At 61.3% G+C, this 57671-nt stretch carries 47 protein-coding genes (1 of these 47 running past the window's edge); 33 read left to right on the top strand and 14 right to left on the bottom strand.

The window, feature by feature from the left end:
* The 3 genes in view from ACTJK7_RS02415 to ACTJK7_RS02405 are tightly spaced (at most 33 nt apart) and all read left to right on the top strand, a layout consistent with a single transcriptional unit that may run on beyond the window.
* Positions 1-347 carry the 3' portion of an STN domain-containing protein gene (locus tag ACTJK7_RS02415; protein WP_440780140.1) on the top strand. It extends 328 nt beyond the left edge of the window, so 347 of the gene's 675 nt are visible here — the last part of the coding sequence; the start codon falls outside the window, past its left edge; the stop codon is at positions 345-347.
* Positions 344-895, top strand: a complete 552-nt coding sequence (locus ACTJK7_RS02410) for an RNA polymerase sigma factor (RefSeq protein ID WP_011334580.1) — start codon at positions 344-346, stop codon at positions 893-895. The genes ACTJK7_RS02415 and ACTJK7_RS02410 overlap by 4 nt, the downstream gene beginning before the upstream one ends.
* Before the next feature lie 33 nt (positions 896-928).
* Positions 929-1867: a FecR family protein gene (locus tag ACTJK7_RS02405; protein ID WP_440780101.1), complete on the top strand. Its 939-nt coding sequence runs from the start codon at positions 929-931 to the stop codon at positions 1865-1867.
* Positions 1868-2021: 154 nt separating this feature from the next.
* Here ACTJK7_RS02405 and ACTJK7_RS02400 read toward each other — a convergent pair whose 3' ends face one another.
* Together ACTJK7_RS02400 and gspH are read right to left on the bottom strand one after the other, a co-directional pair.
* Positions 2022-2630, bottom strand: coding sequence for a prepilin-type N-terminal cleavage/methylation domain-containing protein (locus ACTJK7_RS02400; protein ID WP_440780102.1), 609 nt, complete (start codon positions 2628-2630; stop codon positions 2022-2024).
* A complete protein-coding gene (gene gspH / locus ACTJK7_RS02395) occupies positions 2627-3079 on the bottom strand; it encodes a type II secretion system minor pseudopilin GspH (protein ID WP_108562333.1) in 453 nt (150 codons plus the stop codon). Before gspH ends, ACTJK7_RS02400 begins: the two co-directional genes overlap by 4 nt.
* Positions 3080-3212: 133 nt before the next feature.
* On the opposite strand from gspH, the gene ACTJK7_RS02390 reads away from it, so the two are divergent.
* The 4 genes from ACTJK7_RS02390 to ACTJK7_RS02375 all read left to right on the top strand — a co-directional run bounded on the left by ACTJK7_RS02390 (position 3213) and on the right by ACTJK7_RS02375 (position 7346).
* Positions 3213-3644 carry a type II secretion system protein N gene (locus tag ACTJK7_RS02390; protein WP_440780103.1) on the top strand — a complete coding sequence of 144 codons (432 nt, stop codon included), beginning with the start codon at positions 3213-3215 and terminating at the stop codon, positions 3642-3644.
* A gap of 100 nt (positions 3645-3744) precedes the next feature.
* Complete coding sequence (locus ACTJK7_RS02385) at positions 3745-4710, top strand: hypothetical protein (protein WP_103386693.1); 966 nt, start codon at positions 3745-3747, stop codon at positions 4708-4710.
* A gap of 215 nt (positions 4711-4925) precedes the next feature.
* Positions 4926-6284 (top strand): GrpB family protein, encoded by a 1359-nt coding sequence (locus ACTJK7_RS02380; protein WP_103386692.1) that lies wholly within the window; start codon positions 4926-4928, stop codon positions 6282-6284.
* Between the two features lie 201 nt (positions 6285-6485).
* A complete protein-coding gene (locus ACTJK7_RS02375) occupies positions 6486-7346 on the top strand; it encodes a restriction endonuclease (protein WP_323151901.1) in 861 nt (286 codons plus the stop codon).
* Between the two features lie 184 nt (positions 7347-7530).
* Here ACTJK7_RS02375 and ACTJK7_RS02370 read toward each other — a convergent pair whose 3' ends face one another.
* Together ACTJK7_RS02370 and ACTJK7_RS02365 are read right to left on the bottom strand one after the other, a co-directional pair.
* Positions 7531-8007, bottom strand: coding sequence for a hypothetical protein (locus tag ACTJK7_RS02370; RefSeq protein WP_219736980.1), 477 nt, complete (start codon positions 8005-8007; stop codon positions 7531-7533).
* The gene (locus tag ACTJK7_RS02365) at positions 8004-8276 is read right to left on the bottom strand and encodes an ECs_2282 family putative zinc-binding protein (protein WP_201819244.1); all 273 of its coding nucleotides are present in this window, start codon (positions 8274-8276) and stop codon (positions 8004-8006) included. Before ACTJK7_RS02365 ends, ACTJK7_RS02370 begins: the two co-directional genes overlap by 4 nt.
* 172 nt (positions 8277-8448) lie before the next feature.
* Between ACTJK7_RS02365 and ACTJK7_RS02360 the strand changes: the two genes are divergently transcribed.
* A complete protein-coding gene (locus ACTJK7_RS02360) occupies positions 8449-8736 on the top strand; it encodes a hypothetical protein (RefSeq protein ID WP_103386689.1) in 288 nt (95 codons plus the stop codon).
* Between the two features lie 86 nt (positions 8737-8822).
* On the opposite strand, the gene ACTJK7_RS02355 is transcribed toward ACTJK7_RS02360, so the two are convergent.
* The 4 genes from ACTJK7_RS02355 to gspI all read right to left on the bottom strand — a co-directional run bounded on the left by ACTJK7_RS02355 (position 8823) and on the right by gspI (position 11079).
* Positions 8823-9185, bottom strand: a complete 363-nt coding sequence (locus ACTJK7_RS02355) for a DUF6124 family protein (RefSeq protein ID WP_011333718.1) — start codon at positions 9183-9185, stop codon at positions 8823-8825.
* Between the two features lie 390 nt (positions 9186-9575).
* Positions 9576-9989 carry a hypothetical protein gene (locus ACTJK7_RS02350; RefSeq protein ID WP_201819246.1) on the bottom strand — a complete coding sequence of 138 codons (414 nt, stop codon included), beginning with the start codon at positions 9987-9989 and terminating at the stop codon, positions 9576-9578.
* Positions 9990-10102: 113 nt separating this feature from the next.
* Positions 10103-10396 (bottom strand): hypothetical protein, encoded by a 294-nt coding sequence (locus tag ACTJK7_RS02345; protein WP_103386687.1) that lies wholly within the window; start codon positions 10394-10396, stop codon positions 10103-10105.
* A 302-nt stretch (positions 10397-10698) separates the two neighbouring features.
* Positions 10699-11079, bottom strand: a complete 381-nt coding sequence (gene gspI, locus ACTJK7_RS02340; protein ID WP_201819248.1) for a type II secretion system minor pseudopilin GspI — start codon at positions 11077-11079, stop codon at positions 10699-10701.
* Between the two features lie 146 nt (positions 11080-11225).
* Between gspI and gspG the strand changes: the two genes are divergently transcribed.
* The 9 genes from gspG to ACTJK7_RS02295 all read left to right on the top strand — a co-directional run bounded on the left by gspG (position 11226) and on the right by ACTJK7_RS02295 (position 33606).
* Entirely contained in the window at positions 11226-11684 is a 459-nt protein-coding gene (gene gspG / locus ACTJK7_RS02335; RefSeq protein WP_007959380.1) for a type II secretion system major pseudopilin GspG, read from the top strand.
* Positions 11685-11692: 8 nt separating this feature from the next.
* Positions 11693-12646 (top strand): type II secretion system minor pseudopilin GspK, encoded by a 954-nt coding sequence (gspK, locus tag ACTJK7_RS02330; RefSeq protein ID WP_440780105.1) that lies wholly within the window; start codon positions 11693-11695, stop codon positions 12644-12646.
* Complete coding sequence (gene gspL / locus ACTJK7_RS02325; protein WP_108562316.1) at positions 12643-13788, top strand: type II secretion system protein GspL; 1146 nt, start codon at positions 12643-12645, stop codon at positions 13786-13788. The genes gspK and gspL overlap by 4 nt, the downstream gene beginning before the upstream one ends.
* Positions 13781-14326, top strand: coding sequence for a type II secretion system protein GspM (gspM, locus tag ACTJK7_RS02320; RefSeq protein ID WP_108562314.1), 546 nt, complete (start codon positions 13781-13783; stop codon positions 14324-14326). Before gspL ends, gspM begins: the two co-directional genes overlap by 8 nt.
* Positions 14323-16674, top strand: coding sequence for a type II secretion system secretin GspD (gspD, locus tag ACTJK7_RS02315; protein WP_285354501.1), 2352 nt, complete (start codon positions 14323-14325; stop codon positions 16672-16674). Before gspM ends, gspD begins: the two co-directional genes overlap by 4 nt.
* Positions 16671-18077 (top strand): type II secretion system ATPase GspE, encoded by a 1407-nt coding sequence (gspE, locus tag ACTJK7_RS02310; RefSeq protein WP_440780106.1) that lies wholly within the window; start codon positions 16671-16673, stop codon positions 18075-18077. The genes gspD and gspE overlap by 4 nt, the downstream gene beginning before the upstream one ends.
* Positions 18077-19288: a type II secretion system inner membrane protein GspF gene (gene gspF / locus ACTJK7_RS02305; protein WP_085654186.1), complete on the top strand. Its 1212-nt coding sequence runs from the start codon at positions 18077-18079 to the stop codon at positions 19286-19288. Before gspE ends, gspF begins: the two co-directional genes overlap by 1 nt.
* Before the next feature lie 504 nt (positions 19289-19792).
* The gene (locus ACTJK7_RS02300; protein WP_064381214.1) at positions 19793-20902 is read left to right on the top strand and encodes a substrate-binding domain-containing protein; all 1110 of its coding nucleotides are present in this window, start codon (positions 19793-19795) and stop codon (positions 20900-20902) included.
* Positions 20903-21093: 191 nt separating this feature from the next.
* Positions 21094-33606 (top strand): filamentous haemagglutinin family protein, encoded by a 12513-nt coding sequence (locus ACTJK7_RS02295; protein WP_440780107.1) that lies wholly within the window; start codon positions 21094-21096, stop codon positions 33604-33606.
* A gap of 48 nt (positions 33607-33654) precedes the next feature.
* Here ACTJK7_RS02295 and ACTJK7_RS02290 read toward each other — a convergent pair whose 3' ends face one another.
* From ACTJK7_RS02290 to ACTJK7_RS02280, 3 genes are all read right to left on the bottom strand, one after another.
* A complete protein-coding gene (locus tag ACTJK7_RS02290) occupies positions 33655-33891 on the bottom strand; it encodes a type II toxin-antitoxin system RelE/ParE family toxin (protein WP_234420633.1) in 237 nt (78 codons plus the stop codon).
* A gap of 37 nt (positions 33892-33928) precedes the next feature.
* Positions 33929-34123 (bottom strand): type II toxin-antitoxin system RelB family antitoxin, encoded by a 195-nt coding sequence (gene relB / locus ACTJK7_RS02285; protein ID WP_011334551.1) that lies wholly within the window; start codon positions 34121-34123, stop codon positions 33929-33931.
* 255 nt (positions 34124-34378) lie between these two features.
* On the bottom strand, positions 34379-35326 hold the full coding sequence (locus ACTJK7_RS02280; RefSeq protein WP_108562307.1) for a SphA family protein: 948 nt from the start codon (positions 35324-35326) through the stop codon (positions 34379-34381).
* 212 nt (positions 35327-35538) lie between these two features.
* Here ACTJK7_RS02280 and ACTJK7_RS02275 point away from each other — a divergent pair, with 212 nt between their 5' ends.
* The 11 genes from ACTJK7_RS02275 (at position 35539) to ACTJK7_RS02225 (ending at position 45984) form a co-directional block, all read left to right on the top strand.
* Positions 35539-36573: an AraC family transcriptional regulator gene (locus ACTJK7_RS02275; RefSeq protein WP_108562305.1), complete on the top strand. Its 1035-nt coding sequence runs from the start codon at positions 35539-35541 to the stop codon at positions 36571-36573.
* A 56-nt stretch (positions 36574-36629) separates the two neighbouring features.
* The gene (locus tag ACTJK7_RS02270; protein ID WP_440780108.1) at positions 36630-37517 is read left to right on the top strand and encodes a Dyp-type peroxidase; all 888 of its coding nucleotides are present in this window, start codon (positions 36630-36632) and stop codon (positions 37515-37517) included.
* A 9-nt stretch (positions 37518-37526) separates the two neighbouring features.
* Positions 37527-38495, top strand: a complete 969-nt coding sequence (locus ACTJK7_RS02265) for a Gfo/Idh/MocA family protein (protein ID WP_440780109.1) — start codon at positions 37527-37529, stop codon at positions 38493-38495.
* 95 nt (positions 38496-38590) lie between these two features.
* Positions 38591-39337 carry a GntR family transcriptional regulator gene (locus tag ACTJK7_RS02260; protein ID WP_108562299.1) on the top strand — a complete coding sequence of 249 codons (747 nt, stop codon included), beginning with the start codon at positions 38591-38593 and terminating at the stop codon, positions 39335-39337.
* A gap of 2 nt (positions 39338-39339) precedes the next feature.
* Positions 39340-41070 (top strand): fumarate reductase/succinate dehydrogenase flavoprotein subunit, encoded by a 1731-nt coding sequence (locus ACTJK7_RS02255; protein ID WP_108562297.1) that lies wholly within the window; start codon positions 39340-39342, stop codon positions 41068-41070.
* A gap of 25 nt (positions 41071-41095) precedes the next feature.
* Positions 41096-41341: a 4Fe-4S dicluster domain-containing protein gene (locus ACTJK7_RS02250; protein WP_003225615.1), complete on the top strand. Its 246-nt coding sequence runs from the start codon at positions 41096-41098 to the stop codon at positions 41339-41341.
* A 252-nt stretch (positions 41342-41593) separates the two neighbouring features.
* Complete coding sequence (locus ACTJK7_RS02245; RefSeq protein ID WP_108562295.1) at positions 41594-42997, top strand: ABC transporter substrate-binding protein; 1404 nt, start codon at positions 41594-41596, stop codon at positions 42995-42997.
* A gap of 131 nt (positions 42998-43128) precedes the next feature.
* Positions 43129-43902, top strand: a complete 774-nt coding sequence (locus ACTJK7_RS02240; protein WP_440780112.1) for an ABC transporter permease — start codon at positions 43129-43131, stop codon at positions 43900-43902.
* Positions 43902-44750, top strand: a complete 849-nt coding sequence (locus tag ACTJK7_RS02235) for an ABC transporter ATP-binding protein (protein ID WP_108562289.1) — start codon at positions 43902-43904, stop codon at positions 44748-44750. The genes ACTJK7_RS02240 and ACTJK7_RS02235 overlap by 1 nt, the downstream gene beginning before the upstream one ends.
* On the top strand, positions 44747-45709 hold the full coding sequence (locus tag ACTJK7_RS02230) for a HEAT repeat domain-containing protein (protein WP_108562287.1): 963 nt from the start codon (positions 44747-44749) through the stop codon (positions 45707-45709). Before ACTJK7_RS02235 ends, ACTJK7_RS02230 begins: the two co-directional genes overlap by 4 nt.
* A complete protein-coding gene (locus ACTJK7_RS02225; RefSeq protein ID WP_323151924.1) occupies positions 45706-45984 on the top strand; it encodes a DUF971 domain-containing protein in 279 nt (92 codons plus the stop codon). Before ACTJK7_RS02230 ends, ACTJK7_RS02225 begins: the two co-directional genes overlap by 4 nt.
* A 64-nt stretch (positions 45985-46048) precedes the next feature.
* Here ACTJK7_RS02225 and ACTJK7_RS02220 read toward each other — a convergent pair whose 3' ends face one another.
* From ACTJK7_RS02220 to ACTJK7_RS02210, 3 genes are all read right to left on the bottom strand, one after another.
* Positions 46049-47707: a phosphoethanolamine transferase gene (locus ACTJK7_RS02220; RefSeq protein ID WP_440780113.1), complete on the bottom strand. Its 1659-nt coding sequence runs from the start codon at positions 47705-47707 to the stop codon at positions 46049-46051.
* A 162-nt stretch (positions 47708-47869) separates the two neighbouring features.
* A complete protein-coding gene (locus tag ACTJK7_RS02215; protein ID WP_440780114.1) occupies positions 47870-48607 on the bottom strand; it encodes a TorF family putative porin in 738 nt (245 codons plus the stop codon).
* Between the two features lie 99 nt (positions 48608-48706).
* Positions 48707-50464 (bottom strand): amidohydrolase, encoded by a 1758-nt coding sequence (locus ACTJK7_RS02210; protein WP_108562279.1) that lies wholly within the window; start codon positions 50462-50464, stop codon positions 48707-48709.
* A gap of 103 nt (positions 50465-50567) precedes the next feature.
* Here ACTJK7_RS02210 and ACTJK7_RS02205 point away from each other — a divergent pair, with 103 nt between their 5' ends.
* The 5 genes from ACTJK7_RS02205 to ACTJK7_RS02185 all read left to right on the top strand — a co-directional run bounded on the left by ACTJK7_RS02205 (position 50568) and on the right by ACTJK7_RS02185 (position 57389).
* Complete coding sequence (locus tag ACTJK7_RS02205; RefSeq protein ID WP_064381246.1) at positions 50568-51485, top strand: LysR family transcriptional regulator; 918 nt, start codon at positions 50568-50570, stop codon at positions 51483-51485.
* A 172-nt stretch (positions 51486-51657) separates the two neighbouring features.
* Positions 51658-52275: a transcriptional repressor LexA gene (lexA, locus tag ACTJK7_RS02200; RefSeq protein WP_064381249.1), complete on the top strand. Its 618-nt coding sequence runs from the start codon at positions 51658-51660 to the stop codon at positions 52273-52275.
* Entirely contained in the window at positions 52275-52892 is a 618-nt protein-coding gene (gene imuA, locus ACTJK7_RS02195; protein ID WP_064381251.1) for a translesion DNA synthesis-associated protein ImuA, read from the top strand. The genes lexA and imuA overlap by 1 nt, the downstream gene beginning before the upstream one ends.
* A 7-nt stretch (positions 52893-52899) precedes the next feature.
* On the top strand, positions 52900-54315 hold the full coding sequence (locus ACTJK7_RS02190) for a Y-family DNA polymerase (RefSeq protein ID WP_039768872.1): 1416 nt from the start codon (positions 52900-52902) through the stop codon (positions 54313-54315).
* The gene (locus ACTJK7_RS02185; protein ID WP_440780116.1) at positions 54291-57389 is read left to right on the top strand and encodes an error-prone DNA polymerase; all 3099 of its coding nucleotides are present in this window, start codon (positions 54291-54293) and stop codon (positions 57387-57389) included. The genes ACTJK7_RS02190 and ACTJK7_RS02185 overlap by 25 nt, the downstream gene beginning before the upstream one ends.
* The last annotated feature ends 282 nt before the right edge of the window (positions 57390-57671 follow it).

The raw sequence follows: 57671 nt of genomic DNA, 5'->3' as shown, positions 1-57671 counted from the left end.
CGGAGAAACCGACCCCCGCCAGCGCAGCCGTCAACCGCAGTTACGCCACGGCGGTGCAGGCCGCGATTGAACGCAACCTGTGCCGCTCGCCGCTGACCCGGCCCGGCAGTTTTCGCGCGGTGTTGCAGCTGTGGATCGGCCGCGACGGCGTGGTGCAGCACAACCGGTTGGTCACCTCGACCGGCGATGTTCGGCGCGATGCAGCGCTGGTAGACAGCTTTCACACGCTCAAAATCGACCGGCCGACACCCGGCGCATTGCGCCAGCCAGTCACGTTGCTGTTGTTACCCGAATCGTCAGGAAAGCGCATGGAATGCACACAATGGGAAGGAGTTTCCGGGGGATGAAAGACGCCGGACAAAGTTCGATGGTCCAGCTGTTCCTGACGTCCTACGAGGACTTTCGGGTGCGCCTGCGACGCCGTCTCGGCTCGGAGGACCTGGCCAACGACGTGCTGCACGAAACCTACCTGCGGGTCGACCGCATGGAAGCGCCGCCGAACCTGCTGCGGCCCAACGCCTACCTCTATCGCATGGCCCTGAACATCGCCGCCGACCGCCGCCAGGCCGATGCGCGGCTGCTCACCGGCAGCGAAGTCGAAGAACTGCTGCAAGTCAGCGACGAAGCGCTGGACCCGATGCGCGTCGTGGGCGGCCAGAAGGAAATCCAGTCCCTGCTGAGCGCCCTCTACGAACTGCCGGCCCGGCGCCGCCGGATCTTCATCGCCGCACGCCTGGAAGAAGCGCCGCACCTGGAAATCTCCCAGCGTTTCGGCATCTCCACGCGCATGGTCGAGAAGGAAATCAAGGCTGCCCTCGGACACTGCGCGGCCAAACTGGAAAGAAAAGTGTTTCAGCGGTTCGGTCGCGGGGCCGGAAAACCGTCTAGTGAATGAAGCTCCCGATCAACCCGTCGAGTACCTGCGCGTTTGAACATCTTCCGTCTGACACCTGCCGAGCCCACGCCTGCCGAGCGTCTGCAAAGCGAAGCCCGCGACTGGCTGATCCTGCTGACCTCCGGCCGCGCCACGGTCGCCGACGCCCGAGCGCTGCGCCAGTGGTGCGCGCAAAGCCCCGAACACGCCCGCGCATTCGAAGAGTGCAAGGCCTTGTGGCACCTGCTGCAACCGGCAGCCGAAGCGATGCAGGCTCCACGACGGTTTGGACGACGGGCCTTTCTCGGTGGCGCGATTGCCGCGTCGGCGGCGTTGCTGCTGGTGCGCGGCACGATTCCGGGCGGGTTCTCCGGGCTCGGCGCGGATTACATCACCGAAGTCGGCCAGCAACGCCGGGTCGAACCGGCCGACGGCTTGAGCCTGGAACTGAACACCCAGACCCGCATCAACCAGCGTTCGGTGGATGAGGGCGTGCAGGGCTTTGAACTGGTCAGCGGAGAAGTCGAAGTGCAGACCGCGCGACTGCCGATGGCGATGCAGGCCGGTGGTGGTTGGTTGCGGGCGAGCAGGGCGCGGTTCAACTTGCGCAACCTCGATCAACAGGTGTGCGTGACGTGCCTCGATGGCGCAGTAGACGTGGAAGTCGAAGGCCGCAGCCTGCGCCTGGAACCGGGCCAGCAATTGACCTATGACGCGCAACAGGTCGGCACCGTGCAAAGCGTCGACACGGCAGCGGTAACCAACTGGCGCCAACAAGTCCTGGTGTTCAACGGCACGACCCTCAGCCAGATGATTGACGAGATCAACCGCTACCGCCCAGGCATGTTGCTGCTGCTCAACCGTGAACTCGGCCAGCGCCGCGTACAGGCACGTTTCTCCCTCGACCAACTGGCCGGCGTCGGCGCGCTGATCCGCGATGCCTACGGCGTCAAATGCACCGAACTCCCGGGCGGCGTAGTCGTCCTCAGCTAACTACACAACACCCACAAACACCCTAAAACCCTGTGGGAGCGGGCTTGCTCGCGAAAGCGGTGGATCGGCCAATGAGATGTTGAATGTTCCGCCCCCTTCGCGAGCAAGTCGAATCGTCGCACCGCCGCTCCCACACAAACCTCAGTGATCCAAATTACTGCAACGGCCCCATCACCTGCCGATACTTCTCCACCCCCTGCGCCGTCTCCCGAGTCAACCGCACCTCCAACCCCAACGGATCCTCCCGCCGATTCCCGCTCAACTGCCGCCACCCCTTATCCATCTCCCAAACCCGCACCTGCAAATCACTCACCTCACCCAACACCGCCACCCCAGCCGTAGGTGCCGGCAACGGATACCGACTCCGCGCCGGCGCCACCGCGCGATACAAGGTGTCCCCCTTGAGCCACCAGCGCACCCGCTGCAACGCCCCCGGCTGATCCGCCGCGCTCCGAATGATGTCCAGCCGAAACCCCTTGCTGTCACTGCTGCGCACCGTAACGGCTGGCGGCGCCGTCGCCGGTTCATCCTCGGTGCCGACCTTCTTCGGCTCCGTCAGCTCGACCCCGGCGCGCATCTCCACATCCCGCTGCATCTGATTCAACGCCCGCAACAGGCTGTCTCTCTGCTCGCCACTGGCCTGCAAATGGCTGTCGGCGCGGGTGACACTGTCCAGCCCCTTCCAGGCAATCAGACTGACCACCGCCATCAACAGAATCGCGACCATCACCTCGATCAGCGTAAAACCTTGCTGTCTGTTCATTGCACGCTAATCCGGCCCGAAGCATCGCGCAGCACACTCAACCGATTGAGCCCGTCAGACAGCGTCAACTGCAGCGGCGGATTGATCCACTCCGCGTTCAGCACGACTTTCTGCTTCGGCTCCACCCGCACCGCAAGCTTCGGACTCTGCCAGGGGCGCGGCCGCAACTGCGGGTCCCGATCAAAATGATCAAAACCCTTGCCACTGTCACTGCGCCGACTGAACCGAAACCCCTTGCCATCGCTCAACCACGCAATCGGCCGACCATCCGCACGGGCCTCAGCCTGCGCAATCTGCAGCAACTGCGCCACGCGCTCGGCGTCCTTGCGCAGCAACTGCAACGGATCGGGCTTGATACTCAGACTGATCGCCGCACTGGCGATGCCGATGATCACCAGCACCACCATCAACTCGATCAACGTAAAACCCTGCTGCCTGCACCGGTTCATCGAATGCGCACTCCCTTGCGTCCAGCCCCGTCCCAAAAAACCATCCTGCACGGCCAACATGTAAGGCGTGTGAAATAAAACCGTGAGAATTGCCGCGTAGTCTGGTCACCGGGACTAAAAGGAGATTCAGCCCATGAGATACACCGCACGCTTTTCACCCCCCCAAATCATCCAGGCCGCCGCACTGCTGGCCGCCCTGGTCGGCATCGCCACCTGGTCATCCCTGCTCCTGACCACCGCCGAATCCCACACCCCGGCCGCCACCCCGCAACTGCTCGCTGCGCGTAGCGATAACCCGGCATTGCAGTGGTTTTCCAATCGCACGGCGCCGGTGGAGATCAAGGTCAGTGGGGTGATGGCGGGGAGCCAGGGGGCGGTGGCGATTTTGAGTTTGAACGATGGGCCGCCGAGGAGCTTTTTGCAGGGGGAGCGGGTGAGTCCTGGGGTGAAGTTGGTGGCGGTGGAGGGGGATGGGGTGGTGGTTGAGCAGGGTGGGGAGAGGGTGCGGTTGGAGGTGGAGAGGTTGGGGGAGGGGGTGGATATGCCTAGGTTGGTGAGGCCCTAAATTGCGAGGTTCAAGGCATACCGGACTAAAGGCCAGTTGACATCATTTTTTCTCTTTTGCTATCTAAAGGCTTTAATACCACCAAAAACAAGGATGAGAGATGCGTAAAGCATTAATTTTTGGCAACGGATTGGGGATGGCTCTTTCGCCCAATCATTTCAATTTAGCCCAGGTTATGCACGATGTATGGAACATCGCTCACTTTTTAACGCCAGAAGACAAAAGGCTGATCAGTCTCACCCTCGGGCATGAGAATGCGATACCACAAAATGAAGAACAACTCGACGTATTACATCAAGCTGTCACAGCATGCAAAACGCTAAATAATATACTTTCCCCGAATCTACATTGGCTCACAGCACAAGGACAGCACTTTCCTGTTGCAGTGGCTAAATATATGCATATGGTGGCGAGCAGGCTGCATTTAACCGACGCTGATTTGCCCGCATCTTTCATAACTGCACTGTGTGAATTTATTCAACAGACTAACTCTCATGTTGCTACCTTGAATTACGACAGGTTACTGTATGGGTCGTTTATTGACCGCGGAATCCTCTCCGGCTATGGAGGAAATCTAGTCGACGGGATAACTAATCAAGGATTTGATTCGTCTAATTTGGAACGATTGTGGGGTAGGACCTTCGGTTACTACCTGCACTTGCATGGATCTCCTTTGTTTTACACAGACATTGATGGGCGTATTCGAAAGCTTCAGCGTCATGAGATTAGTACATTTACCGCTAATCCTTCCGAGCACATAGTGTTAACCCATGTTGCGCATAAGCGATCGGTCATAAGCGCTTCGCCTATTCTCACTACCTACTGGCATTATTTGCATCGCGCGCTGCAAGAGGCAACTCAAATTGTTGTGGTTGGTTATTCTGGTTGTGATATACATCTGAACGAGTTGATTGCTATGTATGGAGCGTATAAACCCATTCGAGTGATTGAGTGGGCTGCTGCACATCACTATCAGACCAGGCTGGGTCAATGGCAAATTGTATTTAAATCAACAAATGTCGTTCTGGAGTTGCAGGATAATATATTGAATAATTACGCATGGTAAGAGGCGAAAGGAAACTGATCTGTTTTTGGAAACTAGATTGAAAAAGTGGGGGCTAAAATAAATCCGTCCCGTTTGATGTTCGTTTTATGTTGTAATTCGTAATGATACTTTTTTGTGATTTTTTGGTCTAAAATGAACGGTTCCTTGTGGTGGTGTTTAGTACGGAAGGGCGTGATTGAGTGCCATTGCTTGAGTTATAGGGAGTAGCGGTTAAGGTGAGTACGGTAAATATCTCTGAGTATAGCGATTCTTGGGTTGAGAGTTTTTTAAGGGAGTCGAAATTAATTGGCTCAGTAGTAAGTTGCACGAAAATTTATATTGATCATGTGGGTTCGACATCGGTTAAGGGGTTATCCAGTAAGCCTATAATTGATATGCTGATATCAATCAGTGATTGGTCTCTTGTTGATACCCTTGTGAATGAGTTGAGGGGGATAGGCTATGATTTAAATGAGCAGTGTGATGATGCTCCTAGATTTTACCTTACAAAATATACATCTGATGATTCAGTTTCTTTTCATATCCACGTATGCAAGCCTCATAGTCGTTGGGGGAGGGACATGCTTGTTTTTAAGAATGAGCTTGCTTCCGATGAAACCCTTGCTGATGATTATGTAGAACTGAAAAAGCATCTTGCAGAGATTTATCATGATGATGCTAAAGCTTATGGGCTTGGTAAAAAAGACTTTATTGAAGGTAGGTTGCGAGAGGTGTATAGCGAATTTAGCATAAATCGGTTGCTCAGCCATCAGCGAGCTGAATCTAATAGGGCTGAAAAATTACAAATGTTAATGATGTTTACCCAGCTTTTGGTTGCAGTGATTGCCGCGATTTCTGTTTTTTCGAACGATAATAAGTATCTATTTGTATACGCAGTCCTTGGCTTTGTTCTAATGCTTTTGTGGTTCTACTTAAGCCAAGGACAGTTGTTGCATCGATCAGCTGGAGATCAGGCGCGCCGAGCAGTTTTACTTATGAGCGGCCTTGAGATGGAGCCATCGGCTGGTCAACAGCTTAGAATCAGCGACGGATTTAGAGTGGCAATTTCTCCCAATATGATTCGGCGCGAAGAAGATCATTTTGCGACTCGAGAAACTCCTGGTAACAAGCGATTGGCGGAGATGATTGAAGAGTCATCGTACTGGACTCGGGATCTTCAAAATACAAGTTCTCAGGCTATGGCTGGGTTGCTTTTCTTGCTTGTAGCAACTGTGTTTGTAGTGAGCGGTGCTGCTGTGGCGTCACTCAAGTCAGATGGCTTGATAACTATGTCTCGTGTGATGATAGCAATTATGGTGTTTGTTATTTCGTCCGACGCTCTAGGCTTGCTACTTTCTTACAGAAACTCTGCTTCTACGATTGACGAGATATTCAAACGGGTTGAGGTGGCAGCTGCAAGAGGTTATCGAGAGTCTGATGTCTTGCTGCTGATGTCAGATTACAATGCGGCTATTGAAAGGGCACCTACCACACTGCCTTGGGTTTATAAGTTAAGTCATGCTGGACTGAATAAGCGGTGGCAGGCTTACATTGAGGCGAAGCTGCTTGGCGATTTCAGCGAAAAATCAACCTGACTCTTTATGCATGGTGTTGAAGTAACCAGTTTTCATGAAAAAATGGGGCTGATTGATTATTCAGTAAATAGATCAGTCCCCTTTGTATTTTTTCTCAACAGTTTGATCAGGAAGGCGTCTTTTTTGAAGCAAAATGGGGCTGATTTGTTCAGTGTATGGATCAGTCCCCTTTGTTTATAGTTTAAGTGTGCGGGGTTGAAAGTGAAAAAAACAAAACAATGGTATGAATTTCAGGAGTTAATTGCCGAGCACTTTCGTAGCTTGGGTGCAATGGCTAAGACAAATGTGTCACTTGACGGCATCAGAACTCAGCATGATATAGATGTTTTAGTAGTTACGAAGTTTTTAGGTGCTGATATTAAGTGGGTTGTAGAAGCTAAATATTGGAAAAGCAATGTTCCGAAAGAGAAAGTGCTAGCATTACGCACGGTAGTCGATGAAGTTGGCGCTGATAAAGGGTTTTTAATTTCTGCTAAAGGCTTTCAGAGTGGTGCGATGGAGGCTGCGCTGAAAACTAATATTCAGCTTGTTACTTTTGAGGAGTTGAAAGAGCGTACTAAGAATATAATTCAGAGTGAAATGCTTCAGGCGTATCAGGCGCGCGCGGACTTACTTATGAAGCGCTATTTTTCGCACTCTAAAACCGTACGCATAAAATATGGTCTGAGGGATGACGTTTTTGATTATTCGCTCCGATTTAGTGGTCAGCTATTCATTGGGATGATTTTTGCTGCTATTGAGAGAGCTAAAGAGAATAAATACCCGATGTGCGTGAGGTCTTTGTTTAAAGTTCGGGTTGGTGAAGAGATTGTTGAGAGTTACCCGGAGTTTAGTAATTGGCTCAATTTGAACCTGAATATGTTTGACGAAATGCTGCTTAAAGCTGAACATGCCATGATAATAGGTGGGGATTTTGACCCAAATGTAGAAGATGAAAACGATTTGGAGGCGGTGGAAAATAATCGAGCTCATCAGGAACGAATGAGGGAGCTCTACATCTTGATGGGTAAATCAATATTGGTTGGTGGTGATGAAGAGGGCATTACGGATGCAGATAGCTGATTAAGTAATTGTCTTGTGAGTGGTGGGGTGGAAATTTGGTTGGAATTGAACGTGTTAATGGTTGCACCCACGCAGTATGGCGCCCTAAGGTTAAAATTGGAGTGTCAGTGCGACGTATAAAGGACTAGAAAAGGAAAAAGTGTGGTGTTCCAGGCAATAGATCGCTCCCCTTTGAATGAGTTTGTTAGATTGTAACCCATATAAGTTTTTCAACTCTCTCGGGTCTTCCGTCCGACCACATAAGTTTCACAAGATGCTTTGATTTGGTACTGAGGCCTACGGAAGCAATCAGTTCAACAGTTTGATGGACATCAAGCTGTTGCAATGGGAATTTTTCATCGATTTCGCGTGTTGAAATAACGTCATTCCCTTCGGGAAAGTCTATTGAGACATTCTGTGCAGGGACCTTGCCTTTATTCCAGACTTTTAAGCGATAATGATTGTTCCCGAGTTTTAGGAAGGAGGCGCCGAGCTCAGCTTGCTTCTCGATCTCAATAACTGCGCTTTCCTTCTCAAGCAATAGCTGATTAAGTTTCTCCTGGGTTGAGATTAATTTTTGCTGACGATTGTTAAACTGAATGGTTTTGATTGTTGCGTAAATTGAGAAAATTAGCGCAAGCCCTGCGATCACGTCTCCGGAGTCGATTACGAAATTGATCATTTTGTTTTTATATTCTTGTTGCCTTTGAATGCGGCGGTTAAAGATTTTTTCATTTGGTTAGCAATGTCTTTTACAATGTTTGCTTTGATTTCCTCCAGGTTTTCTTGGATGTTTTCACTGTTTTCGCGCAGTAGCTCATCGCGCTGAATTACTCTCTCGCATTGGATGCATTTGACCTCAGGGCTATCGCTTGACTCATATTCGAAAGATGTTCCTCCACAAGTCGGACACTGCATTGCAATGGTGCGAGAGTGTTTGCCGATTTTCATAGTCGTCTAAACCTCTTGATGTGAGGAGTGAATGAGTCACCAATGCCCGGAGATAGAGATTAGTACAAGCTTAATAAAAAGAGCAAAAAATGCGGGCTGATTTACTTTCTGGCATTCAATCAGTCTCCTTTCATGCTAGAACCCTTCAGCCTCTACCACCGGCACCAACGGAATGAAAAAGCTTTTAATCGCAGCGATCCTCGTCGTAACGACGGTGTTTTACGTCGGCTACTACGAAGCCCTTGAGGACGGAGACATCGAGACCATTGTCTTCATCAAGAAGCACCCGACGTTTCAGATGAAGTTCTACAACATCCACGCGAACGATGGAGAAATCCGGAAGGTAGAGCGCCTGACAGCAGAGGAGCGGGGGTGGATTATTGATTACTGCAGGTATCGGTTGGGAATCGACACAGACCTGAAGACTCAGGACGACGTCGAGATGTGCCGCAAAAAATAGAAATGCTCATTTGGCCGAGGTCGTCAGTCGCACCTGACAACCTCGGCCATTTTCTTTTCGTCTATTGAGCTACAGCACTCAGACGCTTACGTCTTCACCTCAACATGATCCAACGCCTGATTCACCGCCAGCTCGCTCAACATCACCAACTGCGCAATCCCTATCGCAGTCTTGCGATGTGCAGGCTCAAGCGTGGCGGCGAAGTTATTGAGCATTTCGCTCGCCGATCCCAATGATTCGCTGGCGTTGGCCAGCAGGGATTCAGTGTTGTAGGCCGGGTTGGCCAGGTACATGGGGTCGTGTTTGTGGTGGCTGCCCATGATGCGTTGTTGTGGGGTGAGGTAGTGGTCGAGGGCGCGTTCGGCGGCTTCGTTCAGGGTTCGGGAGTCGGGGAATTTGTAGGGGGAGACCGGGTCGGTTTCTGGTGGGTTTGGTGTTGGTTTGAACATAAATGTAGCTCCATATGGGACTTAAGGAGCCATCACTCTCGCTACCAAACGAGTGGTGGTGGCCATACGAAGGTTGGTAGACCGGCCCATATGGAAAATCCGGCGCGCCCGAGGGCGCCCTGCGCATGGCCACCATAAGACAAATGCCGAAAGGGCGTCTGCGCTAGGTGACGTTATGCGTCATATGGGAGGTCGGGCTACCAAACCCGATCACTGTTTTTCAGTGACCCGGAAACGATAAGACCCTCACCCTAGACGCACAAGCCGGCGGATTCTGGCGTAGTCGTAGGCAATGACGCAAGGCGTTGTAGCCTTGAGGAAGTAACGGTGGGTGTCGTTAAACAGTATTCAGAAAGTCGGTTAAACAGACGGATTTTCACAAACCAGTAACTAACCCGCGTCGTCTTTACTGGGCTCCTTTGACGCGTCAGGACATTCATTGGCCCATCGCGTAACCGTCATTTCTTTGAGTTGCTCTCCCATGGTGTCGACTCGCAAGCAGGCGCCTTTCTTTGAATAGAAAAGGATGCAGCGCGAGCTGTCAAAAGAGCAGGTATCGAGCTCCAGGAAATCGCGTGCGGCCAGCTCCCGCTCGACGCCACTGTATTCATAACCATCGCTGGTGTGCATCCGGGTTGGCTTCCATCCCTGTCTGATCAACTTGGATCTGGCCGACACCAAGGGCTCATCGACGGCGATGCCTGCTGGCCCGTGCTTGTCGTTTGTCGCTTGCGAGCCGCCGGCAAACGCAAAGCTTGTACCCGTGCAATAAATTGCGAGGAGCAGGAGGATCGGGGTTTTCATTTAGCAGTTCCTCCAGCAGATTTGTAGCTAACTAAAAACTTTGGATAGCCGGCGTACGGTTGGGGTGGAGAGTGGTGCTTCTGCCTGGACCTTCCGAACAATAAAGGGGCGGATTATTTCAGTTCGTGAGCGGCTGCTCTCGGCTCGATTTCAAATCTGCTTAACAGCGCGGCACCATCCGTAACACCAAGAATTTGATCGATAGCGGCGATTTTTCGGGTTGCTTGGTCGAGCTGAAAGTCGGCGTTGCTGTATGTAGCCTCCGCTTCATTGTGGAGTGCGTAGGCCAAATGCGCCGCGACACGGACGCTCATTGGGGTATCGGCATCGCTGCCCAGATAATCAGCAAGCAATGCCCTGATCTCAAGGAGTGCGAGGGCTAGTAGCCTGGCCTGGTCAGTATGCATAAACGAATCCTGGATATTGCAATGAGTGTGCGAAACGAACCTCGCGAGGTTATATAAATTCATAGACAGGCAAAAGCGAAAGGCCGCTTCGAGTCGAAAGCGGCCCTCACCCCAGCCCTCTCCCGGAGGGAGAGGGGGCCGACCGAGGTGTCTTGCGCTTTACATCGACCTGAGAGACCGAGTTGATTATGGATTCAACGCGGTATGTGCAGGTTGATTTAGATCTTTAGGTGTGTGTCGGAAATGTCCCGCGACTTATTCATATACCTCCTAGCCGAGCGACGTTTCGGGATGGTTTAGGGCTAGGGATTTTCAGGACGGCTAAGCAACGTCTCCAGCCTCGCCAGCGGCGGCGCATCCTGGTTGCGATCAAATACCTGAATGCCAATTTTGAGCAACCGCCCATTCTCCGCCGCACCAATCACCTGTTCACACCGCAATAACAACCGCCCCTGATCACACTCCATCGCCTTAACCCCCATCGGCAACCGTCCCTCCAACCGCAATTCCGCCATCCGACTCTGCGCCGCAATCATCGCAATCGAGCGATCCCGCAAAACCCCGCTGCTCTGGGTCATCAACCCCGCCACCCGCACGGCGGCGGACATGGCGACGGCGATGATCGCCAGCGCGACGAGCACTTCAATCAGGGTGAATCCGGCTTGCGGGGAGGGGGTGCGCATCGGGGTCTCGGGCAGTCGGGCAGCCCTTGACGCTAACGCCCGTGCTTGACGGCTTGACGACGAAAACACCCGAGGATTTTCAACATCCCTGACATATCTTCTTGCAACACTGCGCGTCGAATCGAATCAAGCCAGGGAATGACGAGATGGATATCGCGCAATTCAAACAGCCCAATCGACCGAGCCGGATGCCCCGTGGGCAGCAGGGTTTCACGCTGATCGAGATCATGGTGGTGGTGGTGATTCTCGGGATTCTGGCGGCGATGGTGGTGCCCAAGGTGCTCGACCGGCCGGATCAGGCGCGGGCCACGGCGGCGAAGCAGGACATTGGCGGGTTGATGCAGGCGCTGAAGCTGTATCGCCTCGATCACGGCACTTACCCGAGCCAGAGCCAGGGCCTGAAGGTGCTGGTGGAGCGGCCGGCCGATGCGAAGAACACCAACTGGCGTTCGTACCTGGAGCGTCTGCCGAATGACCCGTGGGGTCGTCCTTATCAGTACCTCAATCCCGGTGCCAACGGCGAGATCGACATCTTTTCCCTCGGCGCCGACGGCCAGCCTGACGGCGATGGCGTGAATGCCGACATCGGTTCCTGGCAGTTGTAAGGCCGCTCATGAACAGCCAATCGAACCAGCAGGGGATGGCGATCATCAGTGCGCTGCTGATTGCGGCGGTGGTCGCGGTGATCGCTGCCGGCATGCTGACCCGCCAGAGTGTTTCGACCCGGGCGCTGGAAGCCGAACAATTGCGCGTGCAGGGCCGTTGGCTGTTGCACGGCGGGTTGGAGATCAGCCGGCAATTGTTGTGGGATGCGCGGCAGCGCGATCCGCTGACCCGACTCGATCAGCCTTGGGCGCAGGTGTTGAACACCCAGGGTTTCGAGGGGCGGCTGGAGGACGAACAGGGCAAGTTCAACCTGCGCAATCTGGTGGCCAACGAGCGGATCGATGATGCGCAGGTGCAGGCGTTCGAGCGTTTGTGCGAGTTGATCGGTGTCAGCAACGGCTTGAGCCGGCGCATCAGTCAGCGGGTGATCGGCTCTTATCCGCACCTGTTGAATGCTCAAGTGGTGGACAAGCCTGTGGCGAAAAATACGTTCGACAGCGGGCGCGCCACATCGCCGTCCGCTTCGCGCAAACCGCAATCGCCGACCTTGCCGATGCTGCGCACGCTTGAAGACTTGCGCAGTGTCGACGGGGTCAACGATGCGCTGTTGGCGAAACTCGCGCCGTACCTGACGGTGATTCCGGCGACCACCTGGCTGAATGGCAACACGGCAACGGCGCCGGTGCTGGCGGCGTATGTGCCGGGGCTGTCGCTGGAGCGGGCGCAGGCGTTGATCAATGAGCGTGACGCCGGGCGCTGGTTTATCAATCGCGGGGACTTCGTCAATCGCTTGCGACTGCCGCATCTGGAGATCACCAGCGTCAAGGTCGGCATCACCAGCGACTGGTTCCGGCTGCGCGGGCAGGCGCGGCGCGATCAGCGACGAGTGAGCCTCGATGCGTTGTTGCATCGCAGTGAGGATCGTTTGCCGCAAGTGATCTGGTCGCGGGTGGGCGTATGAGCCAGTTGCGCGTGAGTCTGCCGCCGCTGGCGGAGCTGAGTCTCGACAGTGAAGTGGATTGCGCGTGGCTGGATCGTCAGGGGCAGGTTACACGCCAGGAGCGCGTGCGACTTGGTGCGCTGCCGAAGCAACCGCTGGTGTGTTTTCTGCACCCGTCGGACAGCCTGTTGGCGAGCATCGATCTGCCGCCGCTGCCAGCGAATAAAACCGCTGCGGCGGTGCAATGTGCGGCGCAGGCCTTGATGCTCGGCGACAGCGCCGACATGCACATCGCCCACAGCGCCCGCAATGAAAGTGGCCAGGTGCAGATTGCCTGGGTAGCACGCAAGGATTTGCAGCACCTCGGGCAGTTCGGCCTGAACCTCAAAGGCCTGTACCCGGCGGCCTACAGTTTGCCGGTGATGGCGGGCGGCGTCGGTTGCTTGCACGACGATCATCTGTTGCTGCGCCACGGCCCGAATGCGGCGCAGGTGCAGCCGATGATTGATGAAGCCTGGCTGCTGGAAACCGGTCTGCCGGCGCACTGGATCGGTGACGGCGCGCCTGAGGCGGTGCAATCGACATTGGCCGACACGCAACGCTGCTCCGGCCCGTTGCCGAACTGGGGCCTGCACGGCGGCCTCCAGCAACCGGGCACCGAACATCGCGGCTGGGGCAGGGCGCTCGGCTGCTGTGCGCTGGCGTTGGCGGTGTGGGTGATCGGTTTGAACCTGTACGCCGCCCGCGAGGCCGGGCAGGGCCAGCAGCTCAAGGCGCAGATGGCGCAGCGGGTGAAGCAGGCGTTTCCCGAGTTGCCGGTGATCCTCAATCCGCTGCAACAGGCCCGTCAGCAAATCGCGGCGCGCCAGCAAGGCGCGGTGGATGCGCCGGGGCAGGATTTCACGCGGCTGGTGTTGCAGGCCGGCAGCGGCATGCCGTCCATGGCGGGCACGGTGCAACGTCTGGAGTTTGTCGACGGCGCGTTGCAGTTGAGTCTGCTGCCCGAAGCCCGGCGTTCGGGCAACGACAAGGATTGGCAAGGCACGCTGGCCCAGGTCGGCATCAGCATCAGCCCGAATGACGACGGCTGGGTCCTGCGCCCGGCCGGCGAGGCGACCGCCGCCACCGACAACGACGACAGCAGCGGAGCCGAAGATGAATAGCCCATCGCTTGCGAAATACCGCGCCGGTTGGCAGCGCTTCAATACCCAGTTGCAGGCCCGTTGGCAGCCGTTGGCGCTGCGGGAAAAACGCATGGTGGGCGGCATGGCGGCGTTGTTGCTGGGGCTGTTTGTGTGGGTGGCGTTGATTCAGCCGCCGCTGAAAAAGATCGCCGCCTCGCAAGTCGAAACCCCGAAACTGCGCGCCCAGGCCGAAGCGCTGGAAGTGCTGTTGCGCGACGTCAGCGTGCGCCCCGACGGGCAAAACCTGGAACAGACGCTGCAGCAAACGTTGCAGGCCAGCGGACTGGGCGGCCATTACCAATTGGCGGCCGCGTCCGCCGGCTGGCAGTTGACCTTCGACGCGGCACCGGCCGACGCCGTGCTCGACTGGCTGCTGAGCCAACCGCGGAATTTTTCACTGCAAGTGGTCGAGGCCCGTCTGCAACGCGCAGACGACGCCGCGACCGATGACACCGCCGGCACTCTGTCGGGCACCGTACGCATGGATCAGGCGCTGGGCGCTAAGGAAGCTTCATGAAGGGGTCAGGGTCCAAACGCATGGCGTTGCCGATGCTGTTGATGGCATTGAGCGCGTGCAGCAACACCACGCCACCGAATCAACCGCCGCTGCTGGTGGACAGCGAACTCGGCCGGCCGCTGGCCAACACCCAGCGCAGTGGCGACGCGGTGCTCGACCGCGAGCGTGCGCAGGCTCAGGCAAGACCTGCGCCGAAGCAATTGCACAACATCACCGAACGCGCCCGCAGCGGCGGTTCGGCGCGCGGCACGACGTTGCCGGCCAATCCGTTGGGCGATCAACCGGTGACGCTGAATTTTGTCGACGCGGATATTCAAGCGGTGGTGCGGGCGTTGTCACGTTCGACCGGCCAACAGTTTCTGGTCGATCCTCGGGTCAAGGGCAACCTGACGCTGGTCTCCGAAGGGCAGGTGCCGGCGCATCAGGCCTACGACATGCTGCTGGCAGCTCTGCGCATGCAGGGCTTCAGCGTGGTCGATGTCGGCGGTGTGGCGCAGGTGGTGCCGGAGGCCGATGCCAAGTTGCTCGGCGGGCCGATCTACAGCGCCGACAAACCGGCCGGCAACGGCATGCTCACCCGCACGTTCCGCCTGCAATACGAGAACGCGGTGAACCTGATCCCGGTGCTGCGCCCGATCGTTTCGCCGAACAACCCGATCAACGCTTATCCGGGCAACAACACCATTGTCGTCACCGACTACGCCGAGAACCTGACGCGGGTCGCGCAACTGATTCAGGGCATCGACACCCCGAGCGCCATCGACACCGACGTGGTGCAGATTCAGAACGGTATCGCCGCCGACATCGCGCCCATGGTCGCTGACCTACTCGACGCGCCGGGCAACGACCCGACGCAGAAAATCGCAGTGATCGGCGACCCGCGCTCCAACACCATCATCATCCGCGCCGGCAGCCCCGAGCGTACGGAGCTGGCGCGCAACCTGATCTACAAACTCGACAACGCCCAGAGCAACCCGAGCAATCTGCACGTGGTGTATCTGCGCAACGCCCAGGCCGGCAAACTGGCCCAGGCACTGCGCGGATTGCTCACTGGCGAGAGCGACAGCGGCACCAGCGACAATGCACGTTCAGTGCTCAGCAACATGGGCAGCTCCACCAACTCGGGCGGTGGGCAAAACGGCCAGAGCGGTACGCAAACCAACGGCAGCACGTCGACCACCAACAGCGGCAGCACCGGCGGCAGTTACGCTCAGGGCAGCAGCACCACCAGCGGCAGCAGCAATGCGCAAAGCAGCGACCAGAACGTGGCCTTCAGTGCCGGTGGCGTGACCATTCAGGCGGACGCGACCACCAACACCTTGCTGATTTCCGCGCCGGAACCGCTGTATCGCAACCTGCGCGAAGTCATCGACCTGCTCGACCAGCGCCGCGCCCAGGTGGTGATCGAAAGCCTGATCGTCGAAGTCGGCGAGGACGACGCCAGCGAATTCGGCGTGCAATGGCAGACCGGCAACCTCGGCGGCAAAGGCGTGATCGGCGGCGCCAACCTCGGTGGTTCGGGGATCAACCTCAACGGCAAGACCAGCCTCGATGTGCTGCCGCAAGGTCTGAACCTCGGCTACGTCAACGGCACCGTCGACATCCCCGGCATCGGCAAGATTCTCGACCTGAAAGTGCTGGCCCGGGCGCTGAAGAGCAAGGGCGGCACCAATGTGCTGTCGACGCCGAACCTGCTGACTCTGGACAACGAAGCAGCGAGCATTTTTGTCGGCCAGACCATCCCGTTTGTCAGCGGCAGCTACGTCACCGGCGGCGGGGGCACCAGCAACAACCCGTTCCAGACCGTGACCCGTGAAGAGGTCGGTTTGAAGCTCAACGTGCGGCCGCAGATTTCCGAGGGCGGCACGGTCAAGCTCGACATCTATCAGGAAGTCAGCAGCATCGACGAACGCGCCTCGGCGGCGGCCAATTCGGCGGGGATCGTCACCAGCAAACGCGCGCTCGACACCAGCATCCTGCTCGATGACGGGCAGATCATGGTGCTCGGCGGTTTGCTGCAGGACGGCTACAGCCAGAGCAACGACGCGGTGCCGTGGCTGTCGAGCATTCCGGGGATCGGCGCGCTGTTTCGCAACGAGCGCCGCTCGATCACCAAGACCAACCTGATGGTGTTTCTGCGCCCGTACATCATCCGCGACAGCGCGGCGGGCCGGAGCATCACGCTGAACCGCTACGATTTCATGCGCCGCGCTCAGGGCGGTCTGCAACCGGAGCGCAGTTGGGCGATGCCGGACATGCAGGCGCCGCAATTGCCGGCCACCGCCCAAGGCGTTCCGGCACCGGTGTCCGGCCCGCGTGCGACCATCAAAGCGGTGCCGCTGCAATGAGCGCATTGCCTTACGCCTGGGCCAAGGCGCAGCGGATTCTGCTGCGCGACGGCGTGCTGACGGTGTGCCCGTCAACGCCGGGCTGGTCGATCAGCGAGGTGCGCCGGCAGTTCGGCGCGGCAAAGCTTGAGCGGGTGCGCGATGACGAACTCGACGGCTTGCTCGCCACGGCCTACGCCGACACTGGCAGCGCGGCGGCGGTGGTCGGTGCGGCGGAAAACGAAGTCGACCTCGATCGCCTGATGCAGGACATGCCGGAAATCACCGACCTGCTCGACACCCAGGACGGCGCGCCGGTGATCCGCATGATCAACGCCTTGCTCACCCAGGCGGCGCGGGACGAGGCCAGCGACATTCACATCGAACCGTTCGAAACCCATTCGGTGGTGCGCTACCGGGTCGACGGCACCCTGCGCGACGTGGTTTCGCCGCGCAAGGCATTGCACGGTGCGCTGGTGTCGCGGATCAAAATCATGGCCCAGCTCGACATCGCCGAAAAACGTCTGCCGCAGGACGGGCGCATTGCGTTGCGCGTAGCAGGGCGGCCGATCGACATTCGTGTTTCCACCGTGCCCACCGGCCATGGCGAGCGGGTGGTGATGCGTCTGCTGGACAAGCAGGCCGGGCGCCTGCAACTGGAAACCCTGGGCATGGACGCGCAGGTGCTGGCCAAACTCGATCACCTGATCCGCCAGCCCCACGGCATCGTGCTGGTCACCGGCCCGACCGGTAGCGGCAAGACCACCAGTCTGTATGCGGCACTGGCGCGGCTGGATGCGAGCACCAGCAACATCCTCACCGTGGAAGACCCGGTGGAATACGACTTGCCGGGCATCAGCCAGATTCAGGTCAACGCCAAGATCGACATGACCTTCGCCCTCGCGTTGCGCGCCATTCTGCGTCAGGACCCGGACATCATCATGATCGGCGAGATCCGCGACCTCGAGACCGCGCAGATCGCGGTGCAGGCTTCGCTGACCGGTCACTTGGTGCTCGCGACTCTGCACACCAACGACGCGGTGTCGGCGGTCAACCGCTTGGTCGACATGGGCGTCGAGCCGTTTCTGCTGGCCTCGTCGATGCTCGGCGTTCTGGCCCAGCGCTTGGTGCGGCGGCTGTGCAATCAGTGCAAACAGGAAGACCCGGCGACGCCCGGCACCTGGCGCCCGGTCGGTTGTGTGGCGTGCAATCACACCGGTTACAGCGGCCGCACCGGCATTCATGAATTGTTCTGCATCGATGACGACATCCGCACCCTGATTCACCAAGGGGCAGGGGAGCAGGCGTTGCGTGCGGCGGCGAGCAAGGCCGGGATGTTCAGCCTGCGCGAGGACGGCGAGCGCTGGATTCGCAGCGGTGCCACGGCGCCGGAAGAAATCCTTCGTGTGACACGGGACGCCTGATGAATCGCTATCGTTTTGAGGCCGCCGATGCCAGCGGCAAGATCGAGTCCGGGCATCTGGAGGCGGAGAGTCAGGGCGCGGCGTTTGGCGTGTTGCGCGGTCGGGGTTTGACGGCGTTGTCGGTGGAGAAGGAAAGCAATGTCTCCCAGCATGGCGGCGGTGGATTGTTCAGCGCCAGGCTCTCGGATAACGATCTGGCGTGGGCCACCCGGCAACTGTCGAGTCTGCTCGGCGCCAGCCTGCCGCTGGAAGCTGCGTTGAGCGCCACGGTCGAGCAGGCCGAGAAAAAGCACATCGCCCACACCCTCAGCGCCGTTCGCGCAGACGTACGCAGCGGCATGCGCCTGGCCGAAGCGCTGGCGGCGCGGCCACGGGATTTTCCGGAGATTTACCGGGCGCTGATCGCGGCGGGCGAGGAGTCCGGCGATCTGGCGCAGGTGATGGAGCGGCTGGCGGATTACATCGAAGAGCGCAACAACCTGCGCGGCAAGATTCTTACCGCGTTCATCTATCCGGGTGTGGTCGGGCTGGTGTCGATCGGCATTGTGATTTTCCTGCTGAGTTATGTGGTGCCGCAGGTGGTCAGCGCGTTTTCCCAGGCGCGGCAGGATCTGCCGGGGCTGACGCTGGCGATGCTCAATGCCAGTGATTTCATCCGCGCTTGGGGCTGGTTGTGCGCGGGCGTCATGGCCGGTGCGTTCTGGAGCTGGCGCCTGTATTTGCGCAATCCGGCGGCGCGTTTGAGTTGGCATCATCGGGTGTTGAAGCTGCCGCTGATCGGGCGCTTTGTGTTGGGGCTGAACACTGCACGGTTCGCCTCGACGCTGGCGATTCTCGGCGGCGCCGGGGTGCCTTTGTTGCGCGCGTTGGAGGCGGCACGGCAGACCTTGTCGAATGATCGTCTGAGCCTGAGCGTCAATGAGGCCACCGCCAAGGTGCGAGAGGGTGTCAACCTGGCGGCCGCGCTGAAAGTGGAGAACGTGTTCCCGCCGGTGCTGATTCACCTGATCGCCAGCGGCGAAAAAACCGGTGCGCTGCCGCCGATGCTGGAACGTGCGGCGCAAACCCTGTCCCGCGATATCGAGCGCCGGGCGATGGGTATGACGGCACTGCTTGAGCCGCTGATGATTGTGGTGATGGGCGGGGTGGTGCTGGTGATTGTGATGGCGGTGCTGTTGCCGATCATTGAGATCAACCAGTTGGTGCAGTAGTAGTGTGTCTGTTGGTGTGATGTTGTCTGTGCGGGCCCTATCGCTGGCAAGCCAGCTCCCACAGATTTTTGTGTTGGGAAGAAAATTGCANGCATTAACAACACCGACCACTGTGGGAGCTGGCTTGCCAGCGATAGGGCCAGCCAGAGCAATAAATAATTCAGCATTTTTGCAAAGGATTCTCCATCACCCGAGCCTCGATCCAGCCATCCTCGGGTTCTCCTTTCTGTCATCTGCAACGGCCCTTCAAGGGCTGTGGCCGATTCCCCCGAAAAGCTTGCCGTAGACACTCCGCATAACCCTGAAAACACCCGAGAAAATCCCTCGAAAATCACCTCGCACCTCCCGAGGTTTTTTCCTTTATCTGTCACCGGAAACTGCGAATTTCTCAGTGCGACTTAACCACGGACCCCGCAATGCGAAGGTTGGCGGTGAGTCTTCCCAGTGTCATGCAAGACCCCTGAAAACCTGTGTTCACACCCAACGTTGAAAAGGAGATTCTTCATGTTCAAGCGCACTCTGATCGCAGCTTCCCTGACCGTCGCTGCCCTGGCTTCCGCCCAGGCCATGGCCGCCAACGTAACCGGTGGTGGCGCGACTCTGCCTGCCGCTCTGTACAAAGGCTCTAGCAACAGCATCCTGCCAGCCAACTTCAGCTACCTGGGTACCGGTAGCGGCACCGGCAAGACCGCTTTCCTGACCAACAACTCGGCACTGTTCAGCACCACCGGTTCGGTTCACTTCGCCGGTAGCGACTCGATCCTCAGCGCTTCGGAAATCAGCACCTACAACACCAACTTCGGCGCTTCGTACGGCCCGCTGATCCAGCTGCCTTCGGTGGCCACTTCGGTTGCCATTCCGTACAAGAAATCCGGCCAGACCGCTCTGAACCTGACCAGCGCTCAGTTGTGCGATGCCTTCTCCGGCGCCAAAACCACTTGGGGCGATCTGCTGGGCACTTCCGACACCACGCCGATCCGCGTTGTTTATCGCAACGTTTCCAGCGGTACTTCGGAAATCCTGACCCGTCACCTGAACGCGATCTGCCCGACCAAATTCGCCACCAACTCCACCTTCACCAATGCGCGTCTGCCAGCCGGTTCGACCCTGCCTTCGAACTGGGTAGGCGTGGCCGGTACTGCTGACGTGGCCACTCAGGTCAACGCCGTTGACGGCTCCATCGGTTACGTCGGTCCGGACGGTGTGAACGCCGCCAGCAACGCAGTGGTTGCTCGCGTCAACGGCGTACAGCCAACCACCGCCAACGTTTCGCTGGCACTGGGTTCGGCGGCTCTGCCAACCACCCCTTCGAACCCTTCGCAGTGGGTTCCGGTTGTTCCTAACCCAGCCAGCGGTTACCCGATCGTGGCTTACACCAACTTCATCTTCGGCCAGTGCTACAAGGACGCCACCGTGGCCGCTGATGTCAAAGCCTTCCTGACCACCCACTACAGCAACCCGGGCAACAACGCTGCCACCATCGCTCACAGCTTCACTCCGGTTCCAACCAACTGGAAAGCGGCTGTGACTGCCAACTTCGTCACCAACACCTCGGGCAACAACCTGGACATCAACAACGCCAGCGTCTGCAACGCTATCGGCCGTCCTTTGTAAGCCTCGCTTCACGGCAATGAAATGGCAGCAGCCTTCGGGCTGCTGCCATTTTTTTTTGGCCGATCTACACCTCGTTCATGAAGTTTGTGTGACATCCGTTCGGTCGCGGCCCCCGCCAACCGCCTATGTCGTAACAGCAGGGGCAAGCTGACCTGCGGCCTCATGTGGCAAACAAAAAGGATCTCGTAGTGATGCTCGCTCGCCCATCCCGTCGCAGTACCCGTGTTCAGCCTCAGCAGCGCATGGCCGCCGATCCGGCGCTGTGGTTGCTCAAGCCCCTGGCGCAGGCGATTGCCTTGTGCCTGGTGGCGGGCAGTGCCGAGGCGGCGACCACTTTCAGTTCGGGATGGTTCGCCGCCAAGGGCGCGGCGCAACAGGCCGCCGCAGCACGCCCGAGCGTGGGCGGATTGCCGGGGATGACGCCACCGCTGGCGCAGCAGCAAAAGGCCAATCAGCAGCTGCAACGCTCGATTCAGACCCTGAACAACACCGTGGCTGCGATTGCGGCGCAACAGGCGGCGCAGGCGGCCGGTCGTGCGGCGGCGCTGGGCACGGTGCAGTTTGTGCCTGATGGTCTGGGCGAGGGCGGTCTGAAGGTCGATAACAGCCTCACGCAAGGTTGGCAGAACGCCAAGGGCCCGCAGCAGACTCAGGTTGATGGCAAGACCACGGTGAAGATCGAGCAGACCGCCGACAAGGCGATCCTCAATTGGGAGACCTTCAACGTCGGGCGCAACACCACTGTCGAGTTCGCCCAACAGTCGAACTGGGCGGTGCTCAACCGGGTCAACGATCCGAATGCGCGGGCCAGCCAGATTCAGGGCCAGATCAAGGGTGACGGCACGGTGATGCTGATCAACCGCAACGGCATCGTGTTCAGCGGCACCAGTCAGGTCAACGTGCGCAACCTGGTGGCGGCGGCGGCCAACATCACTGACATTCAGTTCCGCGACCGCGGCCTGTATTTCGACAGCACCGGCAGCCAACCGACGTTCACCGAGGCGGCCGGCAAAGTGCTGGTGGAGCGCGGCGCGTCCATCGAGACCGCGCGGCCGGCCAAATCGACCGATGCCGGCGGCTATGCCTTGCTGCTCGGCGGCGAAGTGCAGAACGACGGCAGCATCAACACCGCCAAGGGCCAGACCGTGCTCGGCGCAGGGGATCGCTTTTACATCCGCAAAGGCTCGGGCACTGAGGGCAATGGCTTCTCGACGACGTTCGGCAACGAAGTCACGCCGGGCTTCAAGACCGGCAGCGCTGCCGGCAAGGTCAGCAACAACGGCCTGATTCAGGCCGCGACCGGCGACATCACCCTGACCGGCCATGAGGTCGTGCAAAACGGCGTGTTGCTGGCCAGCACCTCGGTCGCCACTCGCGGCACGATTCATTTGCTCAATCCGGCCACCGACACCCAAGGCAGCGTGACGCTGGGGCAGGGCAGCGCGACGGCGATCCTGCTCGACAGCAGCGATCTGACCGCCCTCGACAGTCAGCATCAGGCGGCGCTGACGGGCGTTACACCGAACAACCGGATTCGCAGCGATCAGTCGCGCATCGACATCCAGAGCGGCGGCAGCGTCGAGTTCCAGAACGGTTCGATCACCCTGGCCACGGGCGGCCAGGTTGCAGTGGCGGCGCAGCGTCGCAGTCTGGTGCGTGACGGCGCATTGATCGATGTCTCCGGTGCCATCGGCGTGAAAGTCGCGATGGAATCCAACAGCATCAAGATCAACGTTCAGGGCAACGAGCAGCGCGATGCTTCGGTCAATCGCGATAAAGGTGCGCTCAACAGCAATGACATCTGGGTCGATGTGCGCGAACTGGTCTATGTCCCGGCCGGCACCAACGGCTACGCCACGGATCGCTGGTACACCGCTGGTGGTCTGCTGGAGGTCGGCGGCTATCTCGGCACCCAGGGCCACAGCATCGGCGAGTGGATGGCTCAGGGCGGCATGGTCAGTTTTGCCGGCAATGACGTGGTGACCGAGAAGGGCTCGCTGATCAACCTGTCCGGCGGCACGCTGGATGTACAAAGCGGCGAGATTCGCCAGAGCTGGCTGCGCGGGGCCGACGGGCGACTGTATGAAGTCTCAAAGGCGCCGGGGGATCTGCTCTACACCGGGCTGTACAAGGGCTATGAAGACAGCAGTGAGCGCTGGGGCCAGACGAGTTATTACTACAACCCGTTGATTGCACCGTCCAGGCGTCAGGAGTCGGGTTACACCGTGGGTCGTGATGCCGGGCAACTGGTGATCGGTACCCGCAACGCCGTGCTTGAAGGTCAGATGCTCGGCGAGGTTTATCAAGGCGAGCGCCAGACTCAGGCCCCGCGTGCGGTGCTCGATGGCTATGCGCAGAGTCAGACGGCGCTGGCGCGGCGCGGGCAGTTGATTGTCGGCAGTTATGACCCGGCGTACGTGGCGGCTTCCGGTGGTTTGCTCTACGGCCTCAACCCATTGTTCGATCAGGTGCAGGTCGGCGGCGAACGTCCGCTGGCCGGCGATGACCGGGAGCTGACCGGCGCCGTATCCGATGCGCGCAACGGCAAGCTGTTTCTTGATGCCGGGCAACTCAGCGACTGGCAATTGGGCGCACTGAAAGTGGCGGCCAAAGAACGGATCGACGTGCAAGGTGCCGTCACCGTCGACCATGGTGGCGACATCACCCTTTACGGGCCGCAGGTGCAGGTCAACGCGAACCTGACCGCGCGCGGCGGCAGCCTGCACCTGGGCAACGTGCTCAATCAGCTCAACACCGATCGCCTGACCGACACCCGACTCGTCGCACCGACCGGCAAGGCCACCCGCGTGAGTGTGGCCGAAGGGACACAGCTGGATACGCGCGGTCTGTGGAGCAACCTGCGCACCAACCCGGATGATGCCGCGAGCCTGGCGTATCTGGATGGTGGCGTGGTGTCGATCCGCAGCAGCGGCGATATCGAAATCGGTGCCGGCAGTCTGCTGGACGTGTCTTCCGGCGGCGCGATTCTGGCCAACGGCAAGACCCGCGGTGGCAAGGGCGGTGATGTGACGCTGGAGTCCAGCGCCTTGTCTGCGCCGGGTGGCAGCTACCTGACCCTGGACGGTCAACTGCGGGGCTACGGTGTGTCGGGTGGTGGCCGTTTGCTGATTCAGGCGGGCGACATCCTCATCGGCCAGTCCGGTAAACCCCTCGCCGACAACACATTGCAAGTGCAACCGGAGCTGTTCGACAAAGGCTTCTCTGCCTACAGCCTTATCGGCCTCAATCGCCTCGACGTGGCGGACAACACCCGCGTTGACGTGTTGATGCCGGTCTACCGTTTTGGTGACGCAGCTGCGAATCAGGTCAGTGGCACCGCGCCGGGGCAGGCGCTGGAATTGTGGACGCCGACGCTTTATCAGGAAAATCCGCTCAAGGCGCAACTGACCCAGCGTGCCGGCGCCAGTCTGGCTTTGCAGGCCGGTTCCAGTGAGGTCGCGCTGGTCGATCCGACTCGTAACACCCTGACCCTTGGGCAGGGCTCGCGCATCAGTGTCGATCCGGGGCAACGCATCAATCTGCGCAGCGCCGGTCAGCTCACGGTCGATGGCCAGTTGAATGCGTGGGGCGGCACGATCGATATCCGTCAGCAGCAATTCGGCTCGCTCGATGTCGCTGATTCCTCGCAAACGGCAGACAGGCAAACCCACAACCGCTCGATCTGGATCGGCGAGCACGCGGTGCTGGACGTGGCTGGTCGCGTGGCCACCGGCATCGATGCGCTGGGAAGGGTGTATGGCCAAGTCGGCAAGGGCGGCTCGATCATCATTGGCGGCGAAACCGATGCGAAGAAGGCCACGGCCACGTCGGCCGCCGCCTATGTGATCGTGCGAAACGGTGCGCGACTGGAGGCCTCCGGCGCACAAGCGATGCTGGATATCGCCGGACAGGGACCGACGCTGGTTGCCACGGATGGCGGGCGAATTTCGCTGAGTTCCTACAACGGCCTGTTCATCGACGGCGACCTGCATGCGGCGGCCGGTGGTGCCGGGGCGGCGGGTGGGCGATTGGACATTGCCCTGGAGACGCCGAGTTATCTGCGCAGCGATGCGAGCAACGCTGTTCGCGTGCCGCGCGAAATCGTCATCGGCCAGCACGCCGGCCCGTCGCTGTTGCCGACGGGTCTGCAAGCGGGCGAAGCTGCGCCTGCGTTGCAATACGGGCGTGCCCGGCTGGGCGCCGATCAGTTGATGTCCGGCGGGTTCGATAACCTGAGTGTGCTGAGCAACGGTCTGCTGTCGTTCGACGGCAACGTCGATCTGCACATGAATCAAAGCCTGAGCCTGTATGCCGGGGCCTTGTCGCTGGCCGACGGCGCGCCAGACAACGTACGGATCAACCTGTCTGCGCCTTACGTGCGTCTGTCGGGTACGGGCAAATATTTCGAGGCTCCCGGCAACATCCGGCCACGGGTGATGAACAATCCGACCACCGAAGTGGCGCCGGCACACTTCACCGCCACGGCAGACCTGCTAGATCTGGGCAACAGTCTGTCGTTCGGCACGGCCGGGTCAATCGTGCAACTGAGCGGCCCGGCACTGGAGGTCGGGCGGCGAGGTTTTGAACAGGTCACGCTCGACAGTCGGGGCGATCTGCGCTTTCTGGCGCCCACCGGCAACGTCGAGAAAACCGAACTCTGGACGCCGGGCGACCTGAACCTGCGTGCCGCGCAGATCTACCCCGCCAGTGATGTCACCGCCGAGGTGCGCGTGGGTTATCAGAGTGTCCAGCGTGACGCCAATCCTGAGCGGACCCTGCGAATCAGCAGTTCCGGGGCGGCGCCGGCCGTGTTGCCTTACTCGGTCTTCGGCAACCTGACGCTGGCCGCCGGCCATATCGAGCAGGGCGGGGTGATCCGTGCGCCGCTGGGCATGATCAATCTGGGGGACAGCCTGGTTCTCAATACCCAGGCATTGCATCTGTTGCCAGGCAGTATCACCTCGGCCAGCGCCGCCGGACTGGTCATGCCTTACGGCGGCACCACCGACGGCATCGACTATCGCTACAACGGCAAGTCCGTGCTGCTTCGAGGGATCACCGCCGAAACCGCTGGCGTGACGCTCACCTCGAAGTACGTCGATGTGCAAGGCGGTGCGTTGATCGACCTGTCGGGTGGCGGTGATTTGCGCGGTGCCGGTTTCGTATCCGGGCGCGGCGGTTCCACCGATGCCCGCTACAACCCGCTGGTGCGCAATGCCAGTGACGGCACCTTCAGCCTGCCGGGCCTGGCCAGCAACCCGGTGTACGCCATCGTGCCGGGGAATCAGAGTGCTTATGCGCCGATGCTTGCCGAGGCGGGGGCGGTCGATCCGCGCATCGGCCAGCAGATCACCATCGGGGCCGGCGTGCCGGGGCTGGCGGCGGGCACCTATACGCTGCTGCCCTCGACCTTTGCGCTGTTGCCGGGGGCCTTCCGGGTCGAGGTCAATGGCCAGGCGGCAGCGGGTGCAACCAACGCTGCGTTGCCACTGCGCAATGGTTCGTGGACGAGTTCGGGGCGGATGTCGATTGCCAATACCGGCCTGCATGACAGCCTGGCGAGTCAGGTCATCCTGACATCCGCCGACGTGCTGCGCCGTTACTCGCAGTACAACGAGACCTCTTTCAGTCAGTTCATCCAGAGCGATGCGACGCGCCGGGGCGTGCCTCGGGCATTGGCGCCCATGGACGGCAAATCCCTGAGACTGAATCTGACCCAGGCCGCCGCACCGGGTAACGCGCTGGATTTCAACGGTCAGGCGCTGTTCCAGCCCGCCACGGGAGGCGTCGTCGGGACGGCGGTGGTGCACGGCGCGGCGAACTTCGAAATTCTCGGTGCGGGACATTCGAGCACTGCAGGTTTTGCAGGTGTGTCGCTGTATGCCGACAGCCTCAATTCGCTCGGCGCCGGCCGCTTGACCCTCGGCGCGCAACCGACGATCGATTACAACACGTCGGGCAACATCATCGCGTTCAGCGGCGATACTTCAACGATTACCCTGCGTGAAGGTGCCGTGTTGTCGGCACCCGAAGTGCTGCTGCGCACCACCCGCACCGATGGCGGTATCACCCTCGAAGCCGGCTCGGGTATCAACACTTTGGGGCGTGGCAATGCACCTTATGATTCCAGCACCGGCTTCATCTACAAACCGGGTGCGGCGGGGTTGCTGGTGGTGTCGAACGGCTGGACCAATGTGCTGGCGCCAGAGGTGTCGGTCAGGACATCCGGCGCGGGTGACATTCTCATTGGCAGTTGCCCGACGACAACGTGCAACAACCCGACGCTGCTCTATTCCAGCGGCAGCATTACCGCCGCCACTGACAAGCAATTCGAACTCGACGAAGCGGTACGCTTCGGCACCCGTCATCTGACGCTCGCCGTGGGCTCGGTCAATGCCGGCAGTGCCGAGGCCTTGAGCGCCGCCGGCAACCGGGTGCCGACCGGTCTGACCCTGAACCAGAATGTCTTGAATCGCCTGTTGCGGGGCGATACACAGTTCGGCGCGCCGGCGCTGGAAACCCTGAGCCTGACCAGTCGCGATGTATTCAATTTCTACGGCAGTGTCAGCCTCGATACCCTGGATCCGCAGACTGGCGTCAGCAAACTGCAAAACCTGATCCTCAGCACCCCGGCCATTTACGGCCTGGGTGAAAGCGGCGACGTGGCATCCATTCGCACCGCCAATCTGATCTGGAACGGTGCGCCTCAGGATCCAGGCGCGGTGATCACGGGCGGCGCGGGCACCGGTCGCGGCGCGCTTGATATTCAGGCGCAACGGATCGAGTTCGGCTACGGCCCCGATCCGCAGGCCAATGGCCTGGATGTGAACAAGCGGTTGGTGCTGGGTTTTGCCGACGTCAATCTCACCGCCAGCGATCGCATCACCGCCAACCACAAGGGCAGTCTTGAGGTGTATCAGGCGCAGGGCGCTTTCGATCCGGTCACCGGTTATGCCCACAGCGGCGGCAATCTCACATTGCGTACGCCGTTGCTGACGGGAGAGGCGGGCTCGGTCAACCTGCTCAAGGCCGGTAATAACCTGACCCTGACGGGGGCCGGCACAGCGACTGCCGCCAATGCACTGGGGGCGCAATTGACCCTTGATGCGCGCAATGTCTTGCTGGACAGCCGCATCGCCCTGGCCAGCGGCAAACTGGTGGTCAAGTCCGAGGACGATCTGACCCTCGCCAGTGGCGCGAATCTGGACATGGCCGGTCGCACGTTGCCGTTCAACGATGTGAACAAGTACAGCTGGGGCGGTGATGTGGCGCTGTACAGCCGCGACGGCAATATCCGCCAGGTGGCGGGCTCGCGAATCGATCTGTCGGCGCAGAACCATCAGGCCGGTAACCTGAGTGCCGTGGCCCTGGCCGCCGATGCGGGCATGGTCGATCTGCAAGGCGATATCCTCGGTGCCAGCAGCGGCTATTACGATGCCGGCGGCACACTGGTGCCGTACAGGGCCGGTGGCGTGGATGTCCGCGCGCAGCACCTCAATGGCGATCCGAGCCAGCAATTCGCGGCCCTCAATCAGCGTTTGAATGCGGGGCAAGTCTTTGGCAGCCGCAGCTTGCAGCTCAAGCAGGGCGATCTGTTGATCGGCGACGGGCTCAAGGCTGGCGAGGTCAATGTGTCGGTGGACAACGGTCGGCTGACGGTGGCTGGCCTGATCGATGCCAGTGGCGAGCGGGTCGGCAGTATCCGCCTGTCGGCGCAAAACGGCCTGACCCTGGCGGGCAATGCGGTGCTTGACGCCCATGGCCGTGTGTTGCGGGTCGACAGCTACGGCAAGATTATCGACGCCCCGAACCGGGCGATGGTCGAACTCAACGCCGGGCAAGGCGTGCTGACCCTCGGCAGCGGTGCGCGCATCGATTTGCGCCATGGCACCGAAGCCGTTCTTGGCACTCTGCCGGGGCAGTCCGACGGGTTGCTGCGCGGCACGCTGGAACTGAACGCGCCACGCCTGGGGGCGGATGACATTGCGATCGAAGCCGGCGGCGCACTGAGTATTCAGGGAGCCCGCTCGATTGGCCTCAACGCCACGCGCCGCTATACCGATGCCAGCGACGGCACGGACCCGTCGGCCAGTGGACGGCCGTATCAGGTGATCGATCAGGCGTACCTCGATCGCATTCACGGCGACAGCACGGCGTTCATCAATGCGGCGCTGGCCAACGGCAACTTGCTGAACAACAAACTCGCCGGCCTGAACAACGCCACTTATGCCGATGCCTTCCATCTGCGGCCCGGGGTCGAGATTGCCAGCAAAACCGCCGACGGTGATCTGGTGGTGCAGGGTGATGTGGACCTGTCCGGTTACCGTTACGCCAGCCTGAATCCGCACACGCAGAAGACTTCGGTCTACGGCTCGGGCGAGGCGGGTAACCTGGTGATTCGCGCGGGCGGCAACCTCGATATCCACGGCAGCCTCAACGACGGTTTCGCGCCGCCACCGGAGACTGTGGACGATGCGGGCTGGAAATTACTGTCGGGGATTCAGCCGTTCGGCGGCGATCTGATCGTACCGGGAGCGGGCGTTACGCTCGCGGACGGTACGGTGTTCCCGATCGGCGCCACGTTGAACTACGACCTCCCGTTGCAAGCGATGACGCTGGCCAGCGGCACGCTGCTGCCGACCGAGGCGACGCTGGCGGCGCCTTACACCTTCGGCGCCGGCACGGTGCTCGCCGGCTCGGTTCGCGATGCTTCGGGCAACATGCTGTATGCCGCCGGTACGCTGCTCGCCGACAGCGTGACTTTGCCCGCGGGCAGCCGGCTGGGAGCGGGTATCCGCTTGAATGACGCAACGGCGCTGCAAGCCTTGCGCTGGCCGAAGGGCGTGCCGCTGCCGGGCAGCGTCGAGGCCGGCGACAACGGGGTCAAGGGCGTGCGCCTGAGCGGTTCGCTGGCTCTGTTGCGCGGGTCGCTTATTCCGTCGATGACCCATGTCGTACTGGCGGACGGTACGGCGTTCATCGAGTTGCGGCCATTGACCGGCACGACCCAGGGGCGCAATTGGGCGGTCGCCAGCCTGTTGCCGGCCGGCAGTGCGTCATGGTCGATGCGCGTGGTGGCGGGAGCCGATCTGGGCGCCGCAGACAGCCGGGCAATCAAACCGGTGTCCAGCGATGGCAATCTGCGCCTGGCCGACACTCACTACGGCCTGACCGTGACAGAAAAACCACCGACCCTGGTCTGGGGCGAGGGCAACCTGGGCGGCTTCACGCCGGGCGACCCCGTCCCCGAGGATCAAATGATGTGGTGCGACTGGGCGCCGAACTCCTGTGTGCCGGCACCGCGTTGGGTCTGGGCACCGGACAACTGGATGGGCATGCCGCCTGGCTCGCCGATGACCGACGATGAAGTGCTGTCCTGGTGTGGCGCATTCCCGGAACTGTGCGTGGAAAACAAACCGGGTACCACCGTAAAGACCCACACCCAGATGTTCAGCGTGCTGCGGACCGGGACTGGTGATCTGGACGTGCTCGCCGCCGGCGATCTGAGCATGGATTCGCCGTATGGCGTGTATACCGCCGGCACTCAGTCCCAAGACATCGATCCGCGCTTCAACCAGCCTCGCGGACGGCTGTCAGACAACGGCTCGGTATTGGGCAGTGCGGGCGGCGCTTACGAAAAATGGGTCAGTGGCAGCGACAGCCTGTATCAGGCCTGGTACCCGCAGATGGGCGGCAACCTGACCATCAATGCCGGTGGCTCGATTGCGGGCGATGTACTGGGGCGTCGTGGTTTGTCGCAAACCATGGACACCCGTGAGCAGGTGCCGAGTGTGGCCGTGGGCAACTGGCTCTGGCGTCAGGGCACCGGCAACAGTGAGGTGCCGACCGCGTGGTGGATCAACTTCGGCAGCTATGCGACGCAACCGTTGCCGGATCAAAGTGTTGATACCGGCCCGTACCTGGTCGGTTTCACCGGTTTCGGCACCTTGGGCGGCGGCAATATCAGCCTGCGTGCCGGGGGCGATGCCGGCATGCTCAAGGCGATGGGCGACGGTAACAAGACCAACCTTTATCCGCGCGGGCAGGGGCTGGTCGTGGCGGTCGGCAGCACCGGGCGCGTGGGCAGCGATGGCAGCCTGCAATTGACCGGTGGCGGCGACATGGACATCCGCATTGGCGGGGTGGTCAATCCTTCATTGCAGGCCCGGGCCGGAGAGAACGGCATCGGTGTCGCACAACACGATCTGCAAGGCGCGTTGATCAACCTGCGCGGTGCTGCGCGACTGGCCAGCGGCGCGCTCGGCGGGATCAATCTGCAATATGGCGCCGAAGCCTCGACCCAGGATCCTCGCGAAGTTCGCCCGTTCGACCCGTTCACGTCCACGATGGGCAGCGCCTCCGGTGGGCTGGTGCTGATTCCGGGGGATTCTGGGATGAGTCTCAGCACGCGCGGCGATCTGGTGTTGGGCGGCGCGGCGGACCCGGGTCGGGTGCGCCTGCAGAACTCCACCCCGTTCACTACGCAAGACGGTGTCGTCCATGAGGGCGGCGGCTTGACGGGCTTCTCGTTGTGGACCGATCACACCGCCATTGACCTGTTTTCGGCAGGGGGCAATCTCACACCGAGCACTCAACTGGGCGAAGTCACAGGTCAGGGTCCTGTCACAGGGCGCAATACGTCGCCGACCGATGGACGCTTCGTGTACCCGTCGATTCTGCGGGCGGTGGCGGCGCAAGGTTCGATTTATGCCGGACCTTCTGCGGTCTACAGCCAGGGCAGTGGTACGGTGCCGGCAACCGGGTATTCGCTGTTGCTGGCACCCTCCAGCACCGGGCAACTGGAGTTGCTGGCGCAGGACTCGATCTACGCCGGCGGCTATGCGATCAATCAGTCGGGCGCCAGTCCGCTGTCCATCGCTACGCCGTTCGCGCCGGCCTTCAACGGTTACGGCAACCACACGTCGGCCACGCCGATCATGAGCAATCGCAACAGCGACGGGGTGTCGCCGGACAAGAATCTGCGCTATCCGTTATTCGCTTTCGGCGCCAACAGCTACTCGGGCTTGGGCGACGTCCACGCACCGGCGCGGATCTATGCCTTGAACGGTGATCTGGTGGGTGTTCGCAGCGGTGAAACGCTGACGTTCAGCTTGTCGAAACGTACCTGGTACGAAGCAGCAGGCCCGGTCTGGATGCTGGCCGGGCGCGATGTCGTGGCGTCCGGCACTTTCCTGGGCAACCCCACGACCGTCTCTTCTGCCGAGATGGGCGTACCGCCGTCCGAAACCATCACCTCGACCGGCAACCTGTTCGTGCATGACGACCCTCGGGACGTTTCGCGGGTATCGGCAGGGCGCGACATCCTCTACAGCAGCTTCGACATCGCGGGCCCCGGCGTCCTGGACCTCAATGCCGGGCGCAATATCCTGATGGAAAACCGCGCCAGCATCACCAGCCTCGGCTCGTTGGTCGCCGGTGATCAGCGACCGGGCGCCAGTGTGGTGTTGCAGGCCGGTGTGGGCGCGCAAGGGCCGGATTATTCGCGGTTCATCGCCCGTTACCTGAACCCGCAGAACCTTGCCGACCCGAACGCATCGCTCAACGGTCAACCGGGCAAAGTGGTCAAGACCTACCTCGACGAGTTGCAGAGCTGGTTGACCCTCGGTTACGGCTTCAGCGGCAACGCCGAACAGATGCAAGCGTTCTTCGCCGCGCTGCCGAGCGCCGAACAAGCGATCTTCGCCCGTCAGGTGTACTTCGCCGAACTGCGTGCCGGCGGTCTTGAGTACAACGATGTCGACGGCCCGCGCAAAGGCAGTTACCTGCGCGGTCGCAACGCCATTGCTTCGCTGTTTCCGACTACCGATGTGGCCGGCAATCCGATCCGCTACGACGGCGACATCACGCTCTACGGTGGTGCCGGGGTGAAAACCCTGTTCGGTGGCGATATCCAGATGCTCACACCGGGCGGCGGCCAGGTGTTCGGCATCGAAGGCGCCGCGCCGCCATCGACGGCGGGGATCATCACCCAGGGTTCGGGCAACATTCAGCTCTACTCCCAGGGCAGCATTCTGCTGGGGCAGAGCCGGATCATGACCACGTTTGGCGGCTCGATCCTGGGCTGGTCTGCCGAGGGCGACATCAACGCCGGTCGCGGCTCGAAAACCACCGTGGTCTACACCCCGCCGAAACGCGTGTACGACACCTGGGGCAACGTGACCCTGTCGCCATCGGTGCCGAGCACCGGTGCCGGTATCGCCACGCTCAACCCGATTGCAGAAGTGGCGCCGGGGGACATCGACCTGATCGCGCCGCTGGGCACCATCGATGCGGGCGAGGCGGGGATTCGCGTCTCGGGCAATGTCAACATTGCCGCGCTGACGGTGGTCAACGCCGCCAACATCTCGGTGCAGGGCAAGGCGACCGGCGTGCCGGTGGTCTCGGCGGTCAACACCGGCGCGATCACTTCGGCCAGTTCCGCTGCCTCGTCGGCCACCCAGGCGGCGGAAGACGTCGCCCGACAACAACAAGCCGCCTCGCGCCAGAACCAGGCCTCGGTGTTCACCGTGCAGGTGCTCAGCTTCGGCAACGAACAACTGGCCCCGACTCGCGACGGCGCCAGCCGCGCACCGACACCGGGCTACAACCCGAACAGCCCGGTGCAGGTGCTGGGCGCCGGGGCGCTGGATGAACAGGCGAAGCAGCAGCTGACCGAAGAGGAGCGGGGACAGCTGACGTTGTAAAGGACTCTCGTGTAGTACGCTTCGGGCGGCCGTTTGGCCGCCCTTTTTTTATGTAGATGAGGTTCGTGGGTATTGTCGTCGGGTGTGGACTAACGTCAGTATTTTGATGCGCCCGTTCACTCGATAGACCAGCAGATAGTTCGGATTGACCACCATTTCCCGAGTGCCTGGCGCTCGACCGGATCGGTAACCATAAGGGATTGATGAAAGCCTTTGCGTTGCTGCACCAACCTTGTGCTGCAGAGCCGCTGAAGCGTTGGAGTTGTATTGTTCAACGTAATCGATAATGTCAGCCAGATCGTCCAGAGCTTGATCGCTCCATTCAAGCGGCAGCGCGTCGATTCTTGCGTCTCTCTTCTAATAGTTGGTCGAGCCGCACCATGGCTTCCTCATGGGGAATGCCCGGGCGAGGATCATCCAGTACAGCCTGCACCTTGGCACGAAACCAGCGATCGTAGCTCTCTGCCTCTTCTTCGGATTCGAAGTCAGAGTAAAACGGGGAATGCAATATGCTCATAGTGATCTCCGTGATCAATTTCAGCAGTCTAAGGGGGAAAGGGCCCATTGTCGTCACTGGCAGACGATGCACCCCATGAGCCCTGTAGGAACCATGGGGTAGCGGCGCCCAGTATCTGCAAGTCCCCCCTTTGAAATCTGCCGGACGTTTCCCACCGTTGTCCGGCAATCTCGACCGCCGCTGTAGGCCTATTCCCACCCTCTGTTTTTCAGGTTTCCAGCCTACAAATCCGCGCGCGCCTTCCTACAAATGCACTCAGAACGCATACGGAATACTCACCTTCGCCCACAACATTTCGCCCTCTGGCCGGTTCTCCACGTCGAATTCCTTGGCCCAGCGGATCTCGGCGCTGGCGTACTTGAGGAAGGTGAAGTGCAGCGCCGGGCCGATGGCGAAGACTTTGCCGCGCACGCCGTCGTTCACGTCTTCGCCGGCGAATTGCACGGTGTGGCCGAACTGTTTGTCGTCGGTGGTCTGCTTGAGGTAGTAACCGTTGATGCCGAGCATCAGGTCGTCGGTGATCTTGTAGCTGGCCGAGTAATCGAAGTGGAAGATCTGCCCGGACTTGTAGTCGGTGTCCTTGTTCTTCTCGTTGAAGCTGTAGGTGGTTTTCATCGACACCTCGGTGCGCTCGGTCGGCAGCCAGGTGAAGGAGAACAGCGGTTTGTAGGTGTAGAAGTTGTTACTGGTGTTGGCCAGCCGATCGACGCTGTATTCGCCGGTGGGCACGGTGATTTCCACGGCGGCGCCGAGGGTCAGATCCTTGCCCATGTCCCACAGGATGATCGGCGCGATGGTGGTATCACCCATGCCTTCACGGGTGTCGCTCAGGCCGAACGCCGAGACTTCCTGCTTGAGCCACGGCTGGGCGATGTAACCGGCCAGACGTCCGCCGAAAATCCGCACCGGGCTCAGGTAGTCGAGGCGCGGGATGACGGCAGTGGATTCGATCTCGACATTCGGCACCTTGCCGCCGAGCGAACTGATGTTGAGCTTTCGTGACTTGTAATGGTTGTAATAGAGGTTGAAGGCGACCATGTTCTCCGGAAGGCTGTCGACCTCCAGCGGCAGCATGAAAAAGCCGTCGGTGCCGGGGCCGATGTTGTCGACGCCGGCTTCGGTGGCCAGCACCGGCAGGGTCGCGGCGCAGCCGAGCAGGCTCAGAGCCAGTCGCACAGGGAATGTCGCGCGATTCGGGGTCATGTCCGTCCTCATTATTATTGTGTTTTGGGCGCAACGCCGGCACGCAGGGTGCCCGGCCACGATAGAAATAAGCCCTTGGCGCACAACAGGGCAGGGTATTGGCGGACACGGAAGGGGGCTTCTGCGGACAGTCCTTCAACCCTGTGCTAACTTCCTTCGACATAACCGGTTACAAAAATAACAATTCAGCGTGATCCGGGATGTCAGCCTCCATGAACGTAAAAGTCCAAGACCCCACCTTCGAACTGGCGCTGGTGTCGCCATTTCTCCTGCAAACCCTGGCCGAAGTCGCCGCCAACAAGGGCATCGAGCCGCAGAGTCTGTGCCGTGGCCTGGGTTTTGATTTCGACGACCTGCAGGATCCGGCGCAGCGGATTTCCTATCGCCAGGCCGTGGCGATGATCCAGCGTGCGCTCAAGGCTTTGCCCAATCAGGGGCTGGGGCTGTGGGTCGGCGCGCAGAACGTGCTCGGTACGCTGGGTCTGCTCGGGCATGTGCTGTCGCTGTGCAAGACCTTGCGCGACGCGTTCGAGATCGGGGTTCGGCATCAGCACACTTCCGGCGGGATCGTGGTTTCCAGCGTCGATGTGGTGGGCGATCAGGTCTATGTCGATGTTGAGTGCCGGCTGCCGTTTGCCGAGGTGCAGGTGTTTGCGGTTGAAGAGTTTTTCGCCAGCCTGCTGGTCTATGGCCGGGCGCTGGTGGGCGAGACGTTCAAGCCGATTGCCGTGGAGTTCATGCACGCCGCGCCGGATTACCTGGATGAGTACCGGCGGTTGCTGGGGCCGGAGGTGCGCTTCGGGTGCCTGCACAACCGCATGTTGATCGACGTGCAATGGCTGGATGTGAACCTGCCCAACCATCATTCGCTGGCGCTGCGTCAGGCGGTCAAGTTGCTGGAGCTGGAAGCGGCGCAGGTTCACCAGAAACTCGATCTGATCCAGGCGGTGGAGCGGGCGATTGCCCGTGACTTGAGCCGGGGCAGCCATATTGAAAAGATTGCCGGCGACTTGAACATGAGCAGCCGCACCTTGCGCCGGCGGCTGACTGAACACTCACTGACGTTTGAAGCATTGCTGGAGCAAGTGCGTCAGGCGCGCACCATGAGTTTGCTGGCCAATCCTGAGATGCCGATCGAGCGGATTACCGAGGAAGTCGGCTATAGCGATGTGCGCAGTTTTCGCCGGGCGTTCAAGCGCTGGACGGGGAAAAGCCCGAGTGCGTGGCGCAGCGAGTGCGTCATCTGATCCCACACAAACCCTCCGCCTACAGTTAAACTCCGCGCTCTTTCCAAGGAGTCGACATGAGTTACTACCAGCCGGGCATTCTCGCCACCCCCGTTCCGCCACAAGCACGTCACCTGTTTTTCGCCCTCGAGTCGGTTGAAGCGCTGCCGCAGGCGATCGACAACCTGCTGAACCTGGTGGATGGCAAGTCGGCGGTGGTCGGTTTCGGTGAGTCCCTGGCCAAGGCCCTGAAGGTGAGCATCGACGGCCTGCGCAGTTTCCCGGCGCTGACCGGTGTCGGCGTGGAAAACCCGTCGACCCAGCACGCGCTGTGGGTCTGGCTGCACGGCGTCGACCGTGGCGATCTGCTCAACCGCAGCACCGCGCTTGAGGCCGCGCTGGCCCCGGCGCTGCGTCTGGTGCAGATGCAGGAAGCCTTTCGCCACAAGGACGGCCATGACCTCACCGGTTATGAAGACGGCACCGAAAACCCGCATGACGAAGCCGCCATCGCCGCCGCACTGCAAAGTGACGGCGCGGACGGTCTGGTCGGTGGCAGCTTCGCCGCGATCCAGCAATGGCAGCACGACCTCAAGGGTTTCCATGCGTTGTCCGCCGAGGACAAGGACAACATCATGGGCCGTCGCCTGAGCGACAACGAAGAGATCGACGACGCTCCGGTGTCCGCCCACGTCAAACGTACCGCTCAGGAAAGCTTCGCCCCGGAAGCCTTCGTCGTGCGCCGTTCGATGCCGTGGATCGAAGGCGACCGCGCCGGCCTGATGTTCCTGGCGTTCGGTTTCTCCCTCGACGCCTTCGAAGCGCAACTGCGCCGCATGAGCGGTCTGGAAGACGGCATCACCGACGGTCTGTACCGCATCAGCCGGCCGATCACCGGCGGCTACTACTGGTGTCCGCCGCTGCAAAACGGCCACCTCGACCTGCGCGCACTGCGCATCGGCTGAGGCACAAGTATGAACGTGGTGCGTTGGGGCATGATCGGTTGCGGCAGCGTCGCTGAACGCAAGAGTGGGCCGGCCTTCTACAAGGCGCCCGGCTCGGCGTTGGTGGCGGTGATGGGGCGACGTCTCGAAGCGGTGACCGATTACGCCGCGCGCCACGGCATCGCTCGGACGTACACCGACGTCGATGCCTTGATCAACGACCCCGAGGTGGACGCGGTTTACATCGCCACACCACCCGACAGTCACCACGCCTACAGCCTGAAGGTCGCCGCCGCCGGCAAGCATTGCTGCGTGGAAAAACCCATGGCGCTCAATGCCGGGCAAAGTCGCGAAATGCAGCAGGCGTTCGCCGATGCCGGTTTGCACCTGTTCGTCTCCTATTACCGCCGTTCGTTGCCGCGTTTCCAGCAGGTTCGGCAATGGCTGGAGCAGGGCCGCATCGGTCAGGTGCGGCACCTGAGCTGGACGCTGACCAAGGCACCATCGCCCAAGGATCTGGACGGCAGTGCAAACTGGCGCACCGATCCGGCGGTCGCCGGGGGCGGGTATTTTGCGGATCTGGCCAGCCATGGTTTTGACCTGTTCCAGTACCTGCTCGGCGACATCGTCGAAGTCGCCGGTTTCACCGCGCGTCAGGCCGGGTTGTACGCGGCGGAGGATGCGGTCAGCGCCAGTTGGCGATTCGCCTCGGGCGCGCTGGGCATGGGTTGCTGGAGCTTTGTCGCGGACCGGCGCGAGGATCGGGTCGAGATCATCGGCAGCCAAGGGCGAATCGGCTTTTCGGTGTTCGACGAGCATCCGGTCGAGCTGCATGCCGACGAGGACATCAGCCTGGAAATCCTCCATCACGAACACATCCAGTGGCATCACGTACTCGGTATGAACGCGCAGATTCGCGGTGAGTCCCGGCACCCGGCAATCGCCGCCGAAGCCCTGAAGACCGATTGGGTCATGGATCAGATCCTCAAGCGCCACTGAAGGCGCATCTAAGGTTATGCCCAAACAATATTTCTCAAGCTTGTCATAACGTCTCTAAGATCACGTCATAACTCGTTATAACAAGTGATCCCGTGATGACCGATAACGTTCTCTCCCTTGGCAGTGTTCCTCTGCACACCCAACTGCGCGACGTGCTGCGCGCCCGAATTCTCGACGGCGAATACCCGCAAGACAGCCAGATGCCGTCCGAAAGCGAGCTTGGCACGCTGTTCAAGGTCAGCCGCATCACCGTGCGCCAGGCCCTGGGCGATCTGCAGAAAGAAGGGCTGATCTTCAAGATCCACGGCAAAGGCACCTTCGTCGCCAAACCCAAGACCTTCCAGAACGTCAGCACCCTGCAAGGCCTCGCCGAGTCCATGACCGGCCGTGGCTACGAGGTGATCAACCGCCTGCGCAGCTTCAAATTCATTGCCGCCGACAAACTGGTCGCCGAGCGTTTGCAGATTACCGAAGGCGAAATCGTCGCGCAGATCAAACGCGTACGGCTGATCAACCGCGAGCCGATTTCGCTGGAAATCACCTACCTGCCCAAAGCCGTCGGCGAACGGCTGGAGAAGGCCGATCTGGTCACCCGCGACATCTTCCTGATCCTCGAGAACGACTGCGGCATCGCCCTCGGCCATGCCGATCTGGCCATCGACGCGGTGCTGGCCGACAGCGACCTGACTCAGGCGCTGAACGTCGAGGCTGGCTCGCCGATCATGCGCATCGAGCGTCTGACCCACGACGCCAACGGTCAGCCGCTGGACTTCGAACACCTTTACTACCGTGGCGATGCGTTCCAGTACCGCCTGCGGATCGACCGGCAAAAAGGGGCCTGAACATGACCCGCAATACTCTCGAACAGGAATACGACATCGTCGTGATCGGCGGCGGCACTGCCGGCCCGATGGCCGCGATCAAGGCCAAGGAAAAGAACAAGGAACTGCGCGTGCTGTTGGTCGACAAGGCCAACGTCAAGCGCAGCGGCGCGATCAGTATGGGCATGGACGGCCTGAACAACGCGATCATCCCCGGCCACTCGACGCCCGAGCAGTACACCAAGGAGATCACCATCGCCAACGATGGCATCGTCAATCAGGCGGCGGTCTATGCCTACGCCACCCACAGCTTTGAAACCATCGAGCAGCTCGACCGCTGGGGCGTGAAGTTCGAGAAGGACGAAACCGGCGATTACGCGGTGAAGAAAGTCCACCACATGGGCGCCTACGTGCTGCCGATGCCGGAAGGGCACGACATCAAGAAAGTCCTGTATCGCCAGTTGAAGCGGGCGCGAGTGAGCATCACCAACCGCCTGGTCTGCACCCGTTTGCTGACTGACGAGGAGGGCGCCGTCAACGGTGTGATGGGGTTCGACTGCCGCACCGCCGACTTCCATGTGATCAAGGCCAAGGCAGTGATTCTTGCCTGCGGCGCTGCCGGGCGACTCGGTCTGCCGTCATCGGGTTACCTGATGGGCACTTACGAAAACCCGACCAACGCCGGCGACGGTTACGCGATGGCGTATCACGCCGGGGCCGAACTGGCGAACCTCGAGTGCTTCCAGATCAACCCGCTGATCAAGGACTACAACGGCCCAGCCTGCGCCTACGTCACCGGCCCGCTGGGTGGCTACACCGCCAACAACAAGGGCGAACGCTTCATCGAGTGCGACTACTGGAGCGGGCAGATGATGTGGGAGTTCCACCAGGAACTGGAGAGCGGCAACGGTCCGGTGTTCCTCAAGCTCGATCACCTGGCCGAGGAAACCATCCAGAACATCGAGGAAATCCTGCACAGCAACGAGCGCCCGAGTCGTGGCCAGTTCCACGCCAATCGCGGCACGGATTACCGCACGCAGATGGTCGAGATGCACATCTCGGAAATCGGTTTTTGCAGCGGCCACTCGGCGTCCGGCGTGTGGGTCAATGAGCGCGCCGAAACCTCGGTGAAAGGTTTGTACTCGGCCGGTGACATGGCCGCTGTGCCGCACAACTACATGCTTGGCGCGTTCACCTACGGCTGGTTCGCGGGTCACAACGCGGCAGAGTTTGTTGCCGGGCGCGAGTTCTCTGCGCTGGACGCCGAGCAGATCGCGAAGGAAAAGGCTCGGGTCTACGCACCGCTGGATCGCGAACACGGTCTGCCGCCGGCCCAGGTGGAGTACAAGCTGCGGCGCTTCGTTAACGACTACCTGCAACCGCCGAAAGTGACCAAGAAGATGGAAATCGGCCTGCAACGCTTCAGCGACATCGAGCGCGATCTCAACGAGATGAAGGCCAACAACGCCCACGAACTGATGCGCGCCATGGAAACCAGCGTGATCCGCGACTGCGCCGAGATGGCCGCCCGCGCTTCGCTGTTCCGTGCCGAAAGTCGCTGGGGCCTGTACCACTACCGCGTCGATCACCCGCAACGGGACGACCGTGAATGGTTCTGCCACTGCCATCTGAAGAAGGGCGAAGACGGGCGAATGACCAGTTTCAAGAAAGCCGTCGAGCCTTACATCATCCCGCTCGATGCCGAGGAAATGCAGGCCTACGACCGCCTTCGGGTCGGTGCTTTCGCCGCTTGAGGCATCACTAGAGAGAGTCCGAACCATGGCCTACCAAGCCCAGGAAATTTTCTTCCGCTCCAATGCTCCCGTCACCGTGGACGAGGACAAATGCATCGCCGAAAAGGGCTGCACCGTGTGCGTCGACGTCTGCCCGATGGACCTGCTGGCGATCAATCCGGCCACGCAAAAGGCCTACATGGCCTTCGATGAATGCTGGTACTGCATGCCGTGCGAAAAGGACTGCCCGACCGGCGCCGTCAAAGTGGACATCCCTTACTTACTGCGTTGACTGAATGGACGCCATCGCTGGCAAGTCGAATCGTCGCACCGCAGCTCCCACAGGGATCTGCAGTGGGGCACAAATATTGTAGACACCGAAGAAACTGTGGGAGCTGGCTTGCCAGCGATGAGGCCACCCCAGACAGCACAAAAGCCATCCGTAAACCCCGGACGCTGGATTCACCCAACACCCCTCGTTTCCCACCGCGCCCTGATCGCGGCGGAGACGAACATCCTGTAAATGATTCGAGGGGATTCAACCATGTTGCGTGCAGCAATCGCCGGTCTGGTACTGGCTTCGTTCACCCTGTCGGCCTCGGCCGAAACCATCCGGATTGCCATCGGCACCCAGGACACCACCATCAACTGCGCCGCCGGCGGCCTGTTGATCCGCGAGCTGGGCCTGCTCGACAAATACCTGCCTCACGACGGCGCCTACAAAGACGCCAAATATGACGTGCAGTGGAAGAACTTCACCAGCGGCGCACCGCTGACCAACGAGATGGTCGCCGGCAAACTCGACTTCGGCGCCATGGCCGATTTCCCCGGTGCGTTCAACGGTGTGGCGTTTGAAGCCGCGGGTAAACACAGCCTGTTCATCAGCGTGCTGTCGGGCAGCATCAAGGGCAGCGGCAACGGCATCGTGGTGCCGAGCGCGTCCGGCGTGCAGTCGCTGAGCGAGCTCAAGGGCAAGACCATTTCCGTGCCGTTCGCGTCCACCGCCCACGGCATGTTGCTGCGCGCGGTGGCGGAGCAGGGCTGGGATCCGCTCAAGGACGTGAACATCATCGCCCAGCCGCCGGAGGTTGCAGGTTCCGCGCTGCAGGCCGGCAAGATCGACGCCCACGCCGACTTCGTGCCGTTCGCCGAACTGTTCCCGAGCCGTGGCTTCGCCCGCAAGATCTACGACGGCGCCCAGGCCAATGCGCCGACCTTCCACGGGGCGCTGGTGGATCAGGCCTACGCCAAGAAGTACCCGGAAATCGTCGTCGCTTACCTGCGCGCCAGCATCGAGGCCAATCAACTGCTGGCCGCCGAACCTGAGAAATACAGCGAACTGATCGCCAAGGTCACTGGCGTCGATGCTGAGGTCAACTACCTGTTCCACGGCCCGCTCGGCGTGCAAACCCGCGACCTGAGCTGGAAACCGGAATATCGCCAGGCCGTGGGCACGGCCATCGATACGCTGAAGTTGCTGAAAAAGGCCGATCGCGGGCTCGACCTGAATACCTTTATCGACGATCAGTACATCCGTGCGGCGTTCAAGGCTTCGAATCTGGATTACACGGCGCAACTGGCCAACTACGCGCAGACGCCGTTGAAGTCGGTCGATGCGGCGACCGGGAAAGCAATTTCGGATTTCAGTCATGTTGCGGAGATCTGGGTGCGGGGGGAGGACAAGGTCCGGCGGTATGCCTCGGCTGAAGAGGCGTTTACCGCACTGGCCGGCCTGAAGTCGGAAGGCAAGAACATCCGGGCGGTGTATGCGCAGGCGAGTGACAGCGGGATCAAGTTGCTGGCGGAGCAGGCGTGGTTTGCCAGTGATGCGAAGGGGCGGCTCAGCGCGTTTTTGCTCAAGGGGCAGGCGCAGCAATTTGCCTCGGCGCAGGGCGGGAAAGTCCTCGACTTCACGGATGCCACCACCCAAGCCGTGGCCACCCGTTAACTCAAACGTAGATCGTTCCCACGCTCCGCGTGGGAATGCCGCCATGGACGCTCTGCGTCCGCTTTGGATGTGACGCGGAGCGTCACGGGATGCATTCCCACGCGGAGCGTGGGAACGATCAGAGGTGATATATGTTTTCACGCTGGATCCCCCGAGCCGCCTCATTGCTGCTCTGCCTGCTCTTCTGGCAACTCGCCGCCAGCCACCACTGGAACCTCGGCCTCGTCACCTTCGCCAACGTCCCGACCCCGCTGACCGTGATCGAAGCCGCGCTCGGCCTCGGCGACTCCGGCAAGCTCATCCAGCACCTGAGCGCCAGCCTCGGCCGGGTCTTTGCCGGTTACCTCGCCGCACTGGTAATCGGCATCGCCCTGGGCCTGGCCATCGGCCGTTCGAAATGGGCCGAAGACCTGCTGCTGCCACCGCTGGAAGTACTGCGCCCAATCCCCGCCGTGGCATGGATTCCACTGGCCATCCTGATGTTCCCATCCTCCGAACTGTCGATGGTCTTCATCACCTTCACCGGCGCGCTGTTCCCGATTCTGCTCAACACCGTGCACGGCGTCGAGGGCGTCGACCCGCGCCTGATCGCCTCGGCCAAAAGCCTCGGGGCCGGGCGTCGGGCGATCCTGCTGGAAGTGATCCTGCCGGGTGCCGCACCGAGCATCATCACCGGGCTCGCGATCGGCATGGGCACCTCGTGGTTCTGTCTGGTGACCGCCGAAATGATCTCCGGTCAGTTCGGCATCGGTTACTACACCTGGGAGTCCTACACCATCCAGAACTACGCCGACATCGTGGTCGGCATGTTGCTGATCGGCGTGTTGGGCATGGGCAGCAGCCTGCTGATCAAACGCCTGGGCGGGCTGTTCACGCCCTGGCATCGACCACGAGGAAAACCCTGATGAGCGTGATGCAAACCCCGGAAGGGCGGATCGATATCCGCCAGTTGTCCATCGTCCTCGGCGAAGGCCGGCAAGCGTTCGAAGCGGTGCAGGGCCTGGATTGCCAGATTGAGCCGGGCCAGTTCGTGTGCATTCTCGGCCCCTCCGGTTGCGGCAAGTCGACCTTGCTCGGTGCGCTGGCCGGGCATCTGCAACCCCATGGCGGGCAGTTGAAAGTCGATGGCGCCGAAGTGTCCGGCCCGTCGCCACAACGCGGCATGGTGTTCCAGCATCACACGTTGTTTCCGTGGCGCACGGTGCGCGACAACGTTGCCTTCGGCCTGAAGATGCGTGGCATCGGCAAGGCCGAGCGCCATCGCGCCGCCGATGAAATCCTCAAACTGGTCGGCCTCGAAGGTTTTGCCGACCGCTGGCCGGATCAGCTTTCCGGCGGCATGCAGCAACGGGTGGAAATCGCCCGAGTGCTGGTCAATCGCCCCCGGCTGTTGCTGATGGACGAGCCCTTCGGCGCACTGGACGCATTGACCCGGCTGAACATGCAGGAACTGCTGCTGGACATCTGGACGCGGATTCGCACCACCGTGGTGTTCGTCACCCATGATATCGACGAAGCGCTGTTCCTCGCCGATCGCTTGCTGGTGATGAGCGCACGGCCGGGGCGAATCATCGAAGACCTGCGCCTGGATTTCCCACGCCCACGCACCACCGAACTGGTGACCAGCCACGAATTCTCGCGCCTCAAACGCCACTGCCTCGACCTGCTGCGCCACGACAACGACCGACCGCTGCCGCGCCTCAACCCGCTCGGCCTGCCTCCCGAAAACTCTTTGCCGAGATTTGCCCTGTGACCTCATTTTTTGCTGTGACCGATAACGACGACATTCTTGCCCTGCAACCACGCCTGACCGCCGATGACGCCGGTGTACGGCGGATTGCCCTGATCGATCTGGCTGACCTCGAAGAACCGGACGGTCTGCTCTGGCTGGTCGAACGTCTGGCCGAAGACCCCGCCGAAGAAGTGCGTGCCGAAGCGGCGCGTCTGTTGGAGGCCTGGGAAGACGAGCCGGTGGTTGAAGCGTTGTGCCAGGCACTGACGGATCCGTCGCCGGCGGTGCAGGCCGCTGCGGCGCAGAGCCTGAGCCTGCTCAAGACCGAAGCGGCGGGCAGGGTGATTCTGCCGTGGACCGCCCATGCCGAAACCGGCGTGCGGATTGCCGCGTTCCGGGCCTTGCGCGAGTTGCGTTTCCCCGGCGCTGCGCCGGCGGCGATTCAGGCGCTGAACGATGCTGACGCCAGTGTCCGCCGCGAAGCCGTCGGCGTACTTGGCTGGCTCAAGCAACTCGACGCATTGCCGGCACTGGCCCGCCTGGCGAGTGATGACCCGGACACCGAAGTACGTCGCGCCGCTACCGGCGCCCTGGGTCTGGCGAGTGACGCCGAAGTGCTGCCCGCGTTGCGTCAAGCCTTGCAGGATCAGGCCTGGCAAGTGCGCGAAGAAGCCGCGACCACCCTTGGCAAGGTAGGCCATACCGACGCGGGCCCGGCGCTGATCGAAGCCTTGGCCGACGACTACTGGCAAGTACGCCTGCGCGCCACCCGCAGCCTCGGCCGTTTGCGTTACGTGCCGGCCCTCGACGCCCTTATCGACACCCTTGGCCATCGCATCAGCAACCTGCGCAAGGAAGCCGCGCTGGCCCTCGGCGAACTGAATGATCGCGGGGCCGTGGCCGCGTTGCAGGCCGCGCAGGAAGACGGCGACTCGGAAGTGCGCAAAGCCGTGCGGATTGCCTTGAGTCAGCTGCAATGAATCCGCTGTCGGTCGGTAATTCCCAAAGCGAACACCGGTTACGGCTGAACTGGCCGGATGGCCGCGAGCAGCTTCTCGACCATGCCGAACTGCGCCGCCAATGCCCGTGCTCGCAATGCCGGGCGTTTCGTCTGCGGGGCTCGCCACCGTTGGTTGACCCGCGTGTGCGGGTTATCGAATTGAACGCTCAGGGCTACGGCCTGCAACTGGTGTTCAGCGACGGCCATCAGCGCGGGATCTATCCGTGGCAATACCTGGAGCAGCTCAGTTCTTGAGAATATCGCTTCCCCTGTGGGAGCCGTCGCACCGCAGCTCCCACAGAAATCTTCGATGTCTGAATTATTGCGCGGCAGTCATCGCCGGCCGACAGCCATGGAAAATATCCAGCCCCGGCTGATACAGCGACGTCCTGACTTCGAACAACCCGAGCACCGAATGGAACAGGTTGTCATGGCTCAGATCCGGCTGGCTGCTTTTGCCTTGCAGGCAGCCACGGTCGATGCCCAGTTGCGCCAGGGTGTTGTTGCCGAACCACATCACCATCGGCACATGGGTCTGCGCTTCCGGCGCCAGCGCATAGGGCGCGGCGTGCAGGTACAGGCCGTTCTCGCCAAGCGATTCGCCATGGTCGGACACGTACAGCATCGACGTATCGAGATGGTCCTGATTGCGCTTGAGCAGCTCGATCACCTTGGCCAGGAAATGGTCGGTGTAGAGAATCGTGTTGTCGTAGACGTTGACCAGTTCGTCATGGCTGCAACTGCCCAGCTGATTGGTGTGGCAGATCGGTTTGAAGCGCTCCATGTCCTTGGGGTAACGCTCGTAGTATTCCGGGCCGTGGCTGCCGTCGGCGTGCAGGACGATGATCGCGTTGCCCTTGAGGCTGTCGATGTAGCCTTGCAGGTCGGCCAGCAGCGCTTCGTCGAGGCAGTTGTTGCCGTCGCAGAACGGCCCCGGCTGGTTCTTCGCGATGTCGCGGTTCGGCACCCGCAGGCAAGTGCCCTTGCAGTCGCTGTTGTTGTCCAGCCACAACACCTGCACGCCGGCCCGTTGCAGGATGTCCAGCAGGCCTTCGTAGGTTTTGCCTTTCTTGTCGCTGTAGTCCTCGCGGGGGAACATCGAGAACATGCACGGCACCGACACCGCCGTCGAAGTGCCGCAGGAATGCACCTGGGTGAAATTGAGGATGTCGAGTTTGCTCAGCTCGGGGTTGGTCTCACGCTCATAGCCGTTGAGCGAGAAATGGTCGGCCCGTGCGGTTTCGCCGACCACGAACACCATCAGCGATTTCTTCTCGCGGGAGGCCGCCTTGGCGCTCATCACCGCGTCTTCGCCGATGGCCTGCACCACAAAATGCTTTTTGATCCCCAGCCGCTGCTTGGTGTATTTGCTGATCGCGTAGATGTAGTTGGTCGGGTTGATGAAGTGGGTGAGCTTGTCTTCCTCGCGAAAGATCGGCGCGTAGGTCGAATAGAACGCGCCCACCGATGCGCCGATCACCAGCACGCAGGCCACAATCACCAGCACCTTGTTCAGCAAGCCCCGAAAGAACGGCCGATAAACCACCGGCCAGCGCCAGATCAGCACGGCCGGCAACACACCGAGCAACAGCACGTAAGCCAGCAGTTTGCCGCTGAACAGCGCGGTCGCTTCCCCGGGATTGGTTTCGAACACGTTCTGGATCATCACCGTGTCGATGGTGATGCCGTACTCGTTCATGAAATACGCCGCGCAGGCCGAGAGCAGGGCCACCAGGGTCAACGCCGGTTTCAGCGTCCAGCGAAACGACACCAGGGTCAGCAGCAGGGTGATCGCTGCCCAGAGAAACAGCCCGAAAGACGCGAAAAACGCAAGTTTGTGCGCACCTTGCAAGGTGATCAGCGTTCCCAGTGCTTTCCAGGTCGCCAGGTTGTACAGCGCCACCAGTGCCAGGGAAAACAGCAGCACCAGGCGGGTCGGAGTGATGGACGGTAAACGCAGTCCTTTGCCCAAAGCCATTTCGATACTTTCCTCTACGTCAGTCGAAAACCCATACGGTTACGCGCGTAACTGTAGAAGAGCATTGGTAAAAATTCCGTAAACATCCGGTAACAAAATCACGGTAAGTGCAAAAAAAACGTGGGCGCCAGCAGGCCGGCTCCCACGGACAACTGCAGCGGTTCAGAAGGATTTGCTGACGCTGGCGACGACCGTCGCCGTGCACACGTCCTTGAAGCCCCAACTGCTCAGACACTGGCTCTGCGAGAGGTCGGTGTCGGTGTAGCTCAGGCCCAGTACCACGCCGGCCAGGTTGTGGGTCAGTTTGACTTCCCACTCCCGGTAGGACTCTTCGCTATGACCGGACGCCGAATACATATGCGGGTCCTTGAAGTCCATGTTGCCGTAGCGCAGCTTCAGCCCGGAATCGAACGGCAATTCGGTTTCATAGCCAATGTAGCTGTAGAGCGAACTCTGTTTGCTGTCGATGCCCGGCGCGTCACTGGAGTAATAGGCCGCCAGTTTCACGCCGTAAGCGCTGAGAATCGAGTACACCTCGCTTTGGTTGAACTGGCTCTCTTTGGGATACGCGTATTTGATGTAGCCCAGATCCAGGCTCACAGCTTCGGTGGCCTGCCACAGCCAGCCGGCGTAGTAATCGACCTCCTGACGGGTTTTCAGGCCGCCACCGAAATCGACGTTCGAACTCCATGCGCCGAGGTACAGGCCGCTGCTGTGGGCCAGGGTCAGACCGGCCTGAAGGGCTGGGTCGTTCTGGGTCTGGGAGATGCCGCGGGTGCGGTAATCGCTGGCCAGGGTCAGATCGACCAGCACCGCGAAATCATCGTTCAGGGCAATTGCGTGGCTGCTCAAAGGCAGCAGGCTCAAGGAAGTGAGGGCGAGCAGGGGCAAGGCTTTCATGTGAAGTCCCGTTGTTGTGGTTGTTATGGGCAGGAAGCGGGCAAGGCTGCGCCGGACCCCGGCGACGGGCGCGGGGTCGGGCAGCGGATACGGCGATTGTTATTGGAGGGTAGGGGCGTAGACCTGACGGCCGGCGAACCAGGTTTGCAGCACCTGGGTGTCATGCAGGGCCTTGTCGTCGACGCTGAACACGTCGCGATCGAGCACGATGAAATCGGCCTGTTTGCCGGGGCTCAGCGAGCCGATCTGTTGTTCCAGGCCGATGGTCCGCGCGGCGTTGGCGGTGTAGGCGTAGAACATCGTTTCGCGGTCCAGGCGTTCGTCGGCGTTGAGCACGCCCAGCGGCCCGGTGCGGGTGATGGCCTGGGCCATGGCGTTCCACGGGTTCGGCGAGGACACCGGCCAGTCACTGGCGCCGGCAATCGTCGCGCCTTGCTTGAGCAGCGAATGCGCCGGGTATTGATAGCGAAAGGCGAGGGCGCTGACGTAAGGCTTGATCATGTCGGTGGTGTAGTCGTCGGCGCTGGCCCACAGCAGTTGCATCGAGGCAATCACGTTCAGCGGCTTGAAGCGGGCGAACTCCTTCGGGTTGACCATTTGCAGGTGGGTGATCGAGTGCGTTACGCCGCTCTGCCGGTCCTTGCGCGCCTGGGCGATGCCGTTCAGTGATTCGCGCACCGCGCGGTCGCCGATGGCGTGGATGTGCACCAGCCAGCCGCGCTGGTCGATGGCGCTGACCAGTTCGCCGAAGTGCTGTGGATCGATCAGCAACTCGCCCTGTTTGTGCGAGTTGCTGTAGGGATCGATCATCGCCGCGCTCTGGGCCGGGTATTCGATCACGCCGTCGGCAAAGATCTTGATCCCCGGCAGCGTCAGGTTGGGAATGCCCTGAAACTGCCGGCGAACCTTGTCGAGGGTGTCGAGATCGGCCGGGACGCTTTTCGGATTGGCCACCAGCAGCGCGGCGACGTGGGCAGTCATGCCGCCGCTTTCCGACAGGGCCTTGTAGGCCGGCAGCACGCCGACGGTTTTCTCGGTGGGCTTGAGGGCGAACACCGGCTCGCCCGGCGCGGCGTTGGCGGCGGGGTCCATCCACGCGGTGATGCCGAGGCTGTTGTTGAAACGCACCGCCGATTGCGCTGCCTTGAGCATGTCGGCCGGGCTCGGCACTGGCATTTTCGAGGCCACCCGATCCCAACCGGCGTCGACCACAAAGCCGTCCGGTTCACCGTTGGCCAGTTTGCCGATGGTGTCTTTTTCTGCGTCCGGCAGAGTTTTCAGCAGCGCGGCGTCGATACCCGCACGTTTGAGCATCACATTGTTGGCCCATGCGGTGTGGTGATCGCTGCCGGTGAACACCACCGGCACGTCGGTCCATTCGCCGTGGTTGAAGATTTTGCCCAGCGCTTCAGCCTTGGCCCAATACGCCGAACTCATGCCGGCCACGCTCAACACATCGCCATGCCGGGCCTTGCCGTCGTCACGCCAGCCGCGCAGGCGTTTTTCCAGTTCATCCAGACTGACTACGTCGTCTTCCATATTGGCCGAGACCATTTCCAGTCCGCCGAAAATCGCGTGGGAATGGCTGTCGATCAGGCCGGGCATCAACGCCTGACCTTTCAGGTCGATGACCTGGGTGCCGGGTTCGATCAAGGCCTTGATCTGCGCATCGCTGCCGACTTTCAGCACCTTGCCGCTCTCCACGGCCAGCGCCTGAACCTTCGGTTGAGCGCGGTCGGCGGTGAAAATCTTGCCATTGAGCAGCACCAGATCGGTGGCGGCCATGGCTTCCATCGAGGCAAAACTCATAGCGGCGATCAGCAGATTTTTTGTGAAATGCGGGATGAATCTTTTCATTGAACATTTCCTTGTTATTGCGTCTGATGGCCAGATTAGTGGCTGCCAACGCCCGACAGAACGCCTCCCTCACGAAAAACGTTTTTGCCTGAATGGAAAAAGCATGGACAAGCTGGGTGCACTGAAAATGTTCGTGGTCACCGCGCAGCTCGGCAGTTTCAGCCGCGCTGCCGAGCAACTGGGCAAGACCCCGTCGGCCCTGACCAAAGCGGTCAATCATCTGGAATCCGAACTCGGCGCACGGCTGTTCGAGCGCAGCACGCGGCGGATTCTGCTGACCGAAATCGGCCGGCTGTATCTGGAAACCGCACGCCAGGTGCTGCAACGGCTGGACGAGGCCAGCGAGGAAATCGAGCAGTTGCAGCACGGTCTGCGTGGCAGCCTGAAAATCACCGCACCGCTGGCTTACGGGCGAGCGTTTCTCGATCAGGTGTGTGACGGCTTTTTGCAGCAATACCCGCAGATCAGCCTGCAAGTGGATTTGTGCGACGAATTCGTCAATCTGCTGGAAAGCGGTTACGACCTGGCGTTGCGCGAAGGGCACGATGATTTGCCGGGGTTGATTGCGCGGGTGGTCGGCAGCAATCGCCTGGCGCTGTGCGGCAGCCCCGAATACCTGGCGCGCAAGGGCTTGCCGGTCACGCCGCAAACCCTCGATCAGCATGAATGGCTGCTGTACCGGCATCCGTTGCTCAGCCGCGAATTCTGGTGGGCCGAGCGCGACGGCCAGCGCCTGAGCCTGGCGCAACCGGCAGCGCCGCTGTTGCGCAGCGACAATTACGACCTGCTGTTGGCCAGTGCCCTGGCCGGGCGCGGCTTGCTGCATACACCATTGTGGAGCGCTGCGCCGTACATCGCCGACGGGCGACTGGTGCGGGTCATGGCGGATTACGAGATCGACCCGGACAGCTTCGGCCCGCACATTCTGGCGGTGTACCCGAGTCATCGGCGGGCGACGGCCAAGGTTGTGGCGTTTATCGACTACATCGCAGGCTTTCTCGCCGAACGCGGTTTGAACTGACTCCGAGCTTCTGATCGTTCCCACGCTCCGCGTGGGAATGCAGCCCGTGACGCTCCGCGTCACTGGACGCGGAGCGTCCCTAGAGGCATTCCCACGCAGAGCGTGGGAACGATCAGTCACAGGGTTTGAGCTGACTGGCGGTGCTTGTCAGGAAAATCCCACAGGAGTACAAATGTACTCCATGACGACTCTGACTCCCCGCCGTACCGCCATCCTGACCTTTATCCGCGAACGCATCGCCGAACACGGTCAGCCCCCAAGCCTCGCTGAAATCAGCGAGGCTTTTGGTTTTGCCTCCCGCAGCGTGGCGCGCAAGCATGTGCTGGCGCTCACCGAAGCCGGGTTTATCGAGGTCAACCCGCATCAGGCCCGGGGCATTCGCCTGCTCGGGCAACCGGCGCGGCCGGAGCTGCTCGAAGTCCCGGTGCTCGGCCGGGTGGCCGCTGGTGCGCCCATCGGTGCCGATGCCGACCTGCACAATCGGCTGATGCTCGATCCAGCGCTGTTCTCCCGCACGCCCGACTACATGCTGCGGGTGCAGGGCGATTCGATGATCGAGGACGGCATTCTCGACGGCGATCTGGTCGGCGTGCGGCGCAACCCCGAGGCGCTCAACGGCCAGATCGTGGTGGCGCGGCTCGACGGCGAGGTCACCATCAAACGCTTCGAGCGGGTCGGCGATGAGGTTCGCCTGTTGCCGCGCAACCCGGCGTACCAGCCGATTGTGGTGCGGGCCGATCAGGACCTGGCCATCGAAGGGGTGTTCTGCGGTCTGGTGAGGCAAGGCTGATGGGGGCCGTCGTTGCGCTGGATACGCTGTTCAACGGCGGCCAGGTCTGGAAGGGCCGGCCTGCGCCACCGGCCGCCAGCCCACAACCCACCGGGCACGCGGCGCTGGACGCAGCGTTGCCCAGTGGCGGCTGGCCGGAAGCGGCACTGAGCGAAATCCTGCTGGCCGGCCCCGGTGTCGGTGAACTGCAACTGGTGTGGCCGACCCTGGCGCGGCTGTCGGCGGCGGGGGAGCGCATCGTGCTGGTGGCGCCGCCGTTTGTGCCGTACCCGCAGGCCTGGGCCAATGCCGGGGTCGATCTGCGTCAGTTGTCGGTGATCCGGGCCAGCGAACGCGATGCCTTGTGGGCGGCGGAACAATGCCTGCGCTCGGGCAGTTGCGGCGCGGTGCTGTGCTGGCCGCACAAGGCCGATGACCGCGCCTTGCGCCGTTTGCAGGTGGCGGCGGAAACCGGCCAGACCCTGGCGTTCGCGTGGCGCCCCTTGAGCGAAGCGGTCAATCCGTCGCCGGCCGCGTTGCGCATTGCCATCGATGCGCGCCCGGCGCAGTTGCGCGTGCTCAAGTGCCGGGGCGGTCTGGCGCGCAGCGCACCGATTGCCTTCACCGTGGGGCATTGAGGTCGCCATGCGCTGGGTTTGCATTCTGTTTCCGCAATTGGCCCTCGACGCCGTGCTGCGTCAGCGGCCCGATCCCGAGCAGCCGTTGGCGCTGCTCAGCGGCCCGGCCCAGCGCCGGGTGCTGCAAGCGGTCAACCCGGCGGCGCGGGCCCTGGGCTTGCGTCCGGGGCAGTCGATGACCGCCGCTCAGGCCATGAGCAAAGGGTTCGCCACTGTCGATTACGATTCGGCCGAGGTCGAGCACTGGCAGCAGTTTCTCGCCGCCTGGGCCTATCGCTTCAGCGCCCAGGTCAGCGTGCATTACCCGCGCACCGTGGTGTTCGAGATCGAATCGAGCCTCGGTCTGTTCGGTTCCTGGGCGCAGTTCGAGGCACGCTTGCGCACGGAGCTGACCGAGCTGGGTTTTCGTCATCGCATCGTCGCCGCGCCCAATCCGGTGGCGGCGCGGGTGTTGGCCAACGCCTACGACGGATTGGTGGTGCCCGACGGTGAAGCCCTGCGTCATCATCTCGGGCAATTGCCGGTCGACCGCATCGGCCTTGAACCGAGCGTGGCCACGGCGCTGTCGCGTATGGGCCTGCGTAACCTCCATCAGGTGCAGAACCTGCCGCGTCAGGCCCTGGCCCGACGTTTCGAGGCACCGATGCTCAAGCACCTGGACACGCTGTTCGGCGCACGGCCGCTGGCGCTGGCGTTCTACCTGCCGCCGGATCGCTTCGACGTGCGCATCGAACTCAATTTCGACGTGCAGTCCCATCAGGCGCTGCTGTTCCCCTTGCGCCGCCTGACGTCCGATCTGGCGGCTTTTTTGTGCGGGCGCGACAGCGGCGTGCAGCGCTTCGATCTGCACCTTGAACACGCGGGGCTGCCGGACACGCTGATCAAGGTCGGCCTGCTCAGCGCCGAGCGCGATCCGGCAATGCTGTTCGAGTTGGCCCGTGGCCGACTGGAGCAGGTGCAGGTCGAAGCCCCGGTGCGCGGTTTTCGTCTGCGCGCCGAGGACCTGCCGAGTTTCGTGCCGCAGTTTCAGGAACTGTTCGACGACCGTCCGCAGCAGACCTTGCCCTGGGAGCAATTGCGCGAACGTCTGCGCGCGCGGCTGGGGGATGAGGCGGTGCAGGGCCTGCGCTTTCAGGCCGATCACCGTCCGGAGTGCGCGTGGCAGAACGCCGACGACAAGCAGCGTTGCCCTGCATTGCCGGGTGTGCAGCGTCCGGGTTGGTTATTGGGCGAGCCGCAGTCGGTGCCCGAAGGTTCGGCGCGCATCCTCATGGGGCCGGAGCGCATCGAGTCCGGCTGGTGGGACGGTGACGACGTGCGCCGCGACTATTACCTGATCCAGAACCGCGCTGGACAGCAAGGCTGGGCGTACCGCGCTGTGGGTGAGGGCGGTCCGTTGTGGCTGCAGGGCTGGTTCGCGTGAGCCAGGGTTATGCCGAGCTGCACTGCCTGTCGAATTTCAGTTTTCAGCGCGGTGCGTCCAGTGCGCTGGAGCTGTTTCAGCGAGCGAAGAAACACGGCTATCAGGCGCTGGCGATCACCGATGAATGCACCCTCGCCGGGATCGTCCGTGCCTGGCAGGCGGCCAAATCCGTGGAGCTGCCGCTGATCATCGGCAGCGAAATCCGCATCGAGCACGGCCCGAAACTGGTGTTGCTGGTGGAGAACATCGAGGGTTATCAGGCGCTGTGCGGCTTGATCACCCAAGCTCGACGGCGCACGCAGAAAGGCCAGTATCAAATACTGCGCGAGGACTTCAGCGAACCGTTGCCGGGATTGCTGGTGCTGTGGGTGCCGGAGGCGGTCGATGACGTGGAAGAGGGCCGCTGGCTGAAGCAGACCTTCGGCGAGCGGCTGTGGCTGGCGGTGCAGTTGCATCGCGGGCAGAACGATCGGCAACGGCTGGCCGCACTGCTGAGTCTGGCGGATGAACTGCAGATTCCAGCGGTGGCCAGCGGCGATGTGCACATGCACGCCCGTGGCCGACGGGCCTTGCAGGACACCATGACCGCGATCCGTCACCACGTCCCGGTGGCCGAAGCCGGATTGCGCCTGCACCCCAACGGCGAGCGGCATTTGCGCAGCCTCGATGTGTTGCGCGAGTTGTATCCGCAGACCTTGCTGAACGAATCGGTAAAGCTGGCCCGGCGCTGCACCTTCGATCTGGGCGAGTTGCGTTATCAATACCCCAAAGAGCTGGTGCCCGAGGAACACAGCGCCAGTTCCTGGCTGCGCCACCTGACCGAACAAGGCATCGCCTGGCGCTGGCCGAAAGGCGCACAGCCCAAGGTGCTCAAGCAGATCGACGATGAGCTGGAGCTGATCGCCGAACTCGGCTACGAAAGCTACTTCCTCACCGTGCACGACGTGGTGCGCTTCGCCCGGGAGCAGAAAATCCTCTGTCAGGGCCGGGGCTCGGCGGCCAACTCGGCGGTGTGTTTTGCCCTGGGCATCACCGAAATCGACCCGGACCGCACCACGCTGCTGTTCGAGCGTTTCATGTCGAGGGAGCGCAACGAACCGCCGGACATCGACGTCGATTTCGAGCACGAGCGCCGGGAAGAAGTCCTGCAATACGTGTTTCGTCGTTATGGTCGCCGTCGTGCCGCGCTGACCGCGGTGGTCAGCACCTACCACGCCTCCGGTGCGATCCGCGATGTGGCCAAGGCGCTGGGGCTGCCGCCGGACCAGATCAATGCGCTGGCCGACTGCTGCGGTCACTGGAGCGATGAAACGCCACCCGTGGAGCGCCTGCGCGAGGGCGGTTTCGACCCCGAAAGCCCGCTGCTGCACCGGGTGCTGAGCCTGACCGGGCAACTGATCGGCTTCCCCCGGCACCTGTCGCAGCACCCCGGTGGTTTCGTGATTTCCGAGCAACCGCTGGACACGCTGGTGCCGGTGGAAAACGCCGCCATGGCCGACCGCACGATCATTCAGTGGGACAAGGACGATCTCGATGCGGTCGGCCTGCTCAAGGTGGATATCCTCGCCCTCGGCATGCTCAGCGCGATCCGCCGCTGTTTCGACCTGCTGCGCCGTCATCGCCATCAGGACCTGAGCCTGGCCACCATCCCGCCTGAGGATCGCCCGACCTACGACATGATCAGCCGCGCCGACACCATCGGCGTGTTCCAGATCGAGTCCCGGGCGCAGATGTCGATGCTGCCGCGCCTGCGCCCGCAAACCTTCTACGACCTGGTGATCGAGGTGGCCATCGTCCGGCCGGGGCCGATCCAGGGCGGGATGGTTCATCCGTACCTGCGCCGTCGGAATCAGGAGGAAGAGGAAACCTATCCGTCACCGGAGCTGGAAGTGGTGCTCAAGCGCACCCTCGGGGTGCCGCTGTTTCAGGAACAGGTGATGCAGATCGCCATCGTTGCCGCCGACTATAGCCCCGGCGAAGCTGACCAGTTGCGCCGCTCCATGGCCGCGTGGAAACGCCACGGCGGGCTGGAACCGCACAAGGAACGACTGGCCGCCGGCATGAAGAAAAACGGCTACAGCCCGGAATTCGCCGCGCAGATCTTCGAGCAGATCAAGGGCTTCGGCAGTTACGGTTTCCCTGAATCCCACGCCGCCAGTTTTGCCTTGCTGACCTATGCCAGTTGCTGGCTCAAGTGCCATGAACCGGCGGCGTTCGCCTGTGCGCTGATCAACAGCTGGCCGATGGGTTTCTACAGTCCGGATCAGATTCTTCAGGATGCGCGCCGGCATCATTTGCAGATCCGTCCGGTGGACGTGCGCGCCAGTGACTGGGATTGCAGCCTGGAGCCGATTGCCGGCGAGCAACCGGCCATCCGCATGGGCCTGCGGATGATCAAGGGCTTTCGCGAGGAGGATGCCCGGAGCATTGAAAAGGCTCGGGCGAGGGGGGCGTTTGCCGATGTCGCCGACCTGGGCGAACGGGCCGGGCTCGACAGTCGCGCCCAGGCGCTGCTGGCGGATGCCGGGGCGTTGCGCGGCCTGGCTGGTCACCGCCATCGGGCACGCTGGGAAGTGGCTGGGGTGCAGAAACAGCTCGGGCTGTTTGCCGGGTTGCCGAGTCAGGAAGAGCCGGATGTGTTGCTGCCGACGCCGAGTGTCAGCGAAGACCTGTTCACCGACTACGCCACCCTTGGTACCACGCTGGGGCCGCACCCGCTGACGCTGTTGCGCAACGAGTTGCGGGCGCGGCGCTGTCGCAGTTCCCGGGAGTTGCTGGAGGTCGAACACGGCCGGCCGGTCAGCGTGGCGGGGCTGGTGACCGGGCGTCAGCGGCCGGGCACTGCCAGTGGCGTGACCTTCGTGACCCTGGAAGACGAGTTCGGCAACGTCAACGTGGTGGTCTGGCGCGATCTGGCCGAGCGTCAGCGGCAGGTGCTGGTGGGCTCGCAATTGCTCAAGGTCGATGGCCGCTGGGAGCGTGAAGGCGAGGTGCGGCACCTGATTGCCGGACGCTTGAGTGACCTCAGCCCGCTGCTCAACGGCATCCGCGTACAAAGCCGCGATTTCCACTGACACCCACTGAACCTGCTGCTCGTTCCCACGCCCTGCATCGTTGATCGTTCCCACGCTCTGCGTGGGAATGCCGCCATGGACGCTCCGCGTCCACTGTGACGCAGAGCGTCACGGTATGCATTCCCACGCGGAGCGTGGGAACGATCAGCACGAGCAGCACGCGGAGCGTGGGAACGATCAGCACGAGCAGCACGCGGAGCGTGGGAACGATCAGCACGAGCAGCACGCGGAGCGTGGGAACGATCAGCACGAGCAGCACACGGAGCGTGGGAACGAGTAATA

Origin of the sequence: Pseudomonas sp. 22085 (assembly GCF_052045815.1) — a bacterium.
GTDB classification, from domain to species: domain Bacteria; phylum Pseudomonadota; class Gammaproteobacteria; order Pseudomonadales; family Pseudomonadaceae; genus Aquipseudomonas; species Aquipseudomonas glycinae.
The sequence above is the reverse complement of the archived record's forward strand: the minus strand, read 5'-3'. Positions and strand labels throughout refer to the sequence as shown.

What these genes read in the sequence shown, in the direction of transcription:
- ACTJK7_RS02410 (WP_011334580.1), top strand. Translation starts at nt 344, where the DNA reads ATGAAAGACGCCGGACAAAGTTCGATGGTCCAGCTGTTCCTGACGTCC.
- ACTJK7_RS02400 (WP_440780102.1), bottom strand. Translation starts at nt 2,630, where the DNA reads ATGAACAGACAGCAAGGTTTTACGCTGATCGAGGTGATGGTCGCGATT.
- gspH (WP_108562333.1), bottom strand. Translation starts at nt 3,079, where the DNA reads ATGAACCGGTGCAGGCAGCAGGGTTTTACGTTGATCGAGTTGATGGTG.
- ACTJK7_RS02390 (WP_440780103.1), top strand. Translation starts at nt 3,213, where the DNA reads ATGAGATACACCGCACGCTTTTCACCCCCCCAAATCATCCAGGCCGCC.
- ACTJK7_RS02385 (WP_103386693.1), top strand. Translation starts at nt 3,745, where the DNA reads ATGCGTAAAGCATTAATTTTTGGCAACGGATTGGGGATGGCTCTTTCG.
- ACTJK7_RS02370 (WP_219736980.1), bottom strand. Translation starts at nt 8,007, where the DNA reads ATGATCAATTTCGTAATCGACTCCGGAGACGTGATCGCAGGGCTTGCG.
- ACTJK7_RS02365 (WP_201819244.1), bottom strand. Translation starts at nt 8,276, where the DNA reads ATGAAAATCGGCAAACACTCTCGCACCATTGCAATGCAGTGTCCGACT.
- ACTJK7_RS02360 (WP_103386689.1), top strand. Translation starts at nt 8,449, where the DNA reads ATGAAAAAGCTTTTAATCGCAGCGATCCTCGTCGTAACGACGGTGTTT.
- ACTJK7_RS02355 (WP_011333718.1), bottom strand. Translation starts at nt 9,185, where the DNA reads ATGTTCAAACCAACACCAAACCCACCAGAAACCGACCCGGTCTCCCCC.
- ACTJK7_RS02350 (WP_201819246.1), bottom strand. Translation starts at nt 9,989, where the DNA reads ATGAAAACCCCGATCCTCCTGCTCCTCGCAATTTATTGCACGGGTACA.
- ACTJK7_RS02345 (WP_103386687.1), bottom strand. Translation starts at nt 10,396, where the DNA reads ATGCATACTGACCAGGCCAGGCTACTAGCCCTCGCACTCCTTGAGATC.
- gspI (WP_201819248.1), bottom strand. Translation starts at nt 11,079, where the DNA reads ATGCGCACCCCCTCCCCGCAAGCCGGATTCACCCTGATTGAAGTGCTC.
- gspG (WP_007959380.1), top strand. Translation starts at nt 11,226, where the DNA reads ATGGATATCGCGCAATTCAAACAGCCCAATCGACCGAGCCGGATGCCC.
- gspK (WP_440780105.1), top strand. Translation starts at nt 11,693, where the DNA reads ATGAACAGCCAATCGAACCAGCAGGGGATGGCGATCATCAGTGCGCTG.
- gspL (WP_108562316.1), top strand. Translation starts at nt 12,643, where the DNA reads ATGAGCCAGTTGCGCGTGAGTCTGCCGCCGCTGGCGGAGCTGAGTCTC.
- gspM (WP_108562314.1), top strand. Translation starts at nt 13,781, where the DNA reads ATGAATAGCCCATCGCTTGCGAAATACCGCGCCGGTTGGCAGCGCTTC.
- gspD (WP_285354501.1), top strand. Translation starts at nt 14,323, where the DNA reads ATGAAGGGGTCAGGGTCCAAACGCATGGCGTTGCCGATGCTGTTGATG.
- gspE (WP_440780106.1), top strand. Translation starts at nt 16,671, where the DNA reads ATGAGCGCATTGCCTTACGCCTGGGCCAAGGCGCAGCGGATTCTGCTG.
- gspF (WP_085654186.1), top strand. Translation starts at nt 18,077, where the DNA reads ATGAATCGCTATCGTTTTGAGGCCGCCGATGCCAGCGGCAAGATCGAG.
- ACTJK7_RS02300 (WP_064381214.1), top strand. Translation starts at nt 19,793, where the DNA reads ATGTTCAAGCGCACTCTGATCGCAGCTTCCCTGACCGTCGCTGCCCTG.
- ACTJK7_RS02295 (WP_440780107.1), top strand. Translation starts at nt 21,094, where the DNA reads ATGCTCGCTCGCCCATCCCGTCGCAGTACCCGTGTTCAGCCTCAGCAG.
- relB (WP_011334551.1), bottom strand. Translation starts at nt 34,123, where the DNA reads ATGAGCATATTGCATTCCCCGTTTTACTCTGACTTCGAATCCGAAGAA.
- ACTJK7_RS02280 (WP_108562307.1), bottom strand. Translation starts at nt 35,326, where the DNA reads ATGACCCCGAATCGCGCGACATTCCCTGTGCGACTGGCTCTGAGCCTG.
- ACTJK7_RS02275 (WP_108562305.1), top strand. Translation starts at nt 35,539, where the DNA reads ATGAACGTAAAAGTCCAAGACCCCACCTTCGAACTGGCGCTGGTGTCG.
- ACTJK7_RS02270 (WP_440780108.1), top strand. Translation starts at nt 36,630, where the DNA reads ATGAGTTACTACCAGCCGGGCATTCTCGCCACCCCCGTTCCGCCACAA.
- ACTJK7_RS02265 (WP_440780109.1), top strand. Translation starts at nt 37,527, where the DNA reads ATGAACGTGGTGCGTTGGGGCATGATCGGTTGCGGCAGCGTCGCTGAA.
- ACTJK7_RS02260 (WP_108562299.1), top strand. Translation starts at nt 38,591, where the DNA reads ATGACCGATAACGTTCTCTCCCTTGGCAGTGTTCCTCTGCACACCCAA.
- ACTJK7_RS02255 (WP_108562297.1), top strand. Translation starts at nt 39,340, where the DNA reads ATGACCCGCAATACTCTCGAACAGGAATACGACATCGTCGTGATCGGC.
- ACTJK7_RS02250 (WP_003225615.1), top strand. Translation starts at nt 41,096, where the DNA reads ATGGCCTACCAAGCCCAGGAAATTTTCTTCCGCTCCAATGCTCCCGTC.
- ACTJK7_RS02245 (WP_108562295.1), top strand. Translation starts at nt 41,594, where the DNA reads ATGTTGCGTGCAGCAATCGCCGGTCTGGTACTGGCTTCGTTCACCCTG.
- ACTJK7_RS02240 (WP_440780112.1), top strand. Translation starts at nt 43,129, where the DNA reads ATGTTTTCACGCTGGATCCCCCGAGCCGCCTCATTGCTGCTCTGCCTG.
- ACTJK7_RS02235 (WP_108562289.1), top strand. Translation starts at nt 43,902, where the DNA reads ATGAGCGTGATGCAAACCCCGGAAGGGCGGATCGATATCCGCCAGTTG.
- ACTJK7_RS02225 (WP_323151924.1), top strand. Translation starts at nt 45,706, where the DNA reads ATGAATCCGCTGTCGGTCGGTAATTCCCAAAGCGAACACCGGTTACGG.
- ACTJK7_RS02220 (WP_440780113.1), bottom strand. Translation starts at nt 47,707, where the DNA reads ATGGCTTTGGGCAAAGGACTGCGTTTACCGTCCATCACTCCGACCCGC.
- ACTJK7_RS02215 (WP_440780114.1), bottom strand. Translation starts at nt 48,607, where the DNA reads ATGAAAGCCTTGCCCCTGCTCGCCCTCACTTCCTTGAGCCTGCTGCCT.
- ACTJK7_RS02210 (WP_108562279.1), bottom strand. Translation starts at nt 50,464, where the DNA reads ATGAAAAGATTCATCCCGCATTTCACAAAAAATCTGCTGATCGCCGCT.
- ACTJK7_RS02205 (WP_064381246.1), top strand. Translation starts at nt 50,568, where the DNA reads ATGGACAAGCTGGGTGCACTGAAAATGTTCGTGGTCACCGCGCAGCTC.
- lexA (WP_064381249.1), top strand. Translation starts at nt 51,658, where the DNA reads ATGTACTCCATGACGACTCTGACTCCCCGCCGTACCGCCATCCTGACC.
- imuA (WP_064381251.1), top strand. Translation starts at nt 52,275, where the DNA reads ATGGGGGCCGTCGTTGCGCTGGATACGCTGTTCAACGGCGGCCAGGTC.
- ACTJK7_RS02190 (WP_039768872.1), top strand. Translation starts at nt 52,900, where the DNA reads ATGCGCTGGGTTTGCATTCTGTTTCCGCAATTGGCCCTCGACGCCGTG.